The following is a 57,671-nucleotide window of genomic DNA, read 5'->3' on the forward strand; positions in this document are numbered from 1 at the left end:
TCGAGGGCCCAGGCCAGATAGGCCCGGATCGGCGCGATCACCTCCTCCAGCGTCGTCGGCCGGGGATCAGGAATCGCGGTCTCGATGTCCTCCAGCAGTGCGAGCAACGCCTCCACGTGCTTGAGCGCCCGACCGGCCACGATCAGCAGCGCACCGTGGTCCAACTCCCCGAGCGGAGGCCCGTCTCCCGCCTCCCAGCCGTCCCAGTACGCGGCATCCATCCGAGCCCGGCCCAGCTCGAAGGCGATCCGGGGGAAGCGTTCCGCCGGACGCTCCATGCCCGCCGTCACTCCGTCCGTCACCGTGACACCTCCCCGTGCTCCCGGGGGTGGTAGGCGTGGACCTTCACCCAGCGCCGACCGACCTGGACATCCCGCACCGGCGCGTTCGCCAGGCCTGCCCCGCAGTAGTGGCAACGCACCTTAAAGATCACTCCGCGTCCCCTTGATCTCAGACCAAACGATCTTCCCGATACCGGCCCGGCGCGGACAGCAACCCCAGCGATGCGAGAGCGAGTCGACCAGCACCAGGCCGCGCCCGTGCTCGCCGTCCACGCCTGCCGTCAACACCACCGGGCGGACACTGCTCGCGTCGTGCACCTCGATCCGCAGCCGCACCGGGTCAACTTCCAACTGCACCCAGACGAGTTGACTCGGCCGCGTTCCGTGCCGCACCGCATTGGACACCAACTCGGCCACCACAACGGCACCCGACTCGGCGAACCGCTCCCCGCCGGCCACCCGGCCCAGCAGACACGCGAGCATCTGCCGCGCAAGCCCCGCCGACTTGGCACTACGCCGAAGCCAACCCGCCTCCGAGCCACCCGAAACAGGCGGCCTCCCGTCCAGCTCGATCCTGGAGATGGTCACGCACCCGCTCCCTTGTGACTCACCATCAACTTCCGTCGCAGGAAGCGCAGAAGCTGTACATCTAGGCAACACCCAGGGGTCCCTCCGGAGTACTGTCGAAAGGGGTGTTGAACCGTGGTGAATTCACCACGCTGGTGAACGGGAGTTCGATCACGGCTTCGCCGAACACGCAGCTCGCCGACTGGCTCGGCCGGACGCCGTGGTCCAAGGGCCAACTAGCCCGCATGGTCAAAGTGAAGGCAGCCGAACTGAAGCACCCCCATGTCACCCCCGACACGTCCAGCGTCAGGCGCTGGCTGGAGGGTCAGACACCCCGGCCGCCCGTCCCGGAGATCCTCGCGGACCTCTTCTCGGCGCACTTCGGTTTCCGTGTGACGACGTACGACTTGGGTTTCCAGACTGAGTCCGTGACAGATCGATCACTTGTCTACAACTCGTCCTTCAGCGCTACCGTGGAGGCAGTAGCGGAGCCAGGGAGGGCAGACATGGACCGTCGCGCATTCCTGACTGGATCGACGTTCGCCGCAGTCGCAGCTGTTGGACCGTCACGCGACTGGCTGCTGAGCACGCTCGACCGGCAGTCGGACTCGACCCGCAAGGTCCATCTCGAAGACGTGGCCGCCGTCAAGACGATGTTCGGCACGTTCCAGCAGATGGACATCTTCCAGGGAGGCGGCGCCGGCCGGGCGACGCTGACCCAGTACGTCAACGAGCACGTCTACCCGTTGCTCCGCCGAACCTACAGCGAGGAGGTCCGGCGCGCCCTGGCCGAAGCCGCCGCGGAGCAGACCTACCTTCTCGGCTGGATGGCCTACGACAACGGCGAGCACGGCACCACCCAGCGCTACCTCATCCAGTCCCTGCGCCTAGCGGAGGAGTCGGAGAACGTCGCGCTCGGCGCCCACGTCCTGGCGGGCATGGCCGACCAGGCCACCCTCCTCGGCCACCCCGACGAGGGCCGCCGCTTGGCCCAGGCCAGCCGGGCGGGCCTCTCCCGGACGCCGGAGTCCGACGCCTGCCTCGCCGACCTCTGGGCACTGGAGGGGCGCGCCCTCGCGAAGCTCGGCGACAAGCAGGCGGCCATCAAGGCGGTAAGCGCCTCGGAGACCGCCTACGCGAAGGTCACCTCGGACAGCGAAGAAGCCGAGTGGGCCCGGTTCATCGATCCCGCCTACCTCAACGGCGAGCACGCCCGCACCCTCCAGGACATCGGCGAGAGCACCACCGCCGAGACCTACGCTCGACTGTCCATCGACCACGCCCGCGCCCAGAACCGAGCCCGCCGCGGAGCCATGTCCCAGGCAGCCCTCGCCACCTCCCACATCCGGCGCCGCGACCTCGAAGCCGCCCACGCCGCCGGTGTCCGGACCCTCAACCTGACCCGTCAAGTTCAGTCGTCCCGCGCGATCGAGGCCGTCCAGAGCATCCAGCGCCAACTCACCCCGTTCGGGCGCCACCCCCTGGTCGCCGACTTCAACGAGCGCGCCCGCGATCTGCTGGCCGCCTAACCGACACACTGCGGCTGTGCTCTCGCCTAATCACCTGGCGGGAACACAGCCGTTTCGCCAACCCAAGGGCCCGCCAAGGCTGGATGCTTCCGAGCTTGCCGCGTGCAACGCTTGGAGCATGAAAGCCATCAATGTGGCGCTGAACATCCTCTGGCTGGTCCTGTGCGGCTTCTGGATGGCCGTTGGTTACATCATCGCCGGTGTTATTTGTTGCATTTTGGTTATTACAATCCCATTTGGCATTGCTTCGTTTCGCATTGCCTCATTTATGCTCTGGCCGTTCGGCCGCACAACCGTTGAGCGGCCAGATGCGGGTGCGGCGTCCTGCGCGGGCAACGTGATCTGGATCCTGTTCGCCGGCTGGTGGCTGGCGCTGGCTCACATTGCCACGAGCATCGCGCTCTTCGTGACGATCGTCGGCATCCCCTTCGCCTGGGCGAACCTGAAGTTGGTCCCAGTCTCCCTCATGCCGCTCGGCCGTGAGATCGTCTCGACGGACCGGCGGTTCGCCGGGTGGTGATCGCCGGCAGCCCCGGTCGCTGCCGGGCATGGGATGCCGCGTAGGGCTGTGCCGATCCACTGCTCTGACCGTGGTCGCACGAGGAGTGTTGCGCCATCAGGAGTGCTAGCAGCACTACATATTGTGTTGCAAACTCGCCGCCGCCACTGCAAAGGAGCTCGGTGGTAGGCGGCGAAGAGTGTGGGCACCTGTGTCCGGGGAGTGGCACCTTGACCAGGACGCCATCTCGCATCACCCATAGCTCGGCGGAGTCGTCCTCCTCGTCATGCATCAGTACCTGCATGCTCTCCGGGCGTGGCTAGGCCAGGAAATCCGGGTGTCGACGGCCGGTTTTGCTTTGATCTCTTCTGGCACTGGAGTTTTCCGCGAGCCGACCAATAACTCATTAGAAAGTGACAATTGGGGCGACTCGGCGTGTCCGTTGACGCGCTGTGTGCTCTTCGCGTCAAGTGAAGTGATCGCCCTTTGGCGAGATCTCCGGTGGCTGTATCTCGCGTTTCCGGAACGTGAGTCAGAGTGATTGAACTGACCTGACCTTTGAGGAGGGTTCCATGCTCGATGGGCACACGTCGGTCCGAAGGGCGTTGGTGCGGCGGAGGCCCAAGAGGGCCCCCCTGTCCAGCATGTGGTGGGGACAAACCTGGGGCAGGATGGCACTGGCGGTGTCCGTCGGCGCCCTGGCCATCCCGCTTGCCACAGCGGCGCCGGCCGCCGCGGCGAGCGGAACGTTCACCTACGTCGTCAACAACAGCAGCAACACGGTGTCGGTCGTCAACGCGGCCACCAACGCCGTCGCCGCCACCGTCCCCGTCGGCAATAGCCCGTTCGGTGTGGCGGTCAGCCCGGACGGCACCACCGCCTACGTCGTTAACAACGGCTCGAACAACGTGACGGTGATCAACACCACCACCGACACCGTCACCACCACCATTCCCGTCGGCATCTCGCCGTTCGAGGTTGCATTCAGCCCGGACGGCAGCACCGCCTACGTCACCAACAACATCTCGAACAACGTGTCGGTGATCAACACCGCCACCGCCACCGTCACCACCACCATTCCCGTCGGCATCTCGCCGATCGGGGTGACATTCAGCCCGGACGGCAGCACCGCCTACGTCGCCAACCGGGGCCCGAACAACGTGTCGGTGATCAACACCGCCACCGCCACCGTCACCGCCACCGTCCCCGTCGGCATCGGGCCGTACGGAGTGGTGGTCAGTCCGGATGGCACCACCGCCTACGTCACCAACCTCAACTCGAACAGTGTCTCGGTGATCAACGCGGCCACCGACACCGTCACCACCACCATCCCGGTCGGCACCGACCCAGAAGGGGTGGCGGTCAGCCCGGACGGCACCACCGTCTACGCCGCCAACAACGGCTCGAACAGTGTCTCGGTGATCAGCGCCGCCACCGACACCGTCACCACCACGATTCCCGTCGGCATCAACCCAGAAGGGGTGGCGGTCAGCCCGGGCGGCACCACCGTCTACACCGCGAACAACGGCTCGTACAACGCGTCGGTGATCAACGCAGCCACCGACACCGTCACCACCACCATCCCCGTCGGCGTCAGCCCCTCCGGAGTGGCCACGGCCAGGGTTCCGGTCGTGGCCACCGCCAGTTGCCCCGCCGGCCACGTCGTCACCGGCGGCGGATACCAACAAAGCGGCGGCGCCGTCCCACCCGTCGAGGTCACCAGCCGACCCGTCGGCAACACCTGGCAAGTCCTCGCCGACAACCAGGGCACCAACCCCACCACCGTCACCCCTTACGCCGTCTGCGCCCCGTGAACCGCCTACGGCTCCCCCCGGACGCACCAGCAGCCGCTGCCCTCATCCGCGTGCACGGCCCGACGTCTTCCGCCCACCGTCCACAACGTAGGGGACACACACCATGAGACTTCACCCCCTAGGGCCTCTTCCCCGACGCAGCATGCACCGGGCCATCGGTAGCGCGGCGGCATTGATCGCCGTGCTGCTCACCGCCGTCATCAGCCCGGAAGCCAGCAGCGCCATGCAACTTCTGGACCCGCCATCAGATCACGGCTGCCACGGGCCGCACTGTCCGCACATCGGCCCGACCGGTCCTGCTGGCCCGACCGGTGCAACCGGACCGATTGGCCTGACTGGTGCAACCGGGCCCGCTGGGCCAGCTGGTGCGACCGGGCCAGCGGGACCGACCGGCGACACCGGCCCAGCCGGAACGACCGGTGCAACCGGTGCAACCGGACCCGCAGGACCGACCGGCGACACCGGCACCACCGGCTCAACTGGCCCGACCGGTGCGACTGGGCCAGCGGGACCGACCGGCGACACCGGCCCAGCCGGAACGACCGGTGCAACCGGGCCCGCAGGACCGACCGGCGACACCGGCACCACCGGCTCAACTGGCCCGACCGGTGCAACCGGACCCGCAGGACCGACCGGCGACACCGGCCCAGCCGGAACGACCGGTGCAACCGGACCCGCAGGACCAACCGGCGACACCGGCCCAGCCGGAACGACCGGTGCAACCGGACCCGCAGGACCAACCGGCGACACCGGCCCAGCTGGAACGACCGGTGCAACCGGACCCGCAGGACCGACCGGCGACACCGGCCCGGCTGGAACGACCGGGCCGACCGGGCCAGCTGGGCCAGCTGGGCCAGCTGGGCCAGCCAGTACAACCACCGTGACGGGAACCCCGGTTGTGGCCCTGCCAAACCCGGTCATCTAGCCAGAGACATTCCCAGTGGACTGCATGACCAAATGAGGCGCTCCCCCTCCCCGGTTCTCGGGAAGGGGGAGCGTCGTGTCGGAAGGCCATGCGGCCGGGAGAGCCAGGGTCCGTTCGTTGAAGTCGGCGACGAGCGGGTGCCGGACGAACGGGCCCGTGGCGCTGTCACCGATGTCCTGGAACGTCTGGGCGTGCTCCCCGATGAGGCACGCGGGGTCGATGAAGCTGGCCCGCTCTGCAGACACGATCACGCCGGACCCGTCACACCCCACCCCTCCGCAGGACGCCCAAGGCCGCGAGGCAGACAGCCAGGGCCCTGGAAAGCGTTCGGGCCCCTCCGTCGAGGAGGGGCCCGAGGAGGCCGCAGAAGCCGGGCTGAGCGATCAGACCCACTCGATCTGACTTACTGGATACCGGTGCCCTGCCGTGGGGCCGGTAGAGGAGTGCTCGGCACGCTCCCCCGCTCCCTGGTCGAGCCGCTCGGCCGGGTGACCCCACCCACGCCAAGTTCACCCAGAAGAGTGACCCGCTCAGCGTCGGTCAGGGAGTGAAGTAAGTCACACAGCTCACCCATGGCGTCCGTCACGCGTGAGCGCCTTTCGCCTGGTCAGCGCCGTTGTTGACCACCGTCAGCGGCAGCAGCTTCTTGCCCGTCGGGCCGATTTGAATGGCCGTGTCCATCTGCGGACACACCCCGCAGTCGAAGCACGGGGTCCAACGGCAGTCGTCGACCTCGACCTCCTCCAGCGCGTCCTGCCAGTCCTCCCAGAGCCAGTCCTTGTCGAGGCCACTGTCCAGGTGGTCCCAGGGCAGCACCTCCTCGTAGGTCCGCTCGCGGGTGGTGTACCAGTCCACGTCCACGCCGCTGTCGGCCAGGCCCTTCTCGGCCGCCTCCATCCAGCGGTCGAAGGAGAAGTGCTCGCGCCAGCCGTCGAACCGGCCGCCGTCCTCGTACACCGCGCGGATCACCGCGCCGAGCCGCCGGTCGCCGCGCGAGAGCAGGCCCTCGACGATGCCCGGCTTGCCGTCGTGGTAGCGGAAGCCGATGTTCTTGCCGTACTTGCGGTCGCCGCGGATCGCGTCGCGCAGCTTGGCCAGCCGGGCGTCGGTGTCCGCCGAGCTGAGCTGCGGCGCCCACTGGAACGGGGTGTGCGGCTTGGGCACGAACCCGCCGATCGAGACCGTGCAGCGGATGTCGTTCTGCCCGGTGACCTCGCGACCCTTCTGGATGACGTTCTTCGCCATCTCGGCGATCTGCAGCACGTCCTCGTCGGTCTCGGTGGGCAGGCCGCACATGAAGTACAGCTTCACCTGGCGCCAGCCGTTGCCGTAGGCGGTGGCGACGGTGCGGATCAGGTCCTCCTCCGACACCATCTTGTTGATCACCTTGCGGATCCGCTCGCTGCCGCCCTCGGGGGCGAAGGTGAGGCCGGAGCGGCGCCCGTTGCGGGTCAGCTCGTTCGCCAGGTCGATGTTGAAGGCGTCCACCCGGGTCGACGGCAGCGAGAGGCCGACCTTGTCCTCGGTGTAGCGGTCGGCCAGCCCCTTGGCGATGTCACCGATCTCGGTGTGGTCCGCGGAGGAGAGCGAGAGCAGCCCGACCTCCTCGAAGCCGGTCGCCTTCAGCCCGCGCTCCACCATCTCGCCGATGCCGGTGATGCTTCGCTCCCGCACGGGGCGCGTGATCATGCCGGCCTGGCAGAAGCGGCAGCCGCGGGTGCAGCCGCGGAAGATCTCCACGGACATCCGCTCGTGCACCGTCTCGGCGAGCGGGACCAGCGGCTGCTTGGGGTACGGCCACTCGTCCAGGTCCATCACGGTGTGCTTGGAGACCCGCCACGGCACGCCGGGGGCGTTCGGGACGACCCGGCCGATCCGGCCGTCCGGCAGGTACTCGACGTCGTAGAACCGCGGCACGTACACCCCGCCGGTGCGGGCGAGGCGCAGCAGCAGCTCGTCGCGGCCGCCCGGGCGGCCCTCGGCCTTCCAGGCCCGGATGATCTCGGTGATCTGGAGCACGGCCTCCTCGCCGTCACCGACCACCGCGCAGTCGATGAAGTCCGCGATCGGCTCGGGGTTGAACGCCGCGTGACCGCCGGCCAGCACGATCGGGTCGTCGATGGTGCGGTCCCCCGCCGCCATCGGGATCCCGGCCAGGTCGAGCGCGGCCAGCATGTTGGTGTAGCCGAGCTCGGTTGAGAAGGACAGCCCGAACACGTCGAAGGCGCGGACCGGCCGGTGCGCGTCCACGGTGAACTGCGGCACGCCGTGCTCCCGCATCAGCGCCTCGAGGTCCGGCCAGACGCTGTACGTCCGCTCGGCGAGCACGCCCTCGCGCTCGTTGAGCACCTCGTACAGGATCATGACGCCCTGGTTCGGCAGGCCGACCTCGTAGGCGTCGGGGTACATCAGCGCCCAACGGACGTCACAGGCGTCCCAGTCCTTGACGGTCGAGTTGAGCTCGCCGCCGACGTACTGGATCGGCTTCTGGACGTGCGGGAGGAGGGCCTCCAGGCGTGGGAAGACCGACTCGACAGTCATGCACCGGGACTTTCGTGACGTGGACGGGGTGACCCTCAAGGGTAACGCGGTGCGCGGGGCCCGCCCGACCGCCGTTCAGGCCAGCACGAACCGTTGCGTGCGCACACACTGCAGCAGCGCGATCGCGATCCAGCCGGCGAACATCGACGACCCGCCGTAGGAGACGAACGGCAAGGGGATCCCGGCGACCGGCATGATGCCCAGCGTCATCCCGATGTTCTCGAAGGCCTGGAACGAGAACCAGGCGATCACCCCGCCCGCCACGATCGTCCCGTAGAGGTCACCGGCCTGCCGGGCGATCCGACAGGCCCGCCAGAGCACGATGCCGAGCAGCAGGATGATGGCCGCCCCGCCGACGAAGCCGAGCTCCTCCCCCGCGACCGTGAAGACGAAGTCGGTCTGCTGCTCGGGCACGAACTGGCCCATGGTCTGGGTGCCGTGGAAGAGCCCCTTGCCGGTGAGCCCGCCCGAACCGATCGCGATCCGGGCCTGCGCGGTGTTGTAGCCCACCCCGGCCGGGTCGAGCGCCGGGTTGGCGAAGGCCGCGAAGCGGTCGATCTGGTACTTGCTCAGCACCCCGAGCTTCCAGATCACCGCCGCCCCCGCGCCGCCCGCCGCGAGCAGGCCGAAGACCCAGCGGTTGGGCGCGCCGGAGGCCAGCAGGATGCCCAGGATGGTGACCACCATCACCATCACCGAGCCCAGGTCGGGCATCAGCAGCACGATGCCGATCGGGATCCCGGCCAGCAGCAGCCCCTGCGCCACCGTGCGGTCGGTGGGCATCTCACGCTCGCCGGAGTCCACCCGGGAGGAGAGCACCACGGCCATCCCCAGCACGATCGCCAGCTTGGCGAACTCGGCGGGCTGGATCGAGAAGCCGCCGCCGAACTGGATCCAGGAGTGCGCGCCGTTGATGGTCGAGCCGAGTGGGCTGAGCACCGCGAACAGCATCAGCAGCGCCGACAGGTACAGCACCGGCACGGCCGCCCGGACCCGGTGGTGCCCCATCCCCACCAGCACTCCGAAGAGCACCAGACCGATCATCAGATTGGTCAGATGGCGGTAGAGGAAGTACTGCGGATCCCCGTGGGTCAGCGAGTCGCGGCCCCGGGTGGCCGACCAGACCAGCACCGAACCCACCAGCGACAGCGCCAGCGCGCTCAGCACCATCACCCAGTCCATCCGCCGCAGCGGGGCGTCCTTGGCCAGCGCGCGGGTCACCGCGCTCCGCCGCGGGGAGAGCCGGACCTGTCGGTACGTTCCGTAGGAGGAGGTCATGCCCGGCTCCTTCCGTGGCTCCGGACACCGCCGGCCCGGGTGGGCTCGACGGCCACCAGGTCGGCGTACCCGGCGGTCCGCGCCGGCGCCGACGGCGTCCCGACCGACGGCGGCAGGTCGATCGAGTAGCTCGCGGTCTTCAGGATCGCGGTGCCGTCCGGGTTGAACTTGGGCAGGTCCGCCTGCGGCGAGGGCAGCAGCGCCTTGCCCGCGTCGATGTTGCCCTTGTCGTCCACCCCGTAGAGCGCCTGGTAGATCCGGCGGACCGCGTCACCCGAACCGCCCGAGCCGGTGCCGCCCTGGCTGATCGTCATGATCACGGCGTAGTCCTTGCTGTAGGTGGCCAGCCAGGAGGTGGTCTGCTTGCCGTAGACCTCGGCGGTACCGGTCTTGGCGTGCAGCTGGATCTTGTCCTGTGGCCAGCCCGCGCCGGTGAACTTCCACGCCGCGGTACCACTGGTGATCACGCCCGCGGTGGCCTCGTCGATGTACTGCAGGGTCTTGTCGTCGTCCGGCAGCTTGCCGTCGGCGTGCGGCGCGATGTTCCGGACCAGCTGGCCGCTGGGGGTGACCACGGCCTTGGCCACCGACGGCCGGTAGAGCGTGCCGCCGTTGGCCAGCGCCGAGTAGATCCGCGCCATCTGGACCGGGGTGACCAGGGTGTCGCCCTGGCCGATCGCGTAGTTGACCATGTCACCAGCGCGCATCACGTTGCCGTCCACGCAGTTCTCGCGGGCGATCTGGGTGGCGAAGTCGGTGCCGCCGCCGGCCGCCTGCTTGCACCAGGCGTCCTTGTTGGCGTCGTAGAAGGCCTGCTTCCACTGCCGGTCCGGCACCCGGCCGGTCACCTCGCCCGGCAGGTCGATACCGGTCCTGGCGCCGAGCCCGAACTCGTGGGCGGTCTTGAAGAACCAGTCGTTCGGGTTCTTCGGCCTGATCCCGCCGTCCTTCTGCCACTCGTTGTAGGCCAGGCCGTAGAAGACGGTGTCGCAGGAGATCTCCAGCGCCTTCTCCAGCGAGATGTCGCCGAAGCTCTCGCCCTCGAAGTTCTTGAACTCGCGACCGCCGATGGTCAGGCTGGTCGGGCACGGGTAGTGGCCGTCCAGCGGGTAGCCGGCCTGCGCGGCGGCGCTGGTGGAGACCACCTTGAAGGTGGAGCCGGGCGCGGACTGGCCCTGGATGGCCCGGTCGAGCAGCGGGTAGTTGCTGGCCTGGCTGGTCAGGTTGGCGTAGTCACGGGCGGAGATGCCGCCGACCCAGAGGTTGGGGTCGTAGCTCGGCGCGCTGGCCATCGCGACGATCCGTCCGGTGTGGACGTCCATCACCACCGCGGCGCCGGAGTCGGCCACGTAGTTCTTCTCGGTGTCCTTGTCCCACTGGGTCCGGGCGTCCGCCATCGCCTGCAGCAGGTTGTCCTCGGTCACCTTCTGCACCCGGGCGTCGATGCTGGTCACCACGTTGTCGCCGGGCTGGGCGGGGTTCCCGCCCGCGTTGCCGATCACCCGGCCGAGGTTGTCCACCTCCAGCCTGGTGACCCCGCTGGTGCCGCGCAGGTCGTTGTCGTAGACCGACTCCAGGCCGGCCCGACCGATCTGGTCGGACGGCAGGTACTTGTCCCGGCCGGTCTTCTTGGCGGTCTTGCTCACCTCGTCGTCGGTGACCGGGGAGAGGTAGCCGAGCACCTGCGCCGCGTTGGCGCCGTCCGGCCCGGGGTACTGCCGGAGGGCGGTGGGCTGGGCGCTGACCCCGGGGAAGTCCTCGTCGCGCTCCATGATCTGCATCGCCTGCTGGGTGGTGGCCTGGTCGGTGACCGGGATCGGCTGGTACGGCGAACCGTTCCAGCAGGGTTGCGGCGTCTTGGCGTCGCACAGCCGGACCTTGTCCTCGACGTCCTTCGGCGCCATCCCGAGCACCTGGGCGAGCCGGGTGAGCGCCGCCCTGCCGTGGTCCTTCTGCTGCAGCAGCGAGGTGCGGCTCACCGAGACCACCAGCTTGGTCTGGTTGCCGGCCAGCACCCGGCCGTCCGCGTCGAGGATCTCGCCGCGCACGGCCGGGTCGATCACCTCGCGGATGTGGTTGCTGGACGCCTTGGCGATGTACTCGCTGCCGTTGCGGATCTGCAGGTACCAGAGCCGCCCGCCGAGGGTGGCGAGCAGCGAGAGCACCAGGATCTGCAGCACGACCAGACGGATCGTCACCCGGCGGGTGCGGCCGCTCTCCGGGATGTTGCTCACGTGTCGGGACTCCATAGTGACCGGGGGATGCCGAACATTTCAGACGCCGGTGACGCGCTTCTTGCGGCTCGAGGGCGGCATCGGAGAGGCCTCCCGGGTGGTGCGGTAGCGGGCGATGGTGCCCAGGCCCGGGCCGGTGACCTCGCTCCCCACCGCGCCCGGGTCGGTCCGCCGGGCCAGCAGCAGCACCCCCGGCACCACGAAGGGGGCCAGCAGGAGGTCGTAGAGGAGTGCGCTGGCGACCAGCCCGGACAGCCCGACGTGCCGGGCGGCGGTGTCCCCGACCAACGCCCCCACCAGCGCGTACAGCAGGGTGGAGAACACCGCGGCCCCCGCCACCACCAGCAGCGGGAGGCTCATCGACCGGGGGCGGCCCGGCTCGGGCCGGCACATCCCGGCCGCGTAGCCCATCACACAGAGCACCAGCGCGAACCGCCCGATCGCGTGGTCGGACGGCGGCGCCAGGTCGGCCAGCAGCCCGGCCGCGAAGCCGGTCAGGCAACCGCCGGACGGCCCGAACACCAGGGCCAGCCCGACCACTACCAGCAGCAGCAAGTCGGGTGTGGCGCCAGGCAGTTGGAGCCGCCCGAGGACGCTCACCTGGAGCACCAGGGCGAGCAGGACCAGGACGGCGGCGAGCAGGACGCGCCTGATGAGCATCGGTCAGTTCCCCCCGGACGGCGAGGACGACGGCGAGGACGACGGCTGCGCCACCGGCGGTGACGCGCCGGCCGCCTGCGCCGTGGCCGTGGACGTGGTGGCGGACGCGCCGGCTCCGGCCGACGGGCTCGCCCCCGGCGACCCGCCCGGCTGGGCGGACGGCTGGGCGGACGGCTGGGCGGACGGCTGGCCGGACGGCGAGGGAGCACCGGCGGCGGACGGAGACGGCGTGCCGCTGGGCATCGGCGGCAGCACCGAGTCCCGCGGGTCGGTCCGCGGCGGCACCACCACCACGCCCACCAGGTCGAGCCTGGTGAACGAGACGAACGGCTCCACCAGCACGGTCTTGGTCAGCTCGCCGGGCGTGGCCTCCACCGAGACCACCTTGCCGACCGGCACGCCCGGGACGAACGGCCGCCCGCCCTGCGAGCCGAAGGTGACCATCCGGTCGCCCGGCTTGACCTGGGCCTTGCCGTTGAGCAGCTCGACCCGCAGCGGGCCGTTCCCCTGGCCGGTGGCGAAGCCGATCTCGCCGCTGCTCTCCATCCGGGTGCCCGCGGTGAATCCGGGATCGGTGGCGAGCAGCACGGTGGCGGTGCCGCGGGCCACCGTGGTGACCCGGCCGACCAGGCCCTCTCCGTTGATCACCGTCATGTCCCGCTGCAGGCCGTCGTCGCTGCCCGCGTCGATGGTGATGGTCCAGGAGAAGCCCTGGGCCGCGCCGATGGCGATCACCTGCGCGGCCTTGATGGTGTAACCGCCGGTGCCGGCCGTCCGCAGCAGGTCGTCGAGCTGCTTGGTGCGGCCGGTCGCGGCGTCGGAGGAGGCGAGCCGCTGGCGCAGCTCGGTGTTCTCGGCCCCGAGCTGGTCGAGGCGCTGCTGCTGGGTGCCGGAGTCCCGGATCGCCCGAACCGTACGAGCTATCGGGTCGACCGCACCGGCCGCACTCCGCTCGACCGGGCCGAGCACCCGGGCCGCGGCCCGGCGGGCACCGCCCAGTGGGGAGTTCGCACTGCCCCGGATGTCCACGGTGATCAGCGCGAAGGCGACCGCCACCAGCACAACGAACAGCAGTCGGCTCTCTCGGGTGTCCCTCACGACGCTGGAGCTGCCCCTTCTGGGAGTCGGCGGTTGTCCTCGGGTGCCGCAGGTGACCGCACCCGATGTTCTAACGACGCGGCTGCGCGTCCAGCACCTGCTGGAGTGCCTCGAACTCCTCGACACACCGACCGGAGCCGAGCGCCACCGAGTCCAGCGGGTTCTCCGCGATGTGGATCGGCATCCCGGTCTCCCGACGCAGCCGCTCGTCCAGGCCGCGCAGCAGCGCGCCGCCGCCGGTGAGCACCACGCCGCGGTCCATCACGTCGCCCGCCAGCTCCGGCGGGCACTGGTCCAGGGTGGTCTTGACCGCGTCGATGATCGAGTTCACCGGCTCGTCGATGGCCTCGCGGACCTCGGCGGCGGAGATCACCACGGTCTTCGGCAGACCGCTCACCAGGTCGCGACCGCGGATCTCGGCGTGCTCGTCCTTCTCGGTCTCCGAGCTGTACGCGGAGCCGATGCTCATCTTGATCTGCTCGGCGCTGCGCTCGCCCAGCAGCAGCGAGTACTCCTTCTTGATGTGCTGGACGATCGCGTTGTCCAGCTCGTCGCCGGCCACCCGGATCGACTGCGCGGTGACGATGCCGCCGAGCGAGATCACCGCGACCTCGGTGGTGCCGCCGCCGATGTCCACCACCATGTTCCCGGTCGCCTCGTGGACCGGCAGGCCGGCGCCGATCGCAGCGGCCATCGGCTCCTCGATGATGTGCACCTGACGGGCGCCGGCCAGGTGGCTGGCCTCGACCACGGCCCGGCGCTCGACGCCGGTGATCCCGCTCGGCACGCAGACCACGACCCGGGGGCGGGCCAGGTAGCGGCGGCGGTGGATCTTCTGGATGAAGTAGCGGAGCATCCGCTGGGTGATCTCGAAGTCGGCGATCACCCCGTCCTTCAGCGGCCGGATGGCGATGATGTTGCCGGGCGTACGCCCGATCATCTTCTTCGCCTCGGAACCGACCGCGAGGATGCCCCCGGTGTTGGTGTTGACCGCCACGACTGACGGCTCGTTCAGGACGATCCCCTTGCCTCTGACGTACACCAGCGTGTTGGCAGTGCCGAGGTCGATCGCCAGGTCACGCCCGATGAACGACAGATTGTTGGCCATGGGGTGAGGAACGCCTTCCGAACGAGATGTCATGGGCAGGGAGAGGTCTCGCGCAGTCACCCGCAATGGCAGCCGTACGCACACCACCAGACCTGTCCGGCCCGCGAGTTGTCTCCATCGTAGCCACGCCCGGCGATCGCGTCGGCGGGCTGGGCATGGCGTCCATTCTCCGTCGGCGGATCAGTTCTCCCAGCATTGGGACGCCGTGTCGGCGGATCCAGTTCCATATTTGAGGATCAAATTCCCACGGTTGGCTGATTCTGATCGGTCAACCGGAGGCCCACAAACAGTCAGGCGCGCGGCCGGTCCGCGGGAAAGCGGATCGGACGCGCGCCGGAGGAGGACCGGTCAGGCGTGGGCCGGGAAGAAGATCTTGATCTCGCGCTCGGCGGAGGCCTCGGAGTCGGAGGCGTGGATCAGGTTCTCCCGGGTGATCGTGGCGTAGTCGCCGCGGATCGTGCCGGCGCCGGCGACCAGCGGGTCGGTCGCACCGGCCAGCGCCCGGATGCCCGGGATCACGTTCTCGCCCTCCACGATCAGCGCGATCGACGGGCCGGAGGTCATGAACGCCAGCAGCGGCTCGTAGAAGTCCCGGCCGACGTGCTCCGCGTAGTGCTGCTCCAGCGTCTCGCGGTCAAAGGTGCGCAGCTCGACCGCGGTCAGCCGCCAGCCGGCCTTGCGTTCGATCCGGCTGATGATCTCGCCGGCCAGGCCGCGCTGGACGGCGTCGGGCTTGAGCAGGACGAGAGTGCGCTGGGACACGGTGCGGCTCCAGGTGTTTCGGGGCGGGATGGTGTATGCCACCGCCCCCGAGGTTACCTTGCGTGAGCAACGGGTCAGGCGGCGGCCGCCGCCGCCCGTTCGGCCTTGATCACGTCGATCTTCCGGCCGTAGTGCACCGAGCACCACCACAGGCCGGCGAAGACCAGACCGAGGCCGTACATGGTGGGCAGCACCAGACCACTGGCGACCAGGCCGAGCTGCAGCGCCCAGCCGACCGCCACCGCGCCGGGGCGGGTGATCATGCCGCAGAGCAGCACACAGAGAGCGATCGCGATGCCGCTGACGGTCCAGATCGTGCCGGTCGACACGTGCGACAGCTGCATCGCCACCAGCCCGGCGAACAGGATCACGAACGCCTCGCCGATCAGCGTCGAGGAGCAGAGGGTGCGCATCGCTCACTTCCTCCCGAGGAGCAGCCGGGCCTCGCCGACCGTGATGACGGAACCGGTGATCAGGACGCCGGCACCGCCGAGGTCGCCCTCCTCCTCGGCGAGCGTGACGGCGGCGTCGATGGCGTCGTCCAGGCGTGGTTCGACCTGCACCCGGTCCTCGCCGAAGACCTCGACGGCCTGGGCGGCCAGGGTGTCCACCGGCATCGCACGGTGGGTGGAGTTCTGGGTCACCACGACCTCGGCCAGGATCGGCTCGAAGGCCTCCAGCAGGCCGGTGACGTCCTTGTCCCCGCTGGTCCCGATCACCCCGACCAGCTTGGTGAAGCCGAAGGACTCGCTGATCGCGGCCGCGGTCGCCTCGGCGCCGCCCGGGTTGTGCGCGGCGTCCAGCACGATGGTCGGGCTGCGCCGGACCACCTCCAGCCGGCCCGGCGAGCTGACCCCGGAGAACGCCTGCCGCACCTTGTCGACGTCCAGCCGGCCCTCGCGGGCGGCGCCGACACCGAAGAAGGCCTCCACCGCGGCCAGGGCCACCGCCGCGTTGTGCGCCTGGTGCTCGCCGTGCAGCGGCAGGAAGATGTCGTCGTACTCGGCGCCGCCGAGCCCCCGCAGCGTCACCAGCTGGCCGCCGACCGCGACCTCGCGGTGCAGCACGCCGAACTCCATGCCCTCCCGGGCCACCGTGGCGTCCACCCGGACGGCGTGCTCCAGGATCACCTGCGCGGCGTCCAGCGGCTGCTGGGAGACGACCGCGAGCGCACCGGGCTTGATGATCCCGGACTTCTCGGCGGCGATCTCGCCGGTGGTCCCGCCCAGGTAGTTGGTGTGGTCCAGGGAGATCGGGGTGATCACGGCGACCGCGGCGTCGACCACGTTGGTGGCGTCCCAGGTACCGCCCATCCCGACCTCGACCACGGCCACGTCGACCGGGGCGTCGGCGAAGGCGGCGTACGCCATGCCGGTGAGCACCTCGAAGAAGGAGAGCGGGACCGGCTGGGCCGCGTCGACCATCCCGAGGTAGGGCTCGATGTCCTGGTAGGCCTCGACGAACCGCTGCTCGCTGATCGGCTGCCCGTCCAGGCTGATCCGCTCGGTCACCGACTCGACGTGCGGGCTGGTGTAGCGGCCGGTGCGCAGCTCGAAGGTGTTCAGCAGCTGCTCGACCATCCGGGCGGTGGAGGTCTTGCCGTTGGTGCCGGTGATGTGGATCGACGGGTAGGACCGCTGGGGCTGGCCCAGGATGTCCATCAGCGCCGCGATCCGGTCGAGCGACGGCTCCAGCTTGTTCTCCGGCCAACGCTTGGCCAGTTCGGCCTCGACCTCACGCAGCCGGGACGGCTGGTCGGCGTCCCCGCCGCTGGGGCGGATGGTGTAGGGGTTCTGCTCGGCGCTGCTCACGTGCCCAGTCTACGGAGTGCCGGGCTCGGCCCCCGCGTCCGGGCGTGGCAGCGTCGTGGCGGCCAGCGCCTCGCGCAGCCGACCGCCGTGCTCGGCCAGCCGACCGGCGGCGGTGGCGGCGTCCACCCCGCCGAGCAGGACCAGGACGGCCGGCTTGGCCTCCCCGCCGGTCGCGGCCAGCGCGGCCTCGATCTCCGCCTCCCCCGCCCCGGTGACCTGCTCGACCAGCCGGTGGGCGCGGGCCCGGAGCTTCTCGTTGCTCGCCCGCAGGTCGACCATCAGGTTCCCGTAGGTCTTGCCGAGCCTGATCATGGTGATCGTGGAGAGCAGGTTGAGCACCAGCTTCTGCGCGGTGCCGGCCTTCAGCCGGGTCGAGCCGGCCAGCAGCTCCGGGCCGGTCACCACCTCCAGCGGGTGCTCGGCCGCCGCGCCGAGCGCGGAGCCCCGGTTGCCGGCCAGGCCGACGGTGAGCGCGCCGAGCGCCCGGGCGTGGGCCACCGCCGCCACCGCGTACGGGGTGCGCCCGGAGGCGGAGATGCCGACCACGGTGTCCACCGGCCGCGGCCCGAGCGCCTCCAGGTCGGCGACGGCGCTGGCCGCGGAGTCCTCGGCGCCCTCCACCGCGGTCAGCAGCGCGGCCGGCCCGCCCGCGAGCAGCGCGGTCACCTGGCCGGGTCCGGTGCGGAAGGTCGGCGGGCACTCGGCGGCGTCCAGCACGCCGAGCCGGCCGGCGGTACCGGCGCCCGCGTAGACCAGCCGGCCACCGCGGGCCATCCGTTCGGCGATCGCGTCCACCACGAGGGCGATCCGCGGCAGCAGCGGGGTGATCGCCGCCGGGACGAGCGCGTCCTCCCGGTTCATCAGCCGGGCGATCTCCAGCGTGGAGAGCCGGTCCAGCTCGGCGAGTTCGGGCCGGACCGCCTCGGTGGCCAGCTCGGCCAGCTCGGCCCGCAGCCCGCTCCGCGACCCGCCGACGGCCGGCCGGTTCAGCACGGCGCCGGCACCTCGGGCGACTGGCGGGCCCGCAACTCGGCCACCACCTCGTCGATCTCCTCCTCCGGCAGCAGCGGCAGCATCATCGCCACCCCCTGCAACAGCCCACCGAGCAGGAACGTGGTGTCCGCGGTGCAGGAGACCAACTCCCGCACGGTCTCGACCTCTCCGCCGCGGACGGCCTCGATCAGCCGGGCCGCGTCGGCCGACTCCTCGTCCACCGCGACCCCGATCGATCCGGCCGGCGCCCGGCGGGCCAGTGCCCGCAGCACCTTGTCGCCGACCGCCGGCGCATAGGCCTTGCGGACCGCCTCGGCGGCGATCCAGGTCAGCAGGGTCAATACCTCGCGCTCGACCTGGTCCTCCAACAACCGGTCCAACGCGGCGTCATAGGCGAGTTGATTGCCGTGCCGGAAGGCGAGCAGCATTGTCGCGGCCCGCCCCTTGGCCTCCTCCACTCGTTGCGCAGGAAGTTCGCCGGCCAACTTGTGCACTGCCACCATGCCCTGCCTTCCCCTCACGAACGCCACCGCCCGGAACTTCCGAACACCGTATACGGGAGGCCTTCCCAGGTCACCGGACCGGGCCGGAAGAGTTCGAGAAAGCGGAAAATTCACCACCGATTTCCGTATCCGGGAATTCGAGAGGGAATCCGGCCTTCGGTGGGCGCGTCGGGAGAAGGGCGAAGTGAACCGGCAGCCGGTCAGCCGCTCACCGCGAAGACCCGGCGCAGGGTCTCCATCTCCTCGACGCAGCGGCCGGAACCGACCGCGACGCAGTCCAGCGGGTTCTCGGCCACCCGGACCGGCAGTTCGGTCTGCCGGGATATCCGCTCCGCCAGTCCGCGCAGCAAGGCGCCGCCGCCGGTCAGCACGATGCCGTCGTCCAGCACGTCGCCGGCCAGCTCCGGCGGCACCTCGTCCAGTGTGCCGGTGACCGCGGTGATGATCTCCTCGATCGGCTCGTGCAACGCGGCCCGGACCTGCTCGGCGGTGATCACCCTGGTCCGTGGCAGCCCGCTGACGCTGTCCCGGCCGCGCACCTCGGCGGCCTCCGGCAGCCCGTCCACCTCCTGGGCCGAGCCGATCGCCAACTTCACCTCCTCGGCGGTCCGTTCACCGATCACCAGGCCGTGGTCGGCCTTCACCCGCTTGGCGATCACGGTGTCCATCCGGTCCCCGCCGGTGCGGATCGAGCGGGCCGCGACGATCCCGCCGAGCGAGAGCACCGCGACCTCGGTGGTACCGCCGCCGATGTCCACCACCATCGAGCCGGTCGGCTCCTGCACCGGCAGGCCGGCCCCGATCGCGGCGGCCATCGGCTCCTCGACCAGGTGGACCGAGCGGGCGCCGGCGCTGCTCACCGCCTCGATCACGGCCCGCCGTTCGACCCCGGTGATGCCGCTGGGCACGCAGACCACCACGCGCGGTCGCGGGCCGAAACGATTCTTCTCCCCCATCGCCTTGCGCAGCAGGTGCCGCAGCAGGTGCCGGGTGCCCTCGAAGTCGGCGATCACACCGCCGCGCAGCGGGCGGGCCGCCACGATGTCACCGGGGGTGCGGCCCAAGGTCCGCTTGGCCTCGGCACCGACGCTCAGCACCTCCCCGGTCCGGCGGTCCAGCGCTATCACCGAGGGCTCGTTGAGCACGATGCCCTGACCCTGCCGGTAGACCAGCGTGTTGGCCGTGCCGAGGTCGATCCCGAGGTCGCGTCCCCGCCCGTACTGACTGCCCAGCATCCCGCGCCACCTCACCCTTTTCCCCGCCGACCAGGTCCCTCCCGAGCCTACGTCATCGCGTCCGCGGCCCGGCCGGACGGCGAATCGGCGCCCCCAACTCCCCTGCCGCGCAAGGAAACGGCGCGGGGCCGCAGCTCCGGTTGGAGATGCGGCCCCGGTGTTGACCAACCGTCCGGCGTCAGCCCTGCGGCAGCGCGGCCAACTGCGCGGTGATCCGGGCGATGTCGGCCTCGGCGGCGGCCTGCCGGGCGCGGATCTTGACCACCACGTCCTCCGGTGCCTTGGCCAGGAAGCCCTCGTTGCCGAGCTTGGCGGCGGTCTGGGTCTTCTCCTTCTCGGCGACCGCGAGGTCCTTCTGCAGCCGCTTGCGCTCGGCGGCCACGTCGATCGCGCCGGAGAGGTCCAGTGCCACGGTGGCGCCGGCCACCGGGAGCGAGGCGGTGGCGGTGAAGCCGTCCTCCGGCAGGGTCAGCCGCAGCAGCGAGCGGATCGCGTCCTCGTGCGCGGCCAGCACGGTACCGGTCAGCTCCAGGCTGGCCGGAACCTTCTGCCCCGGCTTCAGGCCCTGGTCCGAACGGAACCGGCGAACCTCGGTCACCACCTGCTGGAGCGTGGCGATCTCGGCCTCGGCCGCGGCGTCCCGGCGGGTCGGGTCGGCGGTCGGCCACTCGGCGATCACCACCGACTCGGCGCCGGTGAGCGTGGTCCAGAGCGTGTCGGTGACGAACGGGACCACCGGGTGCAGCAGCCGCAGCGTCACGTCCAGCACCTCGCCCAGCACCCGGCGCGAGGCGTCGGCCTGCGCGCCGCCCTTGGCCAGCGTGGTCTTGGAGAGCTCGACGTACCAGTCGAAGACCTCGTCCCAGGCGAAGTGGTAGAGCGCCTCGGAGAGCTTGGCGAACTGGTAGTCCTCGTAGAGGTCGTCCACCTCGGCGACGGTCGCGTTCAGCCGGGACAGGATCCAGCGGTCCGCCGCGGTCAGCTCCTCCGGCGCGGGCAGCGGGCCGCCCACCGTCGCACCGTTCATCAGCGCGAAACGGGTGGCGTTCCAGATCTTGTTGCAGAAGTTGCGCGACCCCTGGACCCAGTCCTCGCCGATCGGCACGTCGGTGCCGGGGTTGGCGCCGCGGGCCAGCGTGAAGCGCAGCGCGTCCGAACCGTAGGCGTCCATCCAGTCCAGCGGGTTGACCGCGTTGCCGAAGGACTTCGACATCTTCTTGCCGAACTGGTCGCGGACCATGCCGTGCAGCGCGATGGTGTGGAACGGCGGGGTGCCGTCCATCGCGTAGAGGCCGAACATCATCATCCGGGCGACCCAGAAGAAGAGGATGTCGTAGCCGGTGACCAGCACGGAGGTCGGATAGAACTTCTCCAGCGCGGGGGTGCGCTCGGGCCAGCCGAGGGTGGAGAAGGGCCACAGGCCGGAGGAGAACCAGGTGTCCAGGACGTCGGTCTCCTGGTGCCAACCCTCGCCGGTCGGCGGCTGCTCGTTCGGGCCGACGCAGACCACCTCGCCGTCCGGGCCGTACCAGACCGGGATCCGGTGGCCCCACCAGAGCTGGCGGGAGATGCACCAGTCGTGCAGGTTGTCCACCCAGCCGAAGTAGCGGGACTCCATCTCCTGCGGGTGGATCTTCACCCGGCCGTCGCGCACCGCGTCGCCGGCCGCCTGCGCCAGCGGGCCGACCTTGACCCACCACTGCATCGACAGCCGCGGCTCGATGGTGGTCTTGCAGCGCGAGCAGTGGCCGACCGAGTGGACGTACGGGCGCTTCTCCGCGACGATCCGGCCCTCCGCGCGCAGCGCGGCGACGATCGCCGAGCGGGCCTCGAAGCGGTCCAGTCCCTCGAACGGGCCGTGCGCGGTGATCACGCCGCGCTCGTCCAGCACGGTGATGCTGGGCAGGTCGTGGCGCTGGCCGATCTCGAAGTCGTTCGGGTCGTGCGCCGGGGTGACCTTGACCGCGCCGGTGCCGAACTCCGGATCGACGTGCGCGTCGGCGACGATCGGGATCCGGCGGCCGGTGAGCGGCAGCTCGATCTCCCGGCCGATCAGGTGGGCGTAGCGCTCGTCCTCCGGGTGCACCGCGACGGCGGTGTCACCGAGCATGGTCTCCGCCCGGGTGGTGGCGACGACGATCTCCGCGTCGCCCGAGCCGTAGCGGATCGAGACCAGCTCGCCGTCGTCGTCCTGGTACTCCACCTCGATGTCGGAGATGGCGGTCAGGCAGCGCGGGCACCAGTTGATGATGCGTTCGGCGCGGTAGATCAGGCCCTCGTCGAAGAGCTTCTTGAAGATGGTCTGCACGGCCTGGGAGAGGCCCTCGTCCATGGTGAACCGCTCGCGCGACCAGTCCACGCCGTCGCCGAGACGGCGCATCTGGCCGGAGATCTGGCCGCCGGACTCGGCCTTCCACTGCCAGACCCGGTCCACGAAGGCCTCCCGGCCCAGGTCGTGGCGGGACTTGCCCTCCTTGGCCAGCTCGCGCTCGACCACGTTCTGGGTCGCGATGCCGGCGTGGTCCATGCCGGGCTGCCAGAGCACCTCGTGGCCCTGCATCCGCTTACGGCGGGTCAGCGCGTCGATCAGGGTGTGCTCGAAGGCGTGGCCGAGGTGCAGCGAGCCGGTGACGTTCGGCGGCGGGATGACGACGGTGTACGGGGGCTTCTCGCTCTTCTCGTCCGCCGTGAAGTAGCCGCGCGCTACCCAGCGCTCGTACAGCTCGCCCTCTACCTCCGCCGGGGCGTAGGTGGTCGGGAGGGCTGCCGCTTGGTCCCCGGACGCGAGGTCGGGGCGCTGGTTCGTCATGTCGCTCACGACACACAGTTTACGGAACCCGGAGGCGCCCTCCGTCCGCCGGAGGGCCGGTGGACTCCGGGGACAGCCCGAGCGGCCGTACGGTACCGTGCCCCGGTACTCGTTCATGTGATCGGGCGAGTACGGACAAATCGGTAACAGGCCGCGACGGCGGCGGGGGAGTCGACACGCAGATGTACGGCCAGGGTCAACCGCAGTATCCGCAACAGGGCCAGCCGCCCTACGGGCAGCCGCCGCAGTACGGCGCGCCGCCGCAGTACGGCTACCCCCAGCAGCCGCCACCACCGCAGTACGGTCAGCCGGCTCCCCAGCAGTACGGCTACCCCCAGCAGCCCGTGCCGCCGCAGTACGGCTACCCCCAGCAGCCGCAGTACGGCGGCTACCCGCCGGCTCCGGCGCCGAAGGGCAAGGGCGGCCTGGTGGTCGGGCTGGTGATCGGCGTGCTGGTGCTCGGCGGCGGCGCGTTCGCCGCCGTCGAGCTGGCCGGCAGCGGGGGCGGTGGCTCGGCCTCGGCCGGCAGCTACCAGCTGACCACCCCGCAGAGCCTGCCCGGCGGCTACACCCAGAAGACCGCCAAGACCCAGCCCGCCGACCCCGGCCAGGCGGCCGCGATCGGCACCGACGTCACCGCGCTGGGCGCCAGCTACACCAAGGGCGGCAACGCGCTGGACAGCCTCAGCATCGCCGGCCGCTACGGCCACCTCAGCAACCCGTCCAAGGCGCTCAGCGACTACTCCAGCCAGGTCACCGGTTCCAGCGGGGCCACCTGGACCACCCCGCTCACCGCGTACTCCGGCGGCAGCGACAAGGACGGCGCGACCATGGAGTGCGGCATCCTCGGGGTGCAGATCGCCGGTGCGCCGGCCACCGGCCAGACGGTCTGCGTCTGGTCCAGCAGCTCGACCTTCGCCTCGGTGAGCTTCACCAAGATGTCCGGCATCCAGATGCAGACGGTGCCGCCGGCCGACGCGGCCAAGCAGGCCTGGGCGATCCACGACGCCATGGTGACCAGGTAACCGCCACCGGCACAGGCGCGAAGAAGGCCCGCACCTCCTCGGTGCGGGCCTTCTTCGCGGTTCCGGGCGCTCAGGCGCTCTTGTCGCGCCGCTCGCGCTTGATCATGTCGCGCGGGACCAGGGTCGGGATCGCGTGCTTGGAGACCACGTCCCCGGTGACCACGACCCGGGCGACGTCCTGGCGGGAGGGCACCTCGTACATCACGGACATCAGCACCTCCTCCATGATCGCGCGCAGGCCACGGGCGCCGGTGCCGCGCAGGATCGCCTGGTCGGCGATGGCCTCCAGCGCGTCCCGGCTGAACTCCAGCTCCACACCATCGAGTTCGAACAGCTTGCGGTACTGCTTGACCAGCGCGTTCTTCGGCTCGGTGAGGATCTGCAGCAGCGCCTCGCGGTCCAGGTTGTGCACGCTGGTGATCACCGGGAGACGGCCGATGAACTCCGGGATCATCCCGAACTTCACCAGGTCCTCCGGCATCACCTGGCGGAAGTGGTCGCTCGCGTCGACCTCCCGCTTGGAGCGGATGGTCGCGCCGAAGCCGATGCCCTTGGCCCCCGACCGGCCCTCGATGATCCGCTCCAGGCCGGCGAAAGCGCCGCCGACGATGAACAGCACGTTGGTGGTGTCGATCTGGATGAACTCCTGGTGCGGGTGCTTGCGCCCGCCCTGCGGCGGCACCGAGGCGGTGGTGCCCTCCAGGATCTTCAGCAGCGCCTGCTGCACGCCCTCGCCGGAGACGTCCCGGGTGATCGACGGGTTCTCGCTCTTCCGGGCGACCTTGTCGATCTCGTCGATGTAGATGATCCCGGTCTCGGCCTTCTTGACGTCGTAGTCGGCCGCCTGGATCAGCTTGAGCAGGATGTTCTCGACGTCCTCGCCGACGTAGCCGGCCTCGGTCAGCGCGGTGGCGTCGGCGATGGCGAAGGGGACGTTCAGCATCCGGGCCAGGGTCTGCGCGAGCAGGGTCTTGCCGGAGCCGGTGGGACCGAGCAGCAGGATGTTGGACTTGGCCAGCTCGATGGCGTCCTCGCGGCCGTTGCCGCCGCTGCGGCCGGCCTCACCCGCCTGCACCCGCTTGTAGTGGTTGTAGACCGCCACCGACAGCGCCTTCTTGGCGAGGTCCTGGCCGACCACGTACTGGTCGAGGAACTCGTAGATCTCGCGGGGCTTCGGCAGTTCCTCGAAGCGCACCTCGGAGGTCTCGGCGAGTTCCTCCTCGATGATCTCGTTGCACAGGTCGATGCACTCGTCACAGATGTACACGCCTGGGCCGGCGATCAGCTTCTTCACCTGCTTCTGCGACTTGCCGCAGAACGAGCACTTGAGCAGGTCGCCACCGTCTCCGATGCGTGCCACGAGGTGCTTCCCCTTCGCCAGGGGCCCCGCGGGGGTCCGGGGCCTGGTGCTGTGGACCGGGCGCCCGCCCGTACGGCGGTTCGGTCTCGGTATCCGACGGTACTCTGCCGATTCGCAGAATCAGCCGTCTTCGACAGCTCTGCCGTACGCCCTGGGCGAATTGATACCGAACAGATGCTGTCGACGCCGGGCCCGGGCCCGGCGGAGGCGGGGCGTACCCGGTGGTAAGCCCCGCCCCGGCGCGCGTGTGCCGACGGACGGCGTCAGTCGGTGAGCGACTTCTTGCGGGTCGAGATGATCTGGTCGACCAGCCCGTACTCCAGGGCCTCCTCGGCGGTGAGGATCTTGTCCCGCTCGATGTCGTCGCGGACCTGCTCGATGTCCTTGTTCGAGTGCTTGGCCAGCATGGTCTCCAGCTGCTCGCGCATCCGGAAGATCTCCTTGGCCTGGATCTCCAGGTCGGACACCTGGCCGCGGCCGGTCTCGGTGTACGGCTGGTGGATCAGGATCCGGGCGTTCGGCAGCGCCATCCGCTTGCCGGGGGTGCCGGCCGCCAGCAGCACGGCCGCGGCGGAGGCCGCCTGGCCCATGCAGACCGTGGTGATGTCCGGCTTCACGTACTGCATGGTGTCGTAGATGGCGGTGAGCGCCGTGAAGGAGCCGCCGGGCGAGTTGATGTACATCTGGATCTCGCGGTCCGGGTCCATCGACTCCAGGCAGAGCAGCTGGGCCATGATGTCGTTGGCCGAGACGTCGTCCACCTGCGAGCCGAGGAAGATGATGCGCTCCTCGAACAGCTTGGCGTACGGGTCGTACTCGCGGATGCCCTGCGAGGTGCGCTCGACGAAGCGCGGGACGATGTAGCGACCCTCGGCGCGGGGGCCCTGGTGCTCGCCGCGGGGGGTGGTGGGAAGGTTCATTGCGGGTCCGTCCTCCGGATGCGTGCCGACGTGTCTGGGATGCGGGGCGTGGGCGCTCAGGCGCCGGTGCCACCGCCGCCGGGAACGTCCGCGGCGCTGTGCATGATGTCGTCGATCAGGCCGTACTCCTTGGCCTCCTCGGCGGTGAACCAGCGGTCCCGGTCGGAGTCCTTGGTGATCTGCTCGAAGGTCTGGCCGCTGTGGTGCGCGATCAGCTCGGACATCCGCTGCTTGGTGCGGAGCAGCTGCTCGGCCTGGATCCGGATGTCGGTGGCCGAACCACCGAGGCCCGCCGAGGGCTGGTGCATCAGGATGTTGGCGTTCGGCAGCGAGAAGCGCTTGCCGGGGGTGCCCGCGGTCAGCAGGAACTGGCCCATCGAGGCCGCCATGCCCATCGCGATGGTGACCACGTCGTTCTTGATGTACTGCATGGTGTCGTAGATCGCCATGCCGGCCGTGATCGAGCCACCGGGGGAGTTGATGTAGAGGAAGATGTCCTTTTCCGGCTCGGCGGCGAGCAGCAGCAGCTGAGCGGTGATCTTGTTGGCGATGTCGTCGTCGACCTGCTGGCCGAGGAAGATGATGCGCTCGTTGAGCAGCCGGTTGTAGACCTGGTCGCCCAGTCCGCCGAGCACGTCACCACCGGCGGCGCGCGGCGTCATGAGGCCAGGCATCTGCATCTGCGGGAACGTCACTTAGCCACCTGCTCAGTCGATTCGGACGGTCCGTCTGTTCGACCGTCACTACGTCACATACGGGGACCGGGGCGGGCACCCTGGCGCGGGCCTGCGCCGGGCCGCCCTGCCCGCACGGTTGAAAGCTTGCCTTCCTCGACCCTAACGCGCAGGCCCCGCCCCACCATCCCCCACGCAGAACTGTTCGCTGTGAGCGCAGGGTCACCGGGGACGGCAGAGCAGGCAGGGGGGTGGCGGAGCACGGCGGGCCCGGGCGCCGCAGTGGCGCCCGGGCCCGCCGGGGTGGTGCAGGGAACCGTGCTATCAGGCCTCGGTGGCCTCGTCGGCGGCGGCCTCGGCCGGCGCCTCGACGGTCTCGGTGGCCTCCTCGGCCTCCTCCTCGTCGAAGTTCACGACCTCACCGTTGGTGTCCTTGACCGTGGCGGCCTCGACGACCAGGGCCAGCGCCTTGCCGCGGGCGACCTCGCCGACCAGCAGCGGCACCTGGCCACCCTGGACGACCTGCTGGGCGAACTGGTCCGGGGTCAGACCCGAGCCGGCGGCGCGGCGGATCAGGTGCTCGGTGAGCTCCTCCTGGTTGACGCCCACCTCCTCCTTGGCCACGATCTCGTCCAGCACGAACTGGGTCTTGATGCCCTTCTTGGCCTGCTCCTCGGTCTCCCGGTCGAAGTCCTCACGGGACTTGTCCTGGGTGGTGAGGTAGCTCTCCAGCGTCATGCCGACCGGCTGCAGCTGGTGGTGCTCCAGGTTGTGGACCCGGGTCTGGATCTCGTCCTTGAGGAGCTTCTCCGGGAACTCGATCTCGACCTTCTCCAGCAGGGCGTCCAGCACGCGCTCCTGGGCCTGGGTGGCCTGGTCGAACTCCTTCATGCGCTCCAGGCGCTTGCGGGAGTCGGCACGCAGCTCCTCCAGGGTGTCGAACTCGCTGGCCAGCTGGGCGAACTCGTCGTCCAGCTCGGGCAGCTCCTTCTCCTGGACGGCGCTGACGGTGACGGTCACCTCGGAGCTCTTGCCGGCCTGGGTGCCGCCCTTGAGCTCGGTGGTGAAGGTCTGCGAGCCGCCGGCCTCCAGGCCGGTGACGGCCTCGTCGATGCCGTCCAGCAGGCGGCCGGAGCCGATCTCGTAGCTGACGCCGTTGGCGGTGCCGTCCTCCGGCACCTCACCGTCGACCTTGGCCTCGAGGTCCAGCACCACGATGTCGCCGGCGGCGGCCGCGCGCTCCACGTCCTTGACCGAGGAGAAGCGCTCGCGCAGCTGCTCCAGGGACTTCTCGACGTCGGCGTCCTCGACCACGATCGGGTCGACGGTCACCTCGATCGTCTCGAAGTCGGGGAGGGTGATCTCCGGGCGGACGTCCACCTCGGCGGTGAACTTCAGGTCGCCACCGTCGGCGATCTTCTCGACACCCTCGATGTCGGTGATGTCGGGCTGGCCGAGGACCTCGATCTTGCCCTCGTCGACGGCCTGCGTGTAGAAGCGCGGCAGGGCGTCGTTGACAGCCTCTTCGAGCACCGCGGCGCGGCCGAAGCGCTGGTCGATGACGCGGTTCGGGATCTTGCCCTTGCGGAAGCCCGGGACCGTGACCTGCTGGTTGATCTTCTTGTACGCCGCGTCGAGGCTGGGCTTGAGCTCCTCGAAGGGCACCTCGACGGTGAGTCGAACCCGGGTCGGGTTCAGAGTCTCGACGGCGCTCTTCACGGTTTGGTCTCCTATGGGGCTTGCGGTCGGCTTGTCTGGTCCGGACCGTCCCCCTCGCGGGTCGCGGGCCGGGCAGACGGGTGATGAGCCACCTGTTGCGGCATCTCCCGTATGGGGTGGACGGCGAGCGGCTCGCCCCCGGCTGCGCGAGGAAGGGCCGTGGCTCTGTCACCCTGGTGCGGTCTCCCCGTGGGCATGCCATCGGGACTACCACCAGCGGCCCATCCTACCGGTACCACGAAAGCCGCCCGCCAGCCGCCACCACAGGGGGCGGCGAAACGACTACAGGGCCCCGTCCGTCGGACGAGACCCTGTGGAAGATCGATGGTCGGGGTGACCGGATTCGAACCGACGGCCTTCCGCTCCCAAAGCGGACGCGCTACCAAACTGCGCCACACCCCGCACTGTCGCGAGAGGAAGCGTACACGCCGGGATTCCCCGGCTCGCCGATATTTCGATCGACCGGAAGTGGCGTGCGAACGGGTCGCCCGACCAGGTACGCTGATCCCCGTCCTCCCGACCGGTACGGCCGGGTGGTCCTCGTGCGGGCGTAGCTCAATGGTAGAGCCCTAGTCTTCCAAACTAGCTACGCGGGTTCGATTCCCGTCGCCCGCTCCAGACGCTCGGCCCCGGCTTTCCAGCCGGGGCCGTTTGCTTGCTCGGAACAGTGCGCGGGCCCGTGCGACGGGCCGCGCTCCGGCGCCGCCCGGCGCGAAGTGGCCGGGCCGGTCGGACGGCCGCTAACCTCGACCAGACGTTCGAGCGGGCGGAGGAGCAACAGGGTGGGTCCCGAGGAGCGGCTGAGAGTCATTCAGCACGGGGTGGTCCGGGAAATGGCCCGATTCGGCCGGGAGTTCAGCGTGGACGGCGCCGTGGTGCGCGGCCCCGGGACCACCGCGGTGGCGGTCCGCGAGCACCCCGGCGCGGACGGCTCGGCCGGGCACGTGGACCTCGGCTTCGTGCTCCGGCTGGGCAGTGCGGACGCCCCGGTGGTCTGGGACTGCACGGCCGGCCTGGGCACCACCGAGGAGGAGAAGCTGGACAGCGCGGTCCGCATGTGGGCCGCCACCACCGCCGCCGCGGTCGTCGAACTCATCGACCAGCGGGGCACGTTCGGCGACCACGTGCGCACCGACCGGTTGCCCGGCTGGCACGCCGTGCAGGGGCCGGCCACCGTCTTCGGTTTCGGCAGCGCCGAACTCTCCCGCTGGCTGGGCGGGATCGAGCTGCTCCCCACGCTCGCCGAGGCGCTGGCACCGGAGTTGACCGATCCGGCGTTGAACGGCGTGAAGCTCTTCTTCGGCGGTCGGGCGGGCGACCAGGTGGCCGAGGTCCGGGTGAACGGCACGGTCGCCCGGCCCGCCTCGGAGTTGCTGGGCACGCTGGACTGGCCGCGCGGCGAACGGTTCTGCTGGGCGCGGCTGTTCGTGCTGCTGGCGGCCGACCAGGGCGGACTGGCGGCGGCCCGGGCGGCCGAGGCGGCGCCGGCGGCGGCGCCGGCAGCCGTGCTCACCGCCCCGGAGCCGGTCCGCGGCGGACTGCTCGGGCGGTGGCGGCAGGCCCGCCGGGCCGGGCTGTGGCGGCCGGGCCGCTGAGCACCGGAGCCCGTCGGGCGGCCGGACCGCCCGAGGCTCAACTGGTCAGATTGCTGATTGTCTTGGCCACCTGGGCGAGGAAGTCCTGAATCGGCTTGGCCGCGGTGGACTGGTTGAGCATGAAGCCGAAGAGCGCGGCCAGGATCGCGTGCGGGACCTTGATCTGCTTGTTGCGGATGAAGATCAGCAGGATGACGCCGAACAGGACCAACGCGGAGACGGAGAGTGCCACCCGGACTCACTTCCTCATGTCATGGCGAACCGGACCACGGCCTGCCCGACGGTCCCGAGGCGGAAGCCGCCGACCACACCGCAGTCGGGGAGCTGCGCGGCCGCCCGTCGAAGACCGACGGTGCCGCACGTGACGCCCCCGTTCCCCCGAGTTCCGGCCAGTCCCGCCCGGACTCAGTGTGGTCGAGCGCGCCGACTGCGTAAAGGACTTGCCGCTGACCTGTGCCGAAAGTCCTGCGATGTGAGACGAGTTTCCGCCGCCCGAGACGATAACCCACCTGGACTGACGGCACGTCGGCAGGGGTGGCCCCGCAGGCCGTTCGTGGCCTGACGGACCGTCCGGACCCTCCTCCGGCTTTGGCCGAAGATCGGCTCCCGGGCTTGACAGCCGGCCCGGACCGCTCAGCTGCGCCAGAGCAGCAGCACCGCGCGGTCGTCGTTGATGTCCTTGGCGACCGTCTCGATCAGCCGGCCGGCCGCGCCGCTGCTGTTCCCGCCCAGCAGGCCGCCGGCGACCAACCGGTCGGCCTCCCCCATCAGCCGGTCCATGCCCTCGGAGAGGTCCCGGCCGGGCGCCTCGACCATGCCGTCGGTGCAGAGCATCAGCACGTCGCCCGGGCCCAGCCGGCCCCGCACGCCCTCGAACTTCGCGCCGTCGTAGATGCCCAGCAGCGGACCCTCCGGGGACTCCTTGGCCTCCCAGCGACCGGCGCCGGCCAGCCGCTGCATCCCCGGCAGGTGCCCGGCCGAGAGCAGCTCGTACTCCCCCGTGTCCAGGTCCAGCGCCAGGTGGACGGCGGTCGCGAAGCCCTCCTCCCACTCCTGGCGGAGCAGGTAGCCGTTGGCCGCGGGCAGGAAGTCGTCCGGGGGCAGCGAGCCGAGCAGGCCGCCGAACGCCCCGGAGAGCAGCAGCGCACGCGAACCGGCGTCCATGCCCTTGCCGGACACGTCGGCCAGCACCGCCTCCAGCACCCGGCCGCCCGAGCCGGTCCGGGCGGCCACCACGAAGTCGCCGGAGAAGGACTGCCCGCCGGCCGGGCGCAGCGCCATGTCGGCGTGCCAACCCGCCGGCAGATCCGGCACCCGACTCTGCACCCGCAGCCGTTCGCGCAGGTCGAAGAGCATCGACCCGCCGGTCCGCCAGGGCACCCCGACCCGGCTGCGGAACTGGGCGACCAGCAGCCCGGCCACCCCGACCGCGCCGACCACCAGGGCCGCCCCGGGGGTGACCCCGAAGACGTACTCGTCGGGTCGCTCACTGGCCACCCGCTGGCCGGTGTGGATCACCGACTCGGTGGACAGCCCGAGCGCGGCGGTCGCGTAGAGCAGCACCAGCGAGACCGGGCGCAGCAGCAGGGCCCCGGCCAGGATCGGCAGCACCAGCGCGGTGGGCGGGACCCAGGCCGGGATCCAGACGTTCAGCGCGACCAGCACCGGCACCAGCAGGGCCAGCACCGCGAAGGCGAGCCAGTCGGCGGCGTCGCCGCGGAAGTAGTCCACCCCGGTCCGGCGCAGGATGCGGCGGACCCGGTAGAGGCGCTTGCCCAGCCGGGCCCGCAGGGGATCCGCGGCGGCGGTCCCCGTCACCGTGGTCCGGGGGCGTGTGCCCGGCGTGCTGCCAGCCATGGGGGTTGACCTTATCCACCAGGGGCGGCCCGCGTCGACGGGCGTTCACCGGCCGGTCGGCCCGCAGGCGGGTTTCGGCCGGAGCCCACCGGGCCACCCGAATCCTCACCGGCAAGGCGCGGCAGGCGACTTGGGGGCGTGCGGCAGGTCTGCACGCCGGTCCCACCGGGTCACGCGCCGAGCGCACCGAACCGGACAATCGGGATATCGGGTCGCTTCCCACGCCTCCTGGTGGTAGCTGTGGCATATGACTCAGCACGCCGGTCAGCCGCCCGCCCTCGACCTCCGTCCGCTCGAAGAATCCGAGTGGGACGCCTGGTACCGCACGCTGGAAGTCGCCTTCGGCGGCGAGGCCGAGCCGCCGGCCCGGCGGGCGCTGTGGCGGAGCCTGACCGAGATCGACCGCTCGCTCGGGGTCTGGGACGGACCGGTCCCGGTCGGCTCGGCCAGCGCCTTCTCGTTCCACCTGGCGGTGCCCGGCGGCGCGGTGCTGCCCACCGCCGGGGTGACCATGGTCGGCGTGTTGCCCACCCACCGCCGGCGTGGCGTGCTGACCGCCCTGATGCGCCACCAGCTGGACGAGATCCACGAGCGCGGCGAGCTGCTCGCGGTGTTGACCGCCTCCGAGCCGGCCATCTACGGGCGCTACGGCTACGGTCTGGCCACCTGGCAGCTGAGCGTGGAGGTGGCCCGCGCCCGGGTCCGGGTGATCCGCTCGTACGACGAGGAGGCGATCCGGCTGCGCTGGGCCGACCCGGTCGAGGCCGCCCCGGCCTGCGAGGAGCTCTACGCGCGGCAGGTACCGCTGCGGCCCGGCATGCTGACCCGGCTGCCGGGCTGGGAGCGGCTGCCGCTGCTGGACGATCCGGAGGAGCGCGAGGGGCACTCGCCGCTGCAGTGCGTGCTGGCCGAGGACCGGGTCAGCGGCGAGCTGCTCGGCTACGCCCGCTACACCGCCAAGGGCGAGTGGCAGCACGCCGGCGCGGCCGGGGTGGTGCAGGTGCGCGACGTGACCGCGACCACGCCGGAGGCGTACGCCGCGCTCTGGAGCTTCCTGCTGGACCTCGACCTGACCGACACGGTGAGCGCTCGGAACCTGCCGGTGGACGACGCACTGCTGCACCTGGTCTCCGACCCGCGCCGGCTGCAGCCCAAGCTCTCGGACGGGCTCTTCGTCCGGCTGGTCGACGTCGGCGACGCGCTCTGCGCCCGCAGCTACGCGGCACCGGTCGAGGTGGTGCTGGAGGTGACCGACGAGTTCTGCCCGTGGAACACCGGGCGCTGGCAGCTGCACAGCGCGGGGCCGGGCAAGGGGGCCGGCTGCGAGCCGACCGAGGCGCCGGCCGACCTGGCGCTCTCGGTCCGCGAACTGGGGGCGGCCTACCTGGGCGGCACCACGCTGGCCTCGCTGGCCGCCGCCGGGCTGGTGCGCGAGCTGCGCGAGGGGGCGCTGGCCGAGGCCTCCCGGGCGTTCGGCTGGGACGTCGCGCCCTGGCTGCCGCACGGCTTCTGAGCCGTTTCCGGACTGCGGCGGCCAGGCGCGAAGCGGGACCGGCGAAGAGCAGGGTCAGCCCTGCTGCGGGTGGTGGGCCGGGATCGGCGGCAGCTCGCCGGTGGCCTCGTAGGCGCTCAGCATCTCGATCCGGCGGGTGTGCCGGGGCTCGTTGCTGTACGGGGTGTTGAGGAAGATCTCGACGAACTTGGTCGCCTCCTCCTCTGTGTGCATCCGGCCGCCGATGCTGACCACGTTGGCGTTGTTGTGCTCGCGGCCGAGGGCGGCGGTCTGCTCGCTCCAGGCCAGCGCGGCGCGGACGCCCTTGACCTTGTTGGCGGCGATCTGCTCACCGTTGCCCGAGCCGCCGATCACGATGCCCAGCGCCTCGGGGTCGGCGGCGGTGCGCTCGGCGGCGCGCAGGCAGAACGGCGGGTAGTCGTCCTCGGCATCGAAGATGTGCGGGCCGCAGTCGATCGGCTCGTGGCCGGCTTCCTTGAGCCACGCGACGAGGTGGTTCTTGAGGTCGTATCCGGCATGGTCGGAACCCAGGTAGACGCGCATGACCAAGAGTGTGGCATGCGCGTCCGCCCAGGTCGGCGCAGGGCCGCCCGGACGGCCGAGCCGGAGTGGCGCCCGGCTCAGCCCCGGCGGCCGACCAGCTTCCAGAGCAGCGGCAGGGCGCCCATCGCGACCAGCGCCTTCAGGCCGTCGCCGACCAGGTACGGGTAGAGGCCCAGGTGGGCCGCGGCGCCGAGCGGGAGGTGCAGCGAGGCGGCCAGGTAGGGCACGCCGACCGCGTAGATCGCCAGGTTGCCCAGCACCATCGCACCGGCGGTGCGCAGCGGACTGCGGTCGGCGCCACGCCGGGCCAGCAGGCCGGTCAGCGCGGCGGCCAGCACGAAGCCCAGCACGTAGCCGAGGGTCGGCAGCGACCAGCCGGAGCTGCCCTGGGCGAACCACGGCAGGCCCGCGGCACCGGCCAGCAGGTACAGCGCCAGCGAGGCGGCACCCCGGCGGGCGCCCAGCGCGGTGCCGACCAGGAGCACGGCGAAGGTCTGGCCGGTGACCGGGACCGGCGAGCCCGGCACGTTCACCGACAGCTGCGCGGCCAGGCCGGTCAGCGCGGCACCCCCGGCCACCAGGGCCAGCTCGCGGGCCTGGGCGCCCAGCCGGCTGCCGGCGGTGGGCAGCAGGTCGGCCAGGACGGTGCGGGACGGTATCGGCGCGGCGAGGGCCATCGGAGTCTCCACTCTCGGTGCGGAAGCACGGGTCGCTCGGGTCAGTGAACAGATGTGAACCTACGCGCCCGCCCGGGCGCCGCTCGACCGTCGAGCCGACAAAGCCTCCTCGGCCCCCGTTGTCGGGTTCCGCAACCACCCTGAGCGATCAGTCAACTACCTTGCGTGGCACTTAGGTCCGGATATTGGGCGCATTCGGCAGTTCTTTGCCGTCCCAGCCGGGCCCCCGGATAGTGAGACGGGTAGTCCGATTACCGACTGACTGGATGCCCATGGCCCCCACCCCCGCCCCGTCGGCGCCCAACGCGTCGGACCTGGCAACCGCCTCCGCCGCCTCGGCTGGGGGCGAGGGACCTCAGCTCGCACATGGTCTCAAGCAGCGTCACCTGTCGATGATCGCCCTCGGCGGGGTGATCGGCGCCGGCCTCTTCGTCGGCTCGGGCGCCGGTATCCACGCCGCCGGGCCGGCCATCATCGTCGCCTTCGTGCTCTCCGGCCTGCTGGTCATGCTGGTCATGCGGATGCTCGGCGAGATGTCCGCGGCCCGCCCGGCCTCCGGCTCCTTCTCGGTGCACGCCGAGAAGGAGATCGGCCCCTGGGCCGGGGTGACGGCCGGCTGGATGTACTGGGTGATGCTCTGCTGCGGAGTGGCCGCCGAGGCGACCGCGGCCGGCTCGATCATGAACTCCTGGATCCCCGGCGTGCCCGGCTGGGCCTGGGTCGGCGTCTTCATGGCGTTCTTCTGCGCCAGCAACCTGACCGCGGTGAAGAACTTCGGCGAGTTCGAGTTCTGGTTCGCCGCCGTCAAGATCACCGCGATCGTGGCCTTCCTGGTCCTCGGCGTGCTGGGTGTCTGCGGGGTGCTGGGCACCGGCGGTGCGCCCGGCACGAGCAACCTGACCGGGCACGGCGGCTTCCTGCCGAACGGCGGCAGCGGCCTGGTGGCCGGCCTGCTGGCCTCGGTCTTCGCGTACGGCGGCCTGGAGACGGTGACCATCGCGGCCGCCGAGTCGGACAACCCGCGCCGCAACGTCGCCAACGCGGTGCGCACCGCGGTCTGGCGAATCGCGATCTTCTACATCGGCTCGATGGCCCTGGTGGTCACCCTGGTGCCGTGGAACGACCCGGACGTGGTCAAGCAGGGCCCGTACGTCACCGTGCTGCAGTTCCTGGGCGTCCCGGGCGCGGCGGTGGCGATGAAGGCCGTGGTGCTGATCGCGCTGCTCTCGGCCATGAACGCCAACATCTACGGCTCGTCCCGGATGGCCTTCTCGCTGGTCTCCCGCGGCCAGGGCCCCAAGGCGCTGGCCCGGGTGAGCGGCGGGGTGCCGCGGCTGGCGGTGCTGGCCTCCTGCGCCTTCGGCTTCGCCGCGGTGCTGGCCGGCTACTGGTGGCCGGACACCGTCTTCAGCTGGCTGATGAACACCACCGGCGTGGCCGTCCTGGTGGTCTGGGTCTTCATCGCGGCCTCCCAGCTGCGGATGCGGCGCCGGCTGGAGCGCGAGGCGCCCGAGCTGCTGACCGTCCGGATGTGGGGCTTCCCGTACCTGACCTGGGTGGCGCTGGCCGGCGTGCTCGGCGTGCTGGGCCTGATGACCACCACTCCCGACGACCGCGCCCAGCTCTACGCGGCCGGGGTGCTGGTGGCCGTGCTGAGCGCCCTGGGCTACCTCAAGCAGCGCCGGGACGCGGCGGTGCGCGGATAGCCGGTTCCGGTCCTCCGGCGCCCCGGGGCACCCGTGAAAGGATGCCCCGGGGCGCGACCGGCCCCGCTACCTGCACAGCACCGTGCGAGCCGGACAAAGGAGTACCGCAGTGCCGGGGAAGAATCTCAGCCGGGATGAGGCACAGGAGCGTGCTCGACTGATCGGCGTGGACGGCTACGAGGTCCACCTCGACGTCACCAGCGCGCCGGACAGCACCGCCACCACCTTCCGTTCGACCACCACCATCCGGTTCCGCTGCGCCGAGCCGGGCGCGGCGAGCTTCGCCGACCTGCTCGCCCCGGCGGTCCGCTCGGTCACCCTCAACGGGCGTCCGCTGGACCCGGCGACGGTCTTCGACGGCGCCCGGATCGCCCTCGACGAACTGGCCGCCGAGAACGTCCTGGTGGTCGACGCCGACTGCGCGTACAGCCGGACCGGCGAGGGCCTGCACCGGTTCACCGACCCGGCCGACGGCGAGACCTACCTCTACACCCACTACGAGCCCGCCGAGGCCCGCCGGGTCTGCACCACCTTCGAGCAGCCCGACCTCAAGGCGCCCTACGTCTTCACGGTGACCGCGCCGGCCGCCTGGGACGTCTACGCCAACTCCGCCGAGGAGAGCGTGCGCGAGGAGGGCGACACCAAGGTCTGGCACTTCCTGCCGACCCGGCCGATCTCCAGCTACCTCACCGCCGTGGTGGCCGGCCCGTACCACGTGGCGCGCGACCACTGGAGCCGCGAACTGCCCGACGGCACCCTGTTGGAGATCCCGCTCGCGGCCACCTGCCGCAAGTCGCTGGCCCGTTACTTCGACGCCGACGAGATCTTCACCGTCACCAAGCAGGGCCTGGACTTCTTCCACGACGAGTTCGACTACCCGTACCCGTTCGGCAAGTACGACCAGTGCTTCGTGCCGGAGTACAACCTGGGCGCGATGGAGAACCCGGGCTGCGTGACCTTCCGTGAGGAGTTCGTCTTCCGCTCCAAGGTCACCGAGGCCGCCTACGAGGGCCGGGCCAACGTGATCCTGCACGAGATGGCGCACATGTGGTTCGGCGACCTGGTCACCCCGCGCTGGTGGGACGACCTGTGGCTGAAGGAGTCCTTCGCCGACTTCATGGGCGCGTTCTCCCAGCAGGAGGCCACCAAGTACCAGGCGGCCTGGGTGACCTTCGCCAACCAGCGCAAGGCCTGGGCCTACAAGCAGGACCAGTACCCGACCACCCACCCGATCACCGCGGACATCCGCGACGTCGAGGACGCCAAGCTCAACTTCGACGGCATCACCTACGCCAAGGGCGCGGCGGTGCTCAAGCAGCTGGTCGCCTACGCCGGCCGGGACGCCTTCTTCGAGGGCGCCCGCCGGTACTTCCAGCGGCACGCCTACGGCAACACCGAACTCGCCGACCTGCTGGAGGTCCTGGCGGTCACCTCGGGCCGCGGCGAGCAGGCGATGGCCGACTGGTCGGCGGCCTGGCTGCAGACCGCCGGGGTCAACTCGCTCACCCCCGAGCTGACCGTGGACGCCGCGGGGCGGATCACCGAGCTCGCCGTGCTGCAGGACTCCGGCCCGGAGGGCGCCGGCGGACCGCTGCGTCCGCACCGGATCGCGGTCGGCCTCTACGACCGCGAGGCCGACGGCACCCTGCTGCGCACCGCCCGGGTCGAGCTGGACGTGGCCGGCCCGCGCACGGTGGTCGAGGGGCTGGCTGGCCGGCCCGCCCCCGCGCTGGTCCTGGTCAACGACGACGACCTGACGTACTGCAAGCTCCGCTTCGACGCCGCCTCGCTGGCCACCCTGCGGACCTCGCTCGGCGAGATCCGCGAGCCGCTGCCCCGGGCGCTGGCCTGGTCGGCCTGCTGGAACCTGACCCGGGACGGCCTGATGCCGGCCCGCGACTACGTCGCCCTGGTGCTGCGCTTCGCCGGCCAGGAGTCCGACATCGGCGTGCTGCAGAGCCTGCACACCCAGGCCCAGGGCGCGGTCGACCTGTACGCCGACCCCGCCTGGCGGGCGGAGGGCGGCCGGCTGCTGGCCGAGGGCGCGCTGCACGAGCTGCGGCTCGCCGCGCCGGGCAGCGACCACCAACTGGCCTGGGCCCGGTTCCTGGCCCAGACCGCGACCAGCGACGAGCACCTCCGGCTGGTCGAGGGCCTGCTAGCGGGCAGCGCCCGGATCGACGGGCTGGAGATCGACCAGGACCTGCGCTGGTCGCTCTGGCTGGCGCTGGCCGCGGCCGGCCGGGCCACCGTCGCCCAACTGGACGCCGAGCTCAGGCGGGACAACACCGCGGGCGGCCACCAGAAGGCCACCCAGTGCCTGGCCGCCCGGCCGACCGCGGAGGCCAAGGCCGCCGCCTGGGCCGCCGTGGTGGACTCCGACGAGCTGCCCAACGCCCTGGTCAGCGCGCAGACCGCGGGCTTCGCCCAGGCCGGGCAGCGCGAGCTGATCGCGCCGTACGCGCCGCGGTACTTCGGGCTGCTGGAGCGGATCTGGGCCGAGCGCAGCATCGAGATCGCGATCCGCTTCGTCGGCGGCTTCTTCCCGCGGCTGCAGACCGACCCGGAGACCCTGGCGGCCACCGACCGCTGGCTGGCCGAGCACCCCGAGGCCGCGCCGGCGCTGCGCCGGCTGGTCCTGGAGTGCCGCGACGACCTGGCCCGCGCGCTGGCCGCCCAGCACTGCGACCGGGCCTGACCTCCCGTACGGCGGCCCGTCCCCTCGTCCCGGCGGGGGGACGGGCCGCCGGCTACTTGAGGGTGGCCGAGGTCAGTCCGGCCTGCACCTGCTTCTGGAACGACAGGTAGACCACCAGCACCGGCAGCATCGCGATGGTCATCCCGGCGAACAGTCCGGGGAAGTCGCTGGCGTAGCCGCTCTGCTGGGCCAGGTTCATCAGCCCCTGGGAGAGCACCGAGCGGTCCGGGTCCGAGCCGCTCTGCTGTTGCATCAGGGTGACCGGCAGCAGGTACTGGTTCCACTGGCCCAGCAGGTTGAAGATCCCGACGCTGATCAGGCCGGACTTCGCCATCGGCACCATGACCTGGAAGAACGCCCGGGTGTGCGAGCAGCCGTCGATCATCGCCGCCTCGTGCACGGCGGTGGGCAGCGAACGGAAGAACGAGTACAGGAAGAAGACGGTGAACGGCAGCGAGTACGCGACGTACACCAGGATCAGGCCCAGGTAGCTGTTCAGGCCGAGCAGCGGGGAGATCTGCCCGAGGTTCTTCACCATGAAGAAGAGCGGCACCAGGGCGAGGTAGACCGGGAACATCGCGCCGGCCACGAAGAAGTAGTAGATCACCCGGTTGCCGCGGAACTCGTAGCGGGCCAGCACGTACGCCGCCATCGCCCCGAGCAGCATCGTCAGGGTGAGCGAACCCGCCAGCACGATCAGGGTGTTGGCGAAGAACCGGCCGATGCCCTTGTCCCAGGCCCGGGAGAAGGCGTCGAAGTGCCAGTGCGCGGGCCAGGTCCAGGCGCTGCCGCCGATCTGCGCGTCGGTCTTGAAGGAGCCGAGCACGATCCAGACCAGCGGGGCGATGATCATCAGCGCCCAGAGCGCGAGGAAGCCGTGCGAGAACACGTTGAGCACGCCGCCGCCGTCGGCGAACCGCTGCTCGCGGGCCGGTGGCCGGGTGCCGGACGACGGCTCGGGGGTGCTCGGCACGGTGGTCTGGTCGGTGTGGGTACTCATGCCGGGCCCCGCTCAGAACTCGATCCGCTCGCGCCGGGTGACCCGCAGCGAGACGACGGACAGGATGAGGGTGATGAAGAAGATCACGACGCCCATGGCGCAGGCGTAGCCGGCCTTGCCGAAGGTGATGAAGTTGCGCATCAGATAGGTCGCCATGATCTCGCTGTGGTGGTCCGGGCCACCGCCGTAGTAGGCGCCCGGGGTCATCGTGGAGACCAGCGCGAAGGCGTCCATGGCCGCGATCGCCAGGTAGACCCAGGCGGTCTGCACGGTCTCCCAGAGCAGCGGGAGGGTGATCCGGACGAAGGTCTGGGTGCGCCTGGCGCCGTCCAGCAGCGCCGCCTCGTAGATGTCCTTCGGGATCGACTGCATCGCCGCCGAGAAGAGCACCAGGTAGAAGCCGGTGCCGGACCAGACCAGGACGCCGATCACGCACCAGAGCCCGAAGTTGGGGTCGGCCAGCCACTGCCAGGGGTGGCCGGGGTCCTCGACGCCCAGCTTGACCAGGACGCCGTTCAGCAGGCCGCCCTGGTCGGTGCGGTAGACCGCCTGGAAGAGCACCGAGAGGATGGCGACCGAGAGCACCTGCGGGAAGAAGAAGACCACCTTGTAGAAGGCGGCGCCACGCACCCCCTGCACCCCGCCGGTGCCGCCGCGGCCACCGACGTTGAGCATGAAGGCGAAGAAGAGCGCCAGCACGATGGTGGCGATCGGCAGCACCACCAGGAGCAGCAGGTTGTGCCCGAGCGCGGTGCGGAAGACCCCGTCGTCGAAGAGCGTGCGGTAGTTGGCCAGGCCGACGAAGTGCATGGTCTGGGAGGCCCCCGACCAGTCGGTCAGCGAGTAGCCGAAGGTCTGCAGGTACGGCCAGATCACCAGGCCGACGTAGAGCACGACCGGGAGGATGAGGAACCCCACGATGAAGGGGTACTTGCGGTGTCGCATGGAGACGGCTCCTGTCCGCCACGGCCCGCGCGGGACAGGCCTGGCAGTGCGGTGTCGCGGAGGCACCGGGACCGCTCGGGGCCCCGGTGTCCGGTGGGTCGTCGGCCGCGGGGGCGGCGTCAGACCTTCTTCGAGGTGGCCGCCTTGGCGCGGGCGATCCACTGCGCAGGAGTGATCCGGCTGTTGACCAGGTCGTTGGTGGCGTCCTGCAGCGCGGAGTCGAAGGCGGTCTGCAGGTCCGGGTAGGTGTAGTTGAAGGTGTTCGAGCCGGCGGCGGTCACCGCGAGCGAGGAGGACTTGGTCCCCGGCTTGAGCTGCACCTCCGGGCCGATGCCGTCCTTGAGCACGGTCAGCGAGTTGGCGGCGGCGGCGAAGCTGCCCGAGCCGGCCTTGGTGAGCATGATCCGCAGGAACTCCAGGCCGCCGGCCCGGTTCTTGGCCTGCTGCGGCACGATGAACGGCTCGCCCGCGCCGGCCCGGACGGCGGTCTGCGGCAGCTTGTCGCCCGGCAGCGAGGGGACGGGCAGGAAGGCCATGTCGAAGTCGGCCGGAGTGATCTTGATCATCTCGTTCTCCAGCCAGGAGCCGCACGGGATGAAGGCGGCCTTGCCCTGGCACCAGGCGGTCTGCGCCTCGGTGTGGGTCATGCCGTTGGTGCCGGGCAGCAGGTAGTCGTTCTGCATGATCTGATAGAAGGCCGAGACGCCGGCCAGTGCCGCCGGGTCGTCCCAGGCGGTGGGGTCGCAGGCGTCGATCCGGCTGATCAGGTCCAGCCCGCCCTGCTTCCCGATCAGGTCCAGGATCAGGTAGTTGGCGTAGTACGGGTACTTGCCCTGGTGGGCGAAGGGCGCGATGCCGGCCGCCTTGATGGTGGCACCGAGGGCGACGAAGTCGGCCCAGGTCTTCGGCGGGGTCCAACCCTTCTGCTGGAACAGCTTGTTGGAGTACCAGAGGCCGTAGACCGTGTACACGTAGTTGAGCGAGTACATCTTGCCGTCGATGGTGCCCTGTTGGATCGTGCCGGGGAGCAGCACGTCGCTGATCCTCCTGGTCGGGTCGTCCAGATAGGGTGCGTTCAACAGCGGTGTGAGGTCGGTGAGTTGGCCGGCCTTCTGGAGCACGTCGATCTTCATCTGCTGGGCACCGGAGTCGTCGATCACGTCCGGCGGGTTGCCCGCGTTGAAGCGCGGCTGGAGCTTGCCGCTGATGTCCTGGGTGGCGGTGTGGCTGATCTTCGCGGCGGTGTAGGTCTTGTTGTACATCGCCTCGAAGGCCCTGGCATAGCTGTCGCCGTACCCGCCGTCGAAGATGACCACGTCCAGCGGGGCGCTCGCGGCGACCCCGAACGGATTGGTCGCGCTCCCACTACTGCCGGCGGTGGCATCGCCGCCGCCGCTGCCGGATCCGGCAGCGCACGCCGCGAGGAACGAACTGCCGCCGGCGGCAAGGACGGTGATCGCGGCGGCCCGCCTGAACATGTCGCGGCGGCTGTACTCGGTTGCAGAACCCATGTGCCTGACCCTCGCCCTCGATAGGTTGATCACGTCAGCTGGTGCGGATGTGCCGAGTGCGCGACGGGCGCCGGCCGGCCCGTGCTGATGGTTCGTCAAACAAGGCGGATCTGAAGCGACTTGACCGCTGACCTGGCGGCCCGGGCGCCGTTCGGGGGCGCTGCTGTCGACGGGGAAAGGTATAGTCCTCTGTTCATCCGGCGGCAATACTCTTCCCCTCGGCGGGGGTCAGCAGCGCTCAAAGCGTTGCCGGCGGTGCAGCATGTGCAATACGCGGGGAGCCCGCACATGGTGGCGTGCCGACCGATGGGCGAGAATCTAGCGCTGCCATGCTCGTTTGACCATAGAAACGAGCAGCTTCGCGCAGTCGGCTGCGAGCGGAGAGCGCCGGAGACGCCGAACGGCGCCCCTCCCTTACGGGAGGGGCGCCGCTTCGACTACTGGCGCCGGGCTCAGCCGATCAGCGAGCGCAGCACGTACTGCAGGATGCCACCGTTGCGGTAGTAGTCCGCCTCACCGGGGGTGTCGATGCGGACCACCGCGTCGAACTCCTTCTCACCGGCCTTGACCTTGACGGTCTTCGGGGTGCGACCCTCGTTCAGCTCGGTCACACCGGTGATGGTGAAGGTCTCCTCGCCGGTCAGGCCCAGCGAGTCGGCGCTCTGGCCGGCCGGGAACTGCAGCGGCAGGACGCCCATGCCGATCAGGTTCGAGCGGTGGATGCGCTCGTAGGACTCGGCGATGACGGCCTTCACGCCCAGCAGCGCGGTGCCCTTGGCGGCCCAGTCGCGGGACGAGCCGGAGCCGTACTCCTTGCCGGCCAGCACCACCAGCGGGACGCCCGCGGCCTGGTAGTTCTGCGCGGCGTCGTAGATGAACGACACCGGGCCGTCGGCCTGGGTGAAGTCGCGGGTGTAGCCGCCCTCGGTGCCCGGCGCGATCTGGTTGCGCAGGCGGATGTTGGCGAAGGTGCCGCGGATCATCACCTCGTGGTTGCCACGGCGCGAGCCGTACGAGTTGAAGTCGCGCTTCTCGACACCGTGCTCGGTCAGGTACTGCGCGGCGGGCGTACCGGCCTTGATGTTGCCGGCCGGGGAGATGTGGTCGGTGGTGACCGAGTCGCCCAGCTTGGCCAGCACGCGGGCACCGGCGATGTCCGCCACCGGGCTCGGGGTCTTGGCCATGCCCTCGAAGTACGGGGGCTTGCGGACGTAGGTGGACTCGGCGTCCCACTCGAAGGTGTTCCCGGTCGGGACCGGGAGCGACTGCCAGCGGTGGTCACCGGCGAAGACGTCCGCGTAGTCCTTGGCGAACATGTCCTGGTCGATGGAGGCGGCGACCACGTCGGCCACCTCCCGCTCCGACGGCCAGATGTCGGAGAGGAAGACGTCGTTGCCGTCGGCGTCCTGACCCAGGGCGTCCCTGGTGATGTCGACGTTCATGTTGCCGGCCAGGGCGTAGGCGACCACCAGCGGCGGGGACGCCAGGTAGTTCATCTTGACGTCCGGGTTGATCCGGCCCTCGAAGTTGCGGTTGCCGGAGAGCACCGACACCACGGCGAGGTCGGCGTCGTTGACGGCCTTCGAGACCTCCTCGGGCAGCGGGCCCGAGTTGCCGATGCAGGTGACGCAGCCGTAGCCGACCAGGTTGAAGCCCAGCTTCTCCATGTACGGGAGCAGGCCGGCCTTCTCGTAGTAGTCCATGACGACCTTGGACCCGGGGGCCAGGGTGGTCTTGACCCAGGGCTTGACGTGCAGGCCCTTCTCCACGGCCTTCTTCGCCAGCAGGGCGGCGCCCAGCATGACGGAGGGGTTGGAGGTGTTGGTGCAGGAGGTGATCGAGGCGATCACGACCGCGCCGTTGTCGATCTGGTAGCTCGTGCCGTCCGGGGCGGTCACCGGGGTCGGCTTGGAGGCCTCGGCGGAGTAGGTCGGCAGCGCCTCGACGAACTTCTCGGCGGCCTCGGCCAGCACCACGCGGTCCTGCGGGCGCTTCGGGCCGGCGATCGACGGGACGACGGTGGCGAGGTCCAGCTCCAGGTACTCGGAGTAGACCGGCTCGACCGACGGGTCGTGCCAGAGGCCCTGCTCCTTGGCGTACGCCTCGACCAGAGCGAGCTGCTTCTCGTCGCGGCCGGTGAGCTTCAGGTAGTTGATGGTCTCGGCGTCGATCGGGAAGATCGCGCAGGTCGAGCCGAACTCCGGCGACATGTTGCCGATGGTGGCGCGGTTGGCCAGCGGGATGGCGGTGACGCCGGCGCCGTAGAACTCGACGAACTTGCCGACCACACCGTGCTTGCGCAGCATCTCGGTGATGGTGAGCACCAGGTCGGTGGCGGTGGCGCCGGCCGGGAGCTCGCCGTTGAGCTTGAAGCCGACCACGCGCGGGATCAGCATGGAGACCGGCTGGCCGAGCATGGCCGCCTCGGCCTCGATGCCGCCGACGCCCCAGCCGAGCACGCCGAGGCCGTTGACCATGGTGGTGTGCGAGTCGGTGCCGACACAGGTGTCGGGGTAGGCCTGGCCACCCCGGACCATGATGGTGCGGGCCAGGTGCTCGATGTTCACCTGGTGCACGATGCCGGTGCCCGGCGGAACGACCTTGAACTCGTCGAACGCGGTCTGGCCCCAGCGCAGGAACTGGTAGCGCTCCTTGTTGCGGCCGTACTCGATCTCGACGTTCTGGGTGAAGGCGTCCTTGGTCCCGAACTTGTCGGCGATGACGGAGTGGTCGATGACCAGCTCGGCCGGGGCCAGCGGGTTGATCTTGGCCGGGTCGCCGCCCAGCTCCTTGACCGCCTCACGCATGGTGGCGAGGTCGACGACACACGGCACGCCGGTGAAGTCCTGCATGATCACGCGGGCCGGCGTGAACTGGATCTCCTGGCTCGGCTCGGCGTTCTGGTCCCAGTTGCCCAGCGCGCGGATGTGGTCGGCGGTGATGTTCGCGCCGTCCTCGGTACGGAGCAGGTTCTCCAGCAGCACCTTGAGGCTGTAAGGCAGCCGCTCGGAACCCTCGACGGCGGAGAGCTTGAAGATCTCGTACGACTCGTCGCCCACCTGCAGCGAGCTGCGGGCGTCGAAGCTGTTCGCGGACACGACTGACTCCTTCTAGGTGCTTCGTGCGGCACGTCTCTGACGTGAGGTCATGGGTGGACCACACATCGAGGCAGGCCCAGCCGGCCATCCAGATGGTAAGGTGAGCCTTAGTTAGGGTGACCTAAGTCAGGCTTGCCCCGCCAGCGCCGCCGGTGGGCGCCTCTCGGCAAGTATCTTGATGTCGAGATACATCCTAGCGAGGAGTTATCTCGATGTCGAGATAAACCATAGTGCATGGGCAGACTCAGAGTGACCTCAGGCACCCCCTGGCGAGTCCGGCCGTGCTCCCCTCCAGCGCCCTCCCGCCCGCCTTCGCCTTCCCGTCGGCAGCACCGACCGGGACGTCACGCGGGGCCGTGGCCCGGGCGCCCAACGGGACGCACGGGCAGGACGGCCCCGGAGGGGGACGAGCGATTGGCACGCTGCGGCGCCACCTCTTCCGCATGGCCTCTTCTTCCGTATGGCCTCTTCCGCACGGCGGGCCCGGTGTCGCACCCCACCGGGTCGACGCGGCGGGGTGCGCGACCGGCGTTGGCGGGGCACCGGTTACCGTGGCGCGGGGCAACGGGCGGGTCGGGGCCCCACCGGGTGAGCCGAGTCCGAGGAGACCAGTCCGATGATCGTCGTCGATGCCTCCGCGCTGGTGCTGGCGCTGGCCGACCAGGGCGAGCGGGGTGACGTGGCGCGCGCGGCGCTGGCCGCCGACCCGGACTGGGCGGCGCCCGAACACCTGCTGATCGAGGTGATGCAGTCGCTGCGCGGACGCTACCTGGCGAGGGAGAACACCGCGGAGCAGGTGGCGGCGGTGGCCGCCGAACTGCCGGGCATCGTGTTCCACAAGGTGGCACTGGCCCCGCTGCTCGGCCGGGTCTGGGAACTGAAGGACAATCTGACCCCCGACGACGCCGCCTATGTCGCGGTCGCCGAGCAGCTGGGCGCCCCGCTGGTCACCGCCGACCTGCGGCTGATGCGGGCCAGCGGGCCGCGCTGCGAGATCCGGGGCCTGCGGCGCCCGGCCGGCTGAGCTCCGGTCGGTTCGCGGGGCGTCGGTTCGCAGGGCCGCGTGCCGGTCGTCAGGAGCCGAGAGTGGCGACCAGGACGGCCTTGATGGTGTGCAGGCGGTTCTCCGCCTGGTCGAAAACGATCGAGTGCGGCGACTCGAAGAGTTCGTCGGTGCACTCCAGCTCGCTCATCCCGGTCGCCTCGTACATCTGGCGGCCGAGTGCGGTGCCCAGGTCGTGGAAGGCCGGCAGGCAGTGCAGGAACCTGACGTCGGGGTTGCCGGTCGCCCGGACGGTGTCCATCGAGACCTGGTAGGGCCGCAGCAGGGCGATCCGCTCGGCCCAGACCTCCTTGGGCTCACCCATCGAGACCCAGACATCGGTGTAGAGGAAGTCGGCGCCGGCCACGCCGGCGGCGACGTCCTCGGTGAGGGTGATCCGGGCGCCACTCGCGGCGGCGAGCTCCTCGGCGGTCTTGCGGATCTCCTCGGCGGGCCAGAGCTGCTCGGGGGCCACGATCCGGATGTCGAGACCGAGCAGCGCACCGGTCACCAGCAGCGAGTTGCCCATGTTGTTGCGCGCGTCGCCCAGGTAGGCGAGGGAGATCTCGGTCAGCGGCTTGCTGCTGTGCTCCTGGATGGTCAGCACGTCGGCCAGCATCTGGGTCGGGTGCCACTCGTCGGTGAGGCCGTTCCAGACCGGCACCCCGGCGTGCCGAGCCAGTTCCTCGACGACCTCCTGGCCGTGGCCGCGGTACTCGATCCCGTCGAACATCCGGCCGAGGACCCGGGCCGAGTCCTTGATCGACTCCTTGTGGCCGATCTGCGAGCCGGCCGGGTCTAGGTAGGTGGTCGCGGCCCCTTGGTCGTGGGCGGCCACCTCGAAGGCGCAGCGGGTGCGGGTCGAGGTCTTCTCGAAGATCAGCGCGATGTTCTTGCCGCGCAGCCGGGGCTGCTCGGTGCCGGCCCGCTTGGCGGCCTTGAGCTCCGCGGCGAGCTCCAGCAGGAAGTGGAACTCCGCGGCCGTGAAGTCCAGCTCCTTGAGGAAGTGCCTGCTCCGGAGGTTCGTGGCCATACCAAGCTCCTGGGGTGACGGTCTGCCGACCACGACCGGCCGGGGCCGGTGGTCGGGCGGGGGACGCTGGACACGGCGCCGCTGGGTACGCCAATGCCGGGAAGTGTATACGATACTTGGAATTTCTATGCAGAGCTGGAATCCGGAGGCGGGCTGTCCGCCTCCGGACTCCAGGATGCGGCCGGGCCGCCTCGACCGCCTGACCCGACTCGGCAGTCGGGTCAGGCGGTCGAGGCGGTCCGGGGCGCCGCGGTACGCGCGTGGGCGGTCAGAGCCTCGGGTCCACCGGCTCCGACTCCAGGGCCAGCACGGCGAAGACCGGCTCGTGCACCCGCCAGAGCGGCTCGCCGGCCGCCAACCGGTCCAGCGCCTCCAGACCCAGGGCGTACTCGCGCAGGGCGAGCGAGCGCTTGTGGCCGAGCGAGCGCTGCCGCAACCGGTCCAGGTGCTCGGTGTAGTCGGGACCGTAGACGATCCGCAGGTACTCGCGACCACGCACCTTGAGGCCCGGCTGGACCAGGCCACCTGGCCGCCCCTCCCCCGCCGCGCCACGGACGACGGACGCCAGCGGCTTGACCACCATGCCCTCGCCACCGGCCCCGGTCAGCTCCTCCCACCAGGCGGTTCCGGCCGCGATCGAGGCCTCGTCCGCGGTGTCCACGACCAGCCGCCCGGTGCCGCGGAGCAGTGGCTCCGGGCCCGCGGCCGCGTCGGCGGCGACCAGGCGGTCGATCCGGGCCAGGTGCTCGTCGTGCGGGCGCACCGCGAGGTTGGCGCCCTCCGCGGCGAGCAGTTGGAACGGCGCCAGCCGGATCCCGGACAGCCCCTCGGTCGGCCAGCAGTAGCGGCGGTAGGCCGCGGTGAAGGCCGCCGCGTCCGCCGCCCGCCGACGCTGGCGCTCGGTCAGCTCGGCGAGCCCCTCGACGCCCCGGCCGGCCGCGCGGTCGAGTGCGGAGAGCACCTCGGGCAGCGCGGAGCCGGCGGCCGCGCCGACCGCCGCGTACTGCCGGCGCAGCAGCTCGGCTGCCTTGAGCGACCAGGGCAGCAGCTCGGCGTCGAGCAGCAGCCAGCCGGTGGCCAGCTCGTCGAAGAGGCCCGCGGTCTCGGCGGCCGCCCGCACCCGGTCGAGGATCGCCTCGGTCAGCCGCTGGTCGCCGAGGAACGCCCGGCCCGTCCTGGTCCAGATCGCTCCGGGCGCCGCGACGCCGAAGCGCTGTTCCAGGGCGGCCGGCTCGCGGGCCACCAACACCACCGCCCGGGAGCCCATGTGCTTCTCCTCGCAGACCACCTGGCCCACGCCGTCCGCGCGGTAGGCGAAGAACGCCTCCTCCGGGTGTTCCAGGTAGCCGTCCCGGCGGGAGGCCGCGCTCGGTGCCATGGTCGGCGGGAGGTACGGCAGCAGCCGCGGGTCGAGCGCGAAGCGACTCACCACCTCCAGCGCGGCCGCCGCGTTCTCCTCGCGGACGGCGATCCGGCCGTGCCGGGCGGTCTCGACGGTCCGCCGACCGGTCACGTCGGCGACGTCCAGCGGCCGGCCCTCCCGGCCGCCCGGGGCGTCACTGGCCAGCGGCCGGACCGGGGCGTACCACTCGCGCTCGGCCGGCACGGAGACCAGCTCGCGCTCGGGGTAGCGCAGCGCGGTCAGGCTGCCGCCGAAGACGCAACCGGTGTCCACGCAGATGGTGTTGTTGAGGAAGCTCGCGGCCGGGACCGGGGTGTGCCCGTAGACCACCAGTGCCCGGCCGCGGTACTCCTCGGCCCACGGGTAGCGGACCGGCAGGCCGTACTCGTCGGTCTCGCCGGTGGTGTCCCCGTAGAGCGCGTGCGAGCGGACCCGGCCGGAGTTGCGGCCGTGGTACTTCTCCGGCAGCCCGGCGTGGCAGACCACCAGGTTGCCGCCGTCCAGCAGGTAGTGGCTGACCAGATCGCGCAGGAAGGCCCGGACGGCGGCGCGGAACTCCTCCGGCTCGGCTGCCAGCTGGTCCAGCGACTCCTTGAGCCCGTGCGAGACGGTGACCTGCCGACCGGACAGCACCCGACCGAGCTTGTTCTCGTGGTTGCCCGGGACGCAGATCGCGTGCCCGGCCGCCACCATGCCCATCACCAGGCGCAGCACGCCCGGAGTGTCCGGCCCGCGGTCGACCAGGTCACCGACGAACACGGCGGTCCGGCTGACCGACGGCCCCTCCCGCCCGGTGGCGGGCGAGGAGGGCGGCAGGGCGTCGACCGGCCGGCCCTGCTCGTCCCGCCGCAGGGAGTAGCCGAGCTTCCCGAGCAACGTCTCCAACTCGGCCCGGCAGCCGTGGATGTCGCCGATGACGTCGAACGGGCCGGTGAGGTGGCGCAGATCGTTCCAGCGCTTCTCCAGCACGATCTCGGCGCTCTCCACCTCCGCCGCGCCGCGCAGGTGGTGCACCTTGCGGAAGCCCTCGCGCTCCAGGCTGCCCAGCGAACGGCGCAGCTCGCGGTGCTGACGCGGGATCACGTGGGCGCCCATGTCCCGGTCCGGGCGGGAGCGGTTGCGCTCGGCACAGACGCCCGGCGGCACGTCCAGCACGATCGCGATCGGCAGCACGTCGTGCTCACGGGCGATCCGGACCAGTTGCTTGCGGGTCTCCGGCTGGACGTTGGTGGCGTCCACCACGGTGAGCCGGCCGGCGGCCAGCCGCTTGCCGACGACGAAGTGCAGCAGCTCGAAGGCGTCGGCAGAGGCGGACTGGTCGTTCTCGTCGTCGGCGACCAGGCCCCGGCAGTAGTCGGAGGAGATCACCTGGGTCGGCGCGAAGTGCCGCCGGGCGAAGGTGGACTTGCCCGCGCCGCTGGTGCCGATCAGCACCACCAGCGAGAGGTCGGTGACGGGCAGCCGGCGGGCCTTCGCCTCGGCCGCGGCGACGGGGGGCTCGGGAGCGGGCAGGGTGGCCTGGGTCTCGTCGGTCATCGGGTCAGCTCCCTTCGGGAGTGTCGGTGCTGCTCGGGGTGCCGGTGCTGCTCGGGGTGCCGGTGGTGGTCGGGGTGCCGGTGGTGGTCGGGGTGGTGCTCGCGGTCGTGCCGGTGCCGCGGTGGAACAGGGCCAGCTGGGTCGGCGGGCCCACTTCCGGGTCCTCCGGCCCGACCGGGCGGAACGCGACGGTGTACCCGTAGCTCTCGGCCACTCGCTCCGCCCAGTCGCGGAACTCGGCACGGGTCCACTCGAAGCGGTGGTCGGCGTGCCGGGCGTGGCCTGCCGGGAGGCTCTCCCAGCGGACGTTGTACTCGACGTTCGGGGTGGTGACGACCACGGTGGCCGGTCGGGCCGCGCCGAACACCGCGTGTTCGAGCGCGGGAAGCCGGGGCAGGTCCAGATGCTCGATGACCTCGGAGAGGACCGCGGCGTCGTAGCCCTTGAGCCGGGCGTCGGTGTAGGTGAGCGCGCCCTGGACCAGCCGCACCCGGGCGGCTTGGCGCTCCGACAGCCGGTCCAGCTTGAGCTTGCGGGCCGCCGCCGCCAGCGCGGTCACCGAGACGTCCACCCCCAGCACGCTGGTGACCGTCGGCTCCTTGAGCAGATCACCCACCAACTCGCCCTGCCCGCAGCCGAGATCGAGCACCTTGGCGGCACCGGACTCGCGCAGTGCCGCCAGGATCACCTCCCGGCGCTGTCGGGCGAGCGGCACCGGCCGGGGGCCGTCCGCCGAGCGGGTGCCGGAGCCGGTGTCCGCGTCGACGTCCGGGGCGGTGCCCGAAGTGGACCCCGCGACGGACTCCGGACCGTCCGAGCGGTCGAGGTCCACCGCGTTGTCGAACTCCTCGGCCTCGCGGTCGTCGGTCTCGGCGAGCCGGGCCAGCTCCAGCTGGCGGATCGCCTCGTTCGCCAGTGACCAGCGGCGGACCAGGTAGCGGCGGCTGATCAGGGCACGGTCCGGGTGGTCCGCGAGCCAGCCCTCGCCGGCGCCGAGCAGCTTGTCCACCTCGTCCGGGGCGACCCAGTAGTGCTTGGCACCGTCGAGCACCGGCAGCAGCACATAGAGCTGCTGCAGCGCGTCGGCCAGCCGCAACGTGCCGGTCAGCTCCAAGCGCAGGTAACGCGACTCGCCCCACTCCGGGAACGCCTCGTCCAGCGGGACCGGCGTGGCCGCGACCCTCCAACCGAGCGGCTCGAAGAGCCGATTGACCAGCGGCCGCTCGTCCGGCGAGCGTCGCTCGGCGCCGCCGCCCACCTGCACCGCCGGCAGCACCACGGTCAGCGGCCGCTCCTGATCGGCCAGCCCGGGCCGCTGCTCGCATACGCCCTTCATGGCCGTCCGGAAGACCGTCCGCAGCGCCACCGCGAGCAGCGAGGAGGCCGCGTAGGGGCGGTCGTTGACGTACTGCGAGAGCGCGCCGGCGCCGGAGGCCGTCGACGGGCCGCGACCCTTGCCGCGGGCGCGGCGGACCAGGGCGATGGGGTCGACTTCGAGCACCAGGGCCACCGTGCACAGCTCCGCGCCGGCCTCCGGGTAGAAGACGTGCGCCTCCCCGTGCGAGGTGGTGAAGCGCTGGGCCTTCTCCGGGTGCTTGTGCAGCAGGAAGCCCAGGTCGGTGGCCGGACGGTCGGCTGTTCCGGTGGTGGATATCGAGATGAACACCCGGCTCAGTATTGCCGCGGAGCGGGCGGCAGGACATCTGGTTTTGGCCGGGCGGGACCGTCCGTTCCCTGGGCTCGTTCGGCAGGGGTGGCCGGAATTCGTTACCGTGCACGGTGTGACTGCTGAATCCACCTCCCCCACCCGGGGTGCCGTCGCCGCAGGTCTGGCGACCATCGCCGCCGACGGCACCGTTCTCGACACCTGGTACCCCGCCCCCGCCCTGGCCGCCGAGCCCGGCCCGTCCGGCACCGTCCGGCTCACGGCCGAGCAGGCCGAGGCGGAGCTCGGCGCCGGCGTCGCCACCGCGCTGCGCCACGACGCCCGCCGGGGGGTGGAGGTCGTCGCCGTGCGCACCACCATCGCCTCGCTGGACGAGAAGCCGCTCGACGCGCACGACGTCTACCTGCGCCTGCACCTGCTGAGCCACCGGCTGGTCCGGCCGCACGGCCAGAACCTGGACGGCGTGTTCGGCCTGCTCGCCAACGTCGCCTGGACCAGCATCGGCCCGGTGCCGGTGGAGCTGGTCGAGCAGGCCCGGCTCGCCGTCCGCGCCGAGGGCGGCCAGCTGGCCGTCTACGGGATCGACAAGTTCCCGCGGATGACCGACTACGTCGCGCCCTCCGGGGTCCGGATCGCGCACGCCGACCGGGTCCGGCTCGGTGCGCACCTGGCCGCCGGCACCACCGTGATGCACGAGGGCTTCGTCAACTTCAACGCCGGTACCCTCGGCACCTCGATGGTCGAGGGTCGGATCAGCGCGGGCGTGGTGGTCGGCGACCACAGCGACATCGGCGGCGGCGCCTCGATCATGGGCACCCTCTCCGGCGGCGGCAAGCAGGTCGTCTCGGTGGGCGAGCGCTGCCTGCTGGGCGCCAACGCGGGCATCGGCATCGCGCTGGGCAACGACTGCGTGGTCGAGGCCGGCCTGTACGTCACCGCGGGCACCCGGGTGACCCTGCCGGACGGCCAGATCGCCAAGGCGGTCGAGCTCTCCGGGCAGGACAACCTGCTGTTCCGCCGCAACTCGCAGTCCGGCGCGGTCGAGGTGATCGCCCGTTCCGGCTCCTGGGGCGGGCTGAACGCCGACCTGCACGCGCACAACTGACCCCCCGCCGGCCCAGCGCGGCCGGTTCACCCGGGCCCTCGCCCGCGCACCGAGCGCGAGCGGGGGCCCGGTGCCGTTCGCACGGGCGTCGCTCGCGCGGCGGGACGCCGGCATACCGGAGGGCGCGGGCCCGCGGCAAGCCCGGCTCACCCGCGGGGCTGACCCCCGGCCCGGGTTGACCCGCAACGGGTGGCGTCCAGTGACCCGTGGTGGTCGCGGGTCGTTGCGGTAGCGGGGCCGCGCGCCCTCGCGGCGTCTCCCGCACGGGCGGCGTCGGTGTCCGCCGCATCGCATCGCACGACCGAGCTGGAGGGTTCCCCTCATGTCCGAGCCCAGGTACGAGGACCCCGTCGCGTCACCGGAGGAACTCCCCGCCGCGCCGGCGGCCCCCGCCGCACCGCCCAAGACCCTGCTGGACCAGCTGCAGAAGCTGCTCGCCACCGTCAACGCCGACCTGGCGGACCTGGAGTCGGCCGGCGCCAGGTCGGCCGAGCCCACCGGCCCGGCCGGCTCCGCGACCGGCCCCGGCGGCTGGTAGCGCCGGTGCGACGGCCGGACGGGAGGCGGACCGTCGGCCGTCCTGCCCGTGTCCGGCGGATCGGCCGGACCGAGCGGCCGGGCCCCGAGCGATCGAGCTCCCGGCGGCTCGGCCGTCGGCGGTTCGAGCGGCAGCAGCAGTCGCGCCGGCTCCTGCCGGGGCACGTCGCCGGGGCCCGGGTCCGGGTGGTGACCGGCCGCGCCGCCGGGCTCCGGATCGAGCCGGCGCAGCACCCGGAGCAGCTCGATCACCAGCTCCCGACACTCGACGTAGGCGTCCACCCCGTCGATGCACCGCCAGTAGACGTCCTCCGTGTCGGCCCCGCAGGCCGTCACGATCAACGCCTCGCCCACCTCGTTCAGCAGGTGCCGGAACTGGAGCAGCACGAGCGCGGGCTCACCCAGCTCGGTCAGCCGGGCGGCCCACCCGAGGGTGGCCAACTCCCCGCGCTCCGGCCGGTCCGCCGGCAGCTCCAGGCAGCCGGCGGCATGTCGCCCCGCCCCGCCGAGCAGCTGCGCGAGCGTCACCACCTCCGACACCGGGTGGTCGACCAGTCGGGCGGCCAGCGCCTCCGTGAACACCGCCGTCTGCCAGGCCTCCTGCAGCACGTCGGGCGCGCTCCTGGCCTCGGCGAGCGCGTACCGGGCGGTCCTGATCAAGCGCAGCGCATCCATGTCGGCGGCTCCTCCCACATCGAACGAAAGCTCCGAACGAGCGGTCCGAACGAACGGACCGACAGGCCGTGAGCGAACGGCCCGTCAGGAGTAGAGGGTGACCGCGGATCGCAAGCCGCGCGGCAGGGAATCCCGGAGCTGTGGACAACCCCGGGGTTGTGGACAGTCTCAGGAGTCGGCGGGCGGCTCCGGCACCGGGAAGCGCAGCTCGTTGCGGTCGATCTTGTCCGCCAGCGCGGCCAGCGGGTCGACCCCGAGCACGGTGCAGAACTGCACCAGATAGGCCAGCACGTCGGCGACCTCGTCACGGACCCGGTGCGCGCTCTCCGGGTCGTCCATCACCGCCGCCGCCTGCTCCGGGGTGAGCCACTGGAAGATCTCCAGCAGCTCCCCCGCCTCCACGCTGAGCGCCGCGGCCAGGTTCTTCGGGGTGTGGAACGGCTGCCAGCGCCGGGCCGCGGCGAACCGCGCGAGCCGGTCGGCCAGCGCGCCCAGGCCATCGGCCGCGGGCGGGTCATCGGCCGCGGGCGGGTCTTCAGGTCGGTCGGTCACCGCTCCAGGTCTACCGCATCCATGCCGGCGGCGTCCGCCCCGGGCCCCGACCGCGCAACCGGCGGCGCCCCGGCATCCCCCGACGGGGCGCCCGGGGCCGGGGCGGCGGCCGTCTCGTGCCCCGGCGGCTGGGCCGGCACCCGCGGCGGCGCCGGATCCGGCCGCAACACGCTGTACCCGCTCAACGGATCCCGCCCGCACTCGACCAGCTCCACCCCGCCGGCCAGCCGCGCGGCCGCCGGATCCTGCAACGCCGCCAGCAGCCGCACATGGTCCTTGCCGCACATCTCCCGCGCCAGCCGGAGCAACGAGGCCGTCTGGTCCGCCGAGAGGCCGGCCCCGAGATCCTCCGCGAGCACGGTCAACTGCCGCTGCGCCCACGGGACTTCGAGCGCCGGCTCGACATCCAGCACACCGGCCCCGGTGAGCAGCACGGCGGCGAAGGCGAGCAGCCGCAGCATCCCGTCCGAGGCCTGGTCGGCGCCGGTCCGGCCGAGCACCCCCTCGTCGAAGACCGCCAACAGCCGCTCCTGGGACAGGCTGCCGCGCCGGGCCACGTCCAGGCCGAGCAGCGGGTGCGGGGCCGCCGCCTGCACCGCGCGCAGCAGCCGGCCGTAGCGTCGCGCGCACTCGCCCTGCAGTCGGGCCAGCACCGCCGAGAGGTTGGCCGCGCTGGGCAACAGCCGGGCGTCCGCCTCGGGCCGCACCCAGCCGCGCATCAGCGCCGGCACGGGGTGCACCGGAAAGACCTCGCGCAGCGCGGTGAGCAGCTGCTCGGTGGCCGCCAGCACCTTGCACTCGCCGGGCGAGGACCCGGCCACCCGCAGCGGAATCTGGGTGGTGATCAGACTGCCGCTCGGGAAGGGCGCGCGGATGTCGCCCTGCCGGGTGTCGTTGTGCCAGCTGACGTTGATCCGACCGGCGCTGACGTCCTGTTCACCGGTCTCCACCAGGGTCTTGCCGTCGCAGGCCAGCCACTCCCGGGCGACCCGGACCCGCCCGTCGGTGCGGACCACCAGCTCCAGCCGGATCAGGCCGGCGTCGGAGCGGACCGAGCAGCCCAGGATGATCGCGTTGCGGCCGTGCGGGACGCAGCCGAGCAGCCCGCCGCGCACCGGCGCGGCCAGCGGGCCGCCCACCCCGCCGACACCGTCCAGCGAGGGCCCGATCTCCTCACCGAGCGCCAGCCGGGAGAGCACCGCGAGGGCGTCCAGCGCGTTCGACTTGCCGGCGCCGGACGGGCCGTGCAGCACGGTGAGCGGGCTGATCGGCAGGACCGCCCGGCGGTAGGACTTGAAGGAGGTGAGCCGGAGTTCCTCCACGGTGGGCCGCAGGGCCGGCCGCCGGCCGGGCGCGGTGGCGGCGGGCATGGAGGCGGTCGGCGGGACGACATCGCTGGTCACCGAGCCGACCCTAGTGACGGCCCGGTCCGGCGGGACCAGCAGAAACGTCCCTGCCCGGGGCGATTCATCCCAACGAGGGGGCCGGCCCGACCCGGACGTCGGCCTCTTCGACTTTCAGCGCAGGCGACCCAGCCGACCCGGCAGAACCAGGGGCAACCCCGGCGGAGCCAGAAGCAACCCCGGGGAAGAACGTCTCACTCGTACACGGACAGCAGTACCGACCCCGTCACCTCGACCGGCTCGGGCAGCTCCGCGAGCGCGGCCGCGACCCGGGCCTGGTCGGTGTGCCAGGCGTTCGGTCCCATCCCCACCACCGCGGCGGCGTCCGGGCGCGGGAGCCGCAGCGGGAACTCCACCTCGGTCCGCCCGACCAGCCGCAGCCAGGGCCCGAGCTTCTCGTCGATCCGCCGCTCCTTCTCCTCGTCCACCGAGAGCAGCCCGAGCGCGCCGACCAGCTCGCCCAGGTGCCGGGGGCTCGGCGAGACCAGCAGCAGCCGCCCGCCCGGTCGCAGCACCCGCCGGATCTCGCCACCGTCCCGCGGCGCGAAGACGTTGAGCACCAGCTCGGCGCTCCCGTCGTCGAGCGGCAGCGGGCGCCAGGCGTCGCAGACCACCGCACCGATCCGTGGGTGCGCCCGGGCGGCCCGGCGCAGCGCGAACTTGGAGATGTCCAGCGCCGCGCCCACCTGCTCGCCGCCGAGCCCGTCGAGGACCCGGGCGAGGTAGTAGCCGGTGCCGGCGCCCAGGTCCGCGACCAGGCCGCCGGGAGCCGGCGCGGCCTCGGCGGCGGCCCGCGCCAGCGCGTCCGCGATCGGGCGGTAGTGGCCGGCGGCGAGGAAGTCCGCCCGGGCGGCGACCATCTCCGTGGTGTCCCCGGTCCCGGTGTGCGCTCCCCCGCCGAGCAGGCTCACGTAGCCCTGCTTGGCCACGTCGAAGCTGTGCCCGGCCGGGCAGCGCAGGCCGCGCCCCGCGGCGTCGAGGGCCAGGCCCAGACCGCAGTGCGGGCAGGTCAGATACCGCTGGATGTCCTGGAGCACCGCCCCACCCTAAGCGAACCGCCCGCTCGGCTCAGTCGGTGTCGGAGTCGGGATCGCCGTCGTCGCCGGCCACCCCCTCCCCCTCGGCCTCGTCCACCACCCAGCCGTTCAGCCGCTCGGCCACCCCGTCCACCCCGAGCCTGCCCTCCCGGACGGCCCGGGCCAGGCTGCGCACCTCGCGCGCGGTGGTGGCGA

General features: G+C 71.3%; 45 protein-coding genes, 2 tRNA genes and 1 pseudogene (2 of these 48 only partly in view). 12 read left to right on the forward strand and 36 right to left on the reverse strand.

Annotation, left to right across the window (positions count from 1 at the left end; all coding sequences use genetic code 11):
- Nucleotides 1-302, reverse strand: partial view of a hypothetical protein gene (locus ACIGXM_RS24350; RefSeq protein ID WP_396564229.1) — the 5' portion only. Its footprint begins 154 nt before the window's first position; the window shows 302 of its 456 coding nt (coding positions 1-302); the start codon lies at nt 300-302; its stop codon lies off the left edge, out of view.
- Between the two features lie 120 nt (nt 303-422).
- Entirely contained in the window at nt 423-869 is a 447-nt protein-coding gene (locus tag ACIGXM_RS24355) for an ATP-binding protein (RefSeq protein WP_396564230.1), read from the reverse strand.
- 485 nt (nt 870-1,354) lie between these two features.
- Here ACIGXM_RS24355 and ACIGXM_RS24360 point away from each other — a divergent pair, with 485 nt between their 5' ends.
- The 3 genes from ACIGXM_RS24360 to ACIGXM_RS24370 all read left to right on the forward strand — a co-directional run bounded on the left by ACIGXM_RS24360 (nt 1,355) and on the right by ACIGXM_RS24370 (nt 4,690).
- A complete protein-coding gene (locus ACIGXM_RS24360) occupies nt 1,355-2,377 on the forward strand; it encodes a transcriptional regulator (protein ID WP_396564232.1) in 1,023 nt (340 codons plus the stop codon).
- A gap of 118 nt (nt 2,378-2,495) precedes the next feature.
- Entirely contained in the window at nt 2,496-2,897 is a 402-nt protein-coding gene (locus tag ACIGXM_RS24365; RefSeq protein ID WP_396564234.1) for a YccF domain-containing protein, read from the forward strand.
- 650 nt (nt 2,898-3,547) lie between these two features.
- Nucleotides 3,548-4,690 carry a beta-propeller fold lactonase family protein gene (locus ACIGXM_RS24370; protein WP_396564236.1) on the forward strand — a complete coding sequence of 381 codons (1,143 nt, stop codon included), beginning with the start codon at nt 3,548-3,550 and terminating at the stop codon, nt 4,688-4,690.
- 1,507 nt (nt 4,691-6,197) lie between these two features.
- Here ACIGXM_RS24370 and ACIGXM_RS24375 read toward each other — a convergent pair.
- The 13 genes from ACIGXM_RS24375 to ACIGXM_RS24435 form a co-directional block, all read right to left on the reverse strand.
- Entirely contained in the window at nt 6,198-8,156 is a 1,959-nt protein-coding gene (locus ACIGXM_RS24375; protein ID WP_396564238.1) for a TIGR03960 family B12-binding radical SAM protein, read from the reverse strand.
- Between the two features lie 75 nt (nt 8,157-8,231).
- Nucleotides 8,232-9,434, reverse strand: coding sequence for a rod shape-determining protein RodA (gene rodA, locus ACIGXM_RS24380; protein WP_396564240.1), 1,203 nt, complete (start codon nt 9,432-9,434; stop codon nt 8,232-8,234).
- Nucleotides 9,431-11,668, reverse strand: coding sequence for a penicillin-binding protein 2 (mrdA, locus tag ACIGXM_RS24385; RefSeq protein ID WP_396564242.1), 2,238 nt, complete (start codon nt 11,666-11,668; stop codon nt 9,431-9,433). The genes rodA and mrdA overlap by 4 nt, the downstream gene beginning before the upstream one ends.
- Before the next feature lie 39 nt (nt 11,669-11,707).
- Entirely contained in the window at nt 11,708-12,328 is a 621-nt protein-coding gene (gene mreD, locus ACIGXM_RS24390; RefSeq protein WP_396564244.1) for a rod shape-determining protein MreD, read from the reverse strand.
- A 3-nt stretch (nt 12,329-12,331) separates the two neighbouring features.
- Nucleotides 12,332-13,426, reverse strand: a complete 1,095-nt coding sequence (gene mreC / locus ACIGXM_RS24395; protein ID WP_396564245.1) for a rod shape-determining protein MreC — start codon at nt 13,424-13,426, stop codon at nt 12,332-12,334.
- Nucleotides 13,427-13,496: 70 nt separating this feature from the next.
- A complete protein-coding gene (locus ACIGXM_RS24400; RefSeq protein ID WP_396564329.1) occupies nt 13,497-14,522 on the reverse strand; it encodes a rod shape-determining protein in 1,026 nt (341 codons plus the stop codon).
- Between the two features lie 360 nt (nt 14,523-14,882).
- The gene (gene ndk / locus ACIGXM_RS24405) at nt 14,883-15,296 is read right to left on the reverse strand and encodes a nucleoside-diphosphate kinase (RefSeq protein WP_396564247.1); all 414 of its coding nucleotides are present in this window, start codon (nt 15,294-15,296) and stop codon (nt 14,883-14,885) included.
- A gap of 74 nt (nt 15,297-15,370) precedes the next feature.
- Entirely contained in the window at nt 15,371-15,709 is a 339-nt protein-coding gene (locus ACIGXM_RS24410) for a DUF4233 domain-containing protein (RefSeq protein ID WP_396564249.1), read from the reverse strand.
- Between the two features lie 3 nt (nt 15,710-15,712).
- Nucleotides 15,713-17,077 carry a bifunctional folylpolyglutamate synthase/dihydrofolate synthase gene (locus tag ACIGXM_RS24415; protein WP_396564331.1) on the reverse strand — a complete coding sequence of 455 codons (1,365 nt, stop codon included), beginning with the start codon at nt 17,075-17,077 and terminating at the stop codon, nt 15,713-15,715.
- A gap of 39 nt (nt 17,078-17,116) precedes the next feature.
- Entirely contained in the window at nt 17,117-18,100 is a 984-nt protein-coding gene (murQ, locus tag ACIGXM_RS24420; protein ID WP_396564250.1) for an N-acetylmuramic acid 6-phosphate etherase, read from the reverse strand.
- Nucleotides 18,094-18,603 (reverse strand): hypothetical protein, encoded by a 510-nt coding sequence (locus ACIGXM_RS24425; protein ID WP_396564252.1) that lies wholly within the window; start codon nt 18,601-18,603, stop codon nt 18,094-18,096. Before ACIGXM_RS24425 ends, murQ begins: the two co-directional genes overlap by 7 nt.
- 200 nt (nt 18,604-18,803) lie before the next feature.
- Nucleotides 18,804-19,838 (reverse strand): rod shape-determining protein, encoded by a 1,035-nt coding sequence (locus tag ACIGXM_RS24430; protein ID WP_396564254.1) that lies wholly within the window; start codon nt 19,836-19,838, stop codon nt 18,804-18,806.
- A gap of 178 nt (nt 19,839-20,016) precedes the next feature.
- Nucleotides 20,017-22,647, reverse strand: coding sequence for a valine--tRNA ligase (locus tag ACIGXM_RS24435; RefSeq protein ID WP_396564333.1), 2,631 nt, complete (start codon nt 22,645-22,647; stop codon nt 20,017-20,019).
- Nucleotides 22,648-22,829: 182 nt separating this feature from the next.
- On the opposite strand from ACIGXM_RS24435, the gene ACIGXM_RS24440 reads away from it, so the two are divergent.
- Nucleotides 22,830-23,672, forward strand: a complete 843-nt coding sequence (locus tag ACIGXM_RS24440) for a hypothetical protein (protein ID WP_396564256.1) — start codon at nt 22,830-22,832, stop codon at nt 23,670-23,672.
- Between the two features lie 70 nt (nt 23,673-23,742).
- Here the strand turns inward: ACIGXM_RS24440 and clpX are convergent, their stop codons facing one another.
- The 5 genes from clpX to ACIGXM_RS24465 form a co-directional block, all read right to left on the reverse strand.
- Nucleotides 23,743-25,032: an ATP-dependent Clp protease ATP-binding subunit ClpX gene (gene clpX, locus ACIGXM_RS24445; RefSeq protein WP_396564258.1), complete on the reverse strand. Its 1,290-nt coding sequence runs from the start codon at nt 25,030-25,032 to the stop codon at nt 23,743-23,745.
- 263 nt (nt 25,033-25,295) lie between these two features.
- Complete coding sequence (locus tag ACIGXM_RS24450) at nt 25,296-25,952, reverse strand: ATP-dependent Clp protease proteolytic subunit (RefSeq protein ID WP_396564260.1); 657 nt, start codon at nt 25,950-25,952, stop codon at nt 25,296-25,298.
- A gap of 56 nt (nt 25,953-26,008) precedes the next feature.
- Complete coding sequence (locus tag ACIGXM_RS24455; protein WP_396564335.1) at nt 26,009-26,626, reverse strand: ATP-dependent Clp protease proteolytic subunit; 618 nt, start codon at nt 26,624-26,626, stop codon at nt 26,009-26,011.
- A 324-nt stretch (nt 26,627-26,950) separates the two neighbouring features.
- Nucleotides 26,951-28,345: a trigger factor gene (gene tig, locus ACIGXM_RS24460; RefSeq protein WP_396564262.1), complete on the reverse strand. Its 1,395-nt coding sequence runs from the start codon at nt 28,343-28,345 to the stop codon at nt 26,951-26,953.
- Between the two features lie 325 nt (nt 28,346-28,670).
- A tRNA-Pro gene (locus ACIGXM_RS24465) sits at nt 28,671-28,747 on the reverse strand.
- A gap of 142 nt (nt 28,748-28,889) precedes the next feature.
- Here ACIGXM_RS24465 and ACIGXM_RS24470 point away from each other — a divergent pair.
- Both ACIGXM_RS24470 and ACIGXM_RS24475 read left to right on the forward strand, forming a co-directional pair.
- Nucleotides 28,890-28,963: transfer RNA gene (locus ACIGXM_RS24470), tRNA-Gly, on the forward strand.
- A 215-nt stretch (nt 28,964-29,178) separates the two neighbouring features.
- Nucleotides 29,179-29,940: a DUF6348 family protein gene (locus ACIGXM_RS24475; protein WP_396564264.1), complete on the forward strand. Its 762-nt coding sequence runs from the start codon at nt 29,179-29,181 to the stop codon at nt 29,938-29,940.
- Nucleotides 29,941-29,977: 37 nt separating this feature from the next.
- On the opposite strand, the gene ACIGXM_RS24480 is transcribed toward ACIGXM_RS24475, so the two are convergent.
- The gene (locus tag ACIGXM_RS24480) at nt 29,978-30,172 is read right to left on the reverse strand and encodes a hypothetical protein (protein ID WP_396564266.1); all 195 of its coding nucleotides are present in this window, start codon (nt 30,170-30,172) and stop codon (nt 29,978-29,980) included.
- 401 nt (nt 30,173-30,573) lie between these two features.
- Nucleotides 30,574-31,797 carry a PP2C family protein-serine/threonine phosphatase gene (locus ACIGXM_RS24485; protein ID WP_396564267.1) on the reverse strand — a complete coding sequence of 408 codons (1,224 nt, stop codon included), beginning with the start codon at nt 31,795-31,797 and terminating at the stop codon, nt 30,574-30,576.
- Nucleotides 31,798-32,044: 247 nt separating this feature from the next.
- On the opposite strand from ACIGXM_RS24485, the gene ACIGXM_RS24490 reads away from it, so the two are divergent.
- Nucleotides 32,045-33,310, forward strand: coding sequence for a GNAT family N-acetyltransferase (locus ACIGXM_RS24490; RefSeq protein WP_396564269.1), 1,266 nt, complete (start codon nt 32,045-32,047; stop codon nt 33,308-33,310).
- Between the two features lie 54 nt (nt 33,311-33,364).
- Here the strand turns inward: ACIGXM_RS24490 and ACIGXM_RS24495 are convergent, their stop codons facing one another.
- Together ACIGXM_RS24495 and ACIGXM_RS24500 are read right to left on the reverse strand one after the other, a co-directional pair.
- Nucleotides 33,365-33,853 (reverse strand): ribose-5-phosphate isomerase, encoded by a 489-nt coding sequence (locus ACIGXM_RS24495; RefSeq protein WP_396564271.1) that lies wholly within the window; start codon nt 33,851-33,853, stop codon nt 33,365-33,367.
- A 77-nt stretch (nt 33,854-33,930) separates the two neighbouring features.
- Nucleotides 33,931-34,530, reverse strand: coding sequence for a biotin transporter BioY (locus tag ACIGXM_RS24500; protein WP_396564273.1), 600 nt, complete (start codon nt 34,528-34,530; stop codon nt 33,931-33,933).
- Nucleotides 34,531-34,796: 266 nt separating this feature from the next.
- Between ACIGXM_RS24500 and ACIGXM_RS24505 the strand changes: the two genes are divergently transcribed.
- Complete coding sequence (locus tag ACIGXM_RS24505) at nt 34,797-36,236, forward strand: amino acid permease (RefSeq protein ID WP_396564275.1); 1,440 nt, start codon at nt 34,797-34,799, stop codon at nt 36,234-36,236.
- A gap of 109 nt (nt 36,237-36,345) precedes the next feature.
- Nucleotides 36,346-38,934: an aminopeptidase N gene (gene pepN, locus ACIGXM_RS24510; protein ID WP_396564277.1), complete on the forward strand. Its 2,589-nt coding sequence runs from the start codon at nt 36,346-36,348 to the stop codon at nt 38,932-38,934.
- Between the two features lie 52 nt (nt 38,935-38,986).
- Here pepN and ACIGXM_RS24515 read toward each other — a convergent pair whose 3' ends face one another.
- The 4 genes from ACIGXM_RS24515 to acnA all read right to left on the reverse strand — a co-directional run bounded on the left by ACIGXM_RS24515 (nt 38,987) and on the right by acnA (nt 45,488).
- Entirely contained in the window at nt 38,987-39,934 is a 948-nt protein-coding gene (locus ACIGXM_RS24515; protein ID WP_396564279.1) for a carbohydrate ABC transporter permease, read from the reverse strand.
- A 12-nt stretch (nt 39,935-39,946) separates the two neighbouring features.
- Complete coding sequence (locus ACIGXM_RS24520) at nt 39,947-40,879, reverse strand: carbohydrate ABC transporter permease (protein ID WP_396564281.1); 933 nt, start codon at nt 40,877-40,879, stop codon at nt 39,947-39,949.
- Nucleotides 40,880-40,998: 119 nt separating this feature from the next.
- The gene (ngcE, locus tag ACIGXM_RS24525; RefSeq protein ID WP_396564283.1) at nt 40,999-42,390 is read right to left on the reverse strand and encodes an N-acetylglucosamine/diacetylchitobiose ABC transporter substrate-binding protein; all 1,392 of its coding nucleotides are present in this window, start codon (nt 42,388-42,390) and stop codon (nt 40,999-41,001) included.
- Nucleotides 42,391-42,842: 452 nt separating this feature from the next.
- Nucleotides 42,843-45,488, reverse strand: a complete 2,646-nt coding sequence (acnA, locus tag ACIGXM_RS24530) for an aconitate hydratase AcnA (RefSeq protein WP_396564285.1) — start codon at nt 45,486-45,488, stop codon at nt 42,843-42,845.
- A 616-nt stretch (nt 45,489-46,104) separates the two neighbouring features.
- Here acnA and ACIGXM_RS24535 point away from each other — a divergent pair.
- Nucleotides 46,105-46,512 carry a type II toxin-antitoxin system VapC family toxin gene (locus ACIGXM_RS24535; RefSeq protein WP_396564287.1) on the forward strand — a complete coding sequence of 136 codons (408 nt, stop codon included), beginning with the start codon at nt 46,105-46,107 and terminating at the stop codon, nt 46,510-46,512.
- A 49-nt stretch (nt 46,513-46,561) separates the two neighbouring features.
- Here ACIGXM_RS24535 and argF read toward each other — a convergent pair whose 3' ends face one another.
- The 3 genes from argF to ACIGXM_RS24550 form a co-directional block, all read right to left on the reverse strand.
- On the reverse strand, nt 46,562-47,563 hold the full coding sequence (gene argF, locus ACIGXM_RS24540) for an ornithine carbamoyltransferase (protein ID WP_396564289.1): 1,002 nt from the start codon (nt 47,561-47,563) through the stop codon (nt 46,562-46,564).
- A gap of 268 nt (nt 47,564-47,831) precedes the next feature.
- Entirely contained in the window at nt 47,832-50,501 is a 2,670-nt protein-coding gene (locus ACIGXM_RS24545; protein ID WP_396564291.1) for a polynucleotide kinase-phosphatase, read from the reverse strand.
- Between the two features lie 4 nt (nt 50,502-50,505).
- A complete protein-coding gene (locus ACIGXM_RS24550) occupies nt 50,506-52,167 on the reverse strand; it encodes a 3' terminal RNA ribose 2'-O-methyltransferase Hen1 (protein ID WP_396564293.1) in 1,662 nt (553 codons plus the stop codon).
- 115 nt (nt 52,168-52,282) lie between these two features.
- Here ACIGXM_RS24550 and dapD point away from each other — a divergent pair, with 115 nt between their 5' ends.
- Nucleotides 52,283-53,272: a 2,3,4,5-tetrahydropyridine-2,6-dicarboxylate N-succinyltransferase gene (gene dapD / locus ACIGXM_RS24555; protein ID WP_396564295.1), complete on the forward strand. Its 990-nt coding sequence runs from the start codon at nt 52,283-52,285 to the stop codon at nt 53,270-53,272.
- A 322-nt stretch (nt 53,273-53,594) separates the two neighbouring features.
- On the forward strand, nt 53,595-53,810 hold the full coding sequence (locus ACIGXM_RS24560; protein WP_396564296.1) for a hypothetical protein: 216 nt from the start codon (nt 53,595-53,597) through the stop codon (nt 53,808-53,810).
- A gap of 245 nt (nt 53,811-54,055) precedes the next feature.
- Here the strand turns inward: ACIGXM_RS24560 and ACIGXM_RS24565 are convergent.
- From ACIGXM_RS24565 to ACIGXM_RS24585, 5 genes and pseudogenes are all read right to left on the reverse strand, one after another.
- Nucleotides 54,056-54,484: pseudogene (locus tag ACIGXM_RS24565) on the reverse strand (DUF6099 family protein); the annotation flags it as partial.
- A 168-nt stretch (nt 54,485-54,652) separates the two neighbouring features.
- Nucleotides 54,653-55,036, reverse strand: coding sequence for a nucleotide pyrophosphohydrolase (locus tag ACIGXM_RS24570; RefSeq protein ID WP_396564298.1), 384 nt, complete (start codon nt 55,034-55,036; stop codon nt 54,653-54,655).
- Nucleotides 55,033-56,439: an AAA family ATPase gene (locus tag ACIGXM_RS24575; RefSeq protein WP_396564300.1), complete on the reverse strand. Its 1,407-nt coding sequence runs from the start codon at nt 56,437-56,439 to the stop codon at nt 55,033-55,035. Before ACIGXM_RS24575 ends, ACIGXM_RS24570 begins: the two co-directional genes overlap by 4 nt.
- A 194-nt stretch (nt 56,440-56,633) precedes the next feature.
- Nucleotides 56,634-57,476 (reverse strand): putative RNA methyltransferase, encoded by an 843-nt coding sequence (locus tag ACIGXM_RS24580; RefSeq protein WP_396564302.1) that lies wholly within the window; start codon nt 57,474-57,476, stop codon nt 56,634-56,636.
- Between the two features lie 31 nt (nt 57,477-57,507).
- On the reverse strand, nt 57,508-57,671 hold the 3' end of the coding sequence (locus ACIGXM_RS24585; protein WP_396564304.1) for a fic family toxin-antitoxin system, toxin component. 268 nt of this gene lie beyond the right edge of the window; 164 of the gene's 432 nt are visible here — the last part of the coding sequence; its start codon lies beyond the right edge, outside the window; its stop codon occupies nt 57,508-57,510.

This window comes from Kitasatospora sp. NPDC052896, from assembly GCF_044547075.1.
Classification (GTDB): Bacteria; Actinomycetota; Actinomycetes; order Streptomycetales; family Streptomycetaceae; genus Kitasatospora.

Bases quoted from the DNA above. Each gene is read 5' to 3' on its own strand.
- ACIGXM_RS24505 (WP_396564275.1), top strand. From the start codon at position 34,797: ATGCCCATGGCCCCCACCCCCGCCCCGTCGGCGCCCAACGCGTCGGAC.
- ACIGXM_RS24485 (WP_396564267.1), bottom strand. From the start codon at position 31,797: ATGGCTGGCAGCACGCCGGGCACACGCCCCCGGACCACGGTGACGGGG.
- ACIGXM_RS24535 (WP_396564287.1), top strand. From the start codon at position 46,105: ATGATCGTCGTCGATGCCTCCGCGCTGGTGCTGGCGCTGGCCGACCAG.
- ACIGXM_RS24360 (WP_396564232.1), top strand. From the start codon at position 1,355: ATGGACCGTCGCGCATTCCTGACTGGATCGACGTTCGCCGCAGTCGCA.
- ACIGXM_RS24375 (WP_396564238.1), bottom strand. From the start codon at position 8,156: ATGACTGTCGAGTCGGTCTTCCCACGCCTGGAGGCCCTCCTCCCGCAC.
- ACIGXM_RS24520 (WP_396564281.1), bottom strand. From the start codon at position 40,879: ATGCGACACCGCAAGTACCCCTTCATCGTGGGGTTCCTCATCCTCCCG.
- ACIGXM_RS24435 (WP_396564333.1), bottom strand. From the start codon at position 22,647: ATGACGAACCAGCGCCCCGACCTCGCGTCCGGGGACCAAGCGGCAGCC.
- ACIGXM_RS24455 (WP_396564335.1), bottom strand. From the start codon at position 26,626: ATGCCTGGCCTCATGACGCCGCGCGCCGCCGGTGGTGACGTGCTCGGC.
- ACIGXM_RS24500 (WP_396564273.1), bottom strand. From the start codon at position 34,530: ATGGCCCTCGCCGCGCCGATACCGTCCCGCACCGTCCTGGCCGACCTG.
- argF (WP_396564289.1), bottom strand. From the start codon at position 47,563: ATGGCCACGAACCTCCGGAGCAGGCACTTCCTCAAGGAGCTGGACTTC.
- ACIGXM_RS24440 (WP_396564256.1), top strand. From the start codon at position 22,830: ATGTACGGCCAGGGTCAACCGCAGTATCCGCAACAGGGCCAGCCGCCC.
- ngcE (WP_396564283.1), bottom strand. From the start codon at position 42,390: ATGGGTTCTGCAACCGAGTACAGCCGCCGCGACATGTTCAGGCGGGCC.
- ACIGXM_RS24450 (WP_396564260.1), bottom strand. From the start codon at position 25,952: ATGAACCTTCCCACCACCCCCCGCGGCGAGCACCAGGGCCCCCGCGCC.
- ACIGXM_RS24475 (WP_396564264.1), top strand. From the start codon at position 29,179: ATGGCCCGATTCGGCCGGGAGTTCAGCGTGGACGGCGCCGTGGTGCGC.
- ACIGXM_RS24495 (WP_396564271.1), bottom strand. From the start codon at position 33,853: ATGCGCGTCTACCTGGGTTCCGACCATGCCGGATACGACCTCAAGAAC.
- ACIGXM_RS24560 (WP_396564296.1), top strand. From the start codon at position 53,595: ATGTCCGAGCCCAGGTACGAGGACCCCGTCGCGTCACCGGAGGAACTC.
- ACIGXM_RS24410 (WP_396564249.1), bottom strand. From the start codon at position 15,709: ATGCGCACCCTCTGCTCCTCGACGCTGATCGGCGAGGCGTTCGTGATC.
- rodA (WP_396564240.1), bottom strand. From the start codon at position 9,434: ATGACCTCCTCCTACGGAACGTACCGACAGGTCCGGCTCTCCCCGCGG.
- ACIGXM_RS24425 (WP_396564252.1), bottom strand. From the start codon at position 18,603: ATGGTGGCAGTGCACAAGTTGGCCGGCGAACTTCCTGCGCAACGAGTG.
- ACIGXM_RS24365 (WP_396564234.1), top strand. From the start codon at position 2,496: ATGAAAGCCATCAATGTGGCGCTGAACATCCTCTGGCTGGTCCTGTGC.
- ACIGXM_RS24490 (WP_396564269.1), top strand. From the start codon at position 32,045: ATGACTCAGCACGCCGGTCAGCCGCCCGCCCTCGACCTCCGTCCGCTC.
- ACIGXM_RS24430 (WP_396564254.1), bottom strand. From the start codon at position 19,838: ATGCTGGGCAGTCAGTACGGGCGGGGACGCGACCTCGGGATCGACCTC.
- mreD (WP_396564244.1), bottom strand. From the start codon at position 12,328: ATGCTCATCAGGCGCGTCCTGCTCGCCGCCGTCCTGGTCCTGCTCGCC.
- ACIGXM_RS24545 (WP_396564291.1), bottom strand. From the start codon at position 50,501: ATGACCGACGAGACCCAGGCCACCCTGCCCGCTCCCGAGCCCCCCGTC.
- ACIGXM_RS24370 (WP_396564236.1), top strand. From the start codon at position 3,548: ATGGCACTGGCGGTGTCCGTCGGCGCCCTGGCCATCCCGCTTGCCACA.
- ACIGXM_RS24515 (WP_396564279.1), bottom strand. From the start codon at position 39,934: ATGAGTACCCACACCGACCAGACCACCGTGCCGAGCACCCCCGAGCCG.